The organism is Streptomyces sp. NPDC006487 (assembly GCF_042870555.1).
Classification (GTDB): Bacteria; Actinomycetota; Actinomycetes; order Streptomycetales; family Streptomycetaceae; genus Streptomyces.
In genome coordinates, this window is sequence record NZ_JBIAHN010000005.1 from 1 (window position 1) to 56422 (window position 56422).

The window sequence follows — 56422 nt, forward strand, 5'->3', positions numbered from 1 at the left end:
TCACACCCGCCCTCACCCTCTACCACTGGGACCTCCCCCAGGACTTGGAGGACGCGGGCGGCTGGCCGGAGCGGGCGACCGCCGAGCGCTTCGCCGCGTACGCGGGCCTGGTGGCCGACGCCCTCGGGGACCGGGTCAAGCACTGGATCACCCTCAACGAGCCCTGGTGCAGTGCCTTCCTCGGCTACGGCTCCGGCGTACACGCCCCCGGCCGCACCGACCCGGTCGCCGCGCTGCGCGCGGCCCACCACCTCAACCTCGGCCACGGCCTCGCCGTCCAGGCCCTGCGCGCCACACTGCCCGCAGACGCCCAGCTCGCCGTCTCCCTCAACCTCCACGAGGTCCGCCCCCTGACCCCCTCGCCCGAGGACCGGGACGCGGCCCGCCGCATCGACGCCGTCGGCAACCGCATCTGGCTGGGCCCGATGCTGGAAGGCGCCTACCCCGAGGACCTCCTCGCGGACACCGCGCGCCTGACCGACTGGTCCTTCGTCCGCGACGGTGACACCGCCACGGTGCACCAGCCCCTGGACCTGCTCGCCGTCAACTACTACACCCCGACGGTCGTCTCGCACGTCGCGCCCGGTGACCAGAAGCCGCAGGACGACGGCCACGGAAACAGCGAACACTCCCCCTGGCCCGGCGCGGACGAGGTCGCCTTCCACCAGGCGCCGGGCGAACGTACGGCGATGGGCTGGCCGGTGGACCCGAGCGCCCTGTACGACCTGCTGACCCGGACCGCCGCCCGGTACCCCGGACTGCCGCTCGTCATCAGCGAGAACGGAGCGGCGTACGAGGACGAGGTCGGTCCGGACGGCACGGTGCGCGATCCGCAGCGCGCCGCCTACATCCACGCCCACCTCGACGCCGTGCACCGGGCGATCACCGACGGGGTGGACGTCCGCGGCTATTTCCTCTGGTCGCTGCTCGACAACTTCGAGTGGTCGTACGGGTTCGCCAAGCGGTTCGGTGCGATCCACGTCGACTACGACACCTTGAAGCGCACACCCAAATCGAGCGCGCGCTGGTACTCAGGCGTGGCACGGACCGGTGAGCTGCACGCCCCGTCGTAGCGGGTGCGCGCGTCCCGGCGCCGGATGCCCGGGTCAGGCCGGCGGCACGGTGGCCCGGCTCCGCAGCGAGCGGCGCATCAGGGGCGCGTAGAGGGAGGCCGCCACGGCGATGCCTACCGGCAGGGAGAGGTCCACGCCGTCCAGGGCCCGGGCGACGGGGCCCGTGTAGAGGGTGTCCACACAGAGGGCGGCCGCGGCGATGCCCGCCGTCAGGGCCAGCGCCCCCGCCCGGTTGACGCCGCCGGTGTACCAGAAGGGGCTGCCGGGGCTCTCGTCGGTGAGCGCGCGGCCGTCGTAGCGGCAGCGGCGCAGCAGGATGTCGGTCGCGTAGACGGCCGTGCTGGGGCCCAGCACGACGACGCTGAGCTGGAGGAGGTTGCCGACGGTGTCGAGGAAGTTGGAGACGAGGAGCGCGTACAGGGTCACCGCGACCCCGAGCGCTCCGTCGACGAGGACGCCGGCGGAGCGGCGGACACGGACGCCCATGGCCTGGAGGGCGAGGCCGGAGCTGTAGGCGGTCATGGCGTTGTTGGCGATCGTGCCGAGCACGATCGCCGATAGGAACACGGGTGAGAACCAGGAGGGCAGGATGCTCTCCAGCCCGGCCTGCGGTTCGGCCATGTCCACGACGGTCGCGGCCAGGGCGCCCAGCGAGCAGAGGAGGACTCCGGGCAGGAATCCGCCGAGCGCGGTCCAGCCCGCGACCGCCCTCGGCGAGGTCGTTCGCGGCAGGTAACGGGAGAAGTCCGCGCTGTTGGTGTAGGAGAGCGGGCCCGAGGCGATGAGCGTGAGGCCGGCTGCGAGGGTGGCCCACAGGGCGGTGCCGGTCAGTGGTTCGGCGGGCTGTCGGCCGAGGCCGGGGCGGGTGCACACGTAGCAGGCCACGACGGCGAACGTGACCGTGAGGGCGATCGCGATCGGGGGGTAGAGCCTCACCATGGTGGCGTGTCCGTAGACGCCGATGGCCAGGGTGAGGGCGGCGATGACCACCACGACGGCGATCTTTACCCCGCTGTTCGTGTCGATGCCCGCCTGCTCCACGAGGACGAAGGCGGCGACCGCGGCGGCGGCCAGGTTGAGGGCGATGTAGCAGATGCAGAGCAGCCAGCCGTTGACGGCGATGTTCACCCGGTTGCCGCGGACGCCGTACATCGCCCGTGCGATCACCTCGCTCGGAGTGCCGGAGGCCGGCCCCGAGACGGCGAGCAGCCCGATCGGCGCCCAGAACAGGCTGCCCAGCACGATGACCGCGATGGCCTGACCCAGGCTCAGGCCCATGAGGACCAAGGCGCCGCCGACCACCATGCTCAGGTAGTTCACGTTCGCCGCCGCCCAGACGGGGAACAGCTCGCGGGCCCGGCCGTGGCGCTCCCGGTCGGGGACGTGGTCGATGCCGTGGGCCTCGACGCGGCCGGGCCGGTCCGTGTCCGTGCCCGTGCCCGTGCCCGGATCCGAGCCCGAGCCCGAGCCTGTGCCCGTGGATCCCATGGAGCCCTCCGTCTGCGGTCGTACCCACCTGCGTGTTCTGGCGGAGGCGTGCGCGCCGCTCCCGCCCGATCTTCACGCACGCGGGGAGGAGTCGCGTACGGCGACATCAGCGCACTTGGGCGCCGCGACCTGCCGGGATCCTCGGGCGGGCCCTCGACCCGGCCCCCGGGCGGCGCCCTGCGGAGGCCGCGCGCAAGGCAGTTGGCCCCGACCGATACCGTTTCGGCATGGACGATTACGCAGCGAACTCGACATCCGCCGACGCGATCCTGTCAGAGCTGATCAAGAAGACCGCGCGCCTGCACCTGGCGGAGCTGGGCGGCGGAGGGCTGTCCCTGGATTCCCTCGCGCGCGACTGCGGTCGTGCCGTCACCGAGGTACAGGCCCTCTTCCCGCACCGGGACGATGTGCTGACCGCGCTGGTCATCGATGCCTACGACGCGTCCGGCGGCGCGATGGAGCGGGCGGACAAGGACGCCGCCGCCCTCCACGCGTCCGCGGGTGCACGGCTGCTCGCGGTCACCCGCGCGCTGCGCCAATGGTCCTTCGACCACCCCGCCGAGTTCACGCTGATCTACGGATCGCCCGTCCCCGGCTACCACGCCCCGCAGGACACCGTCCTGCCGGCCTCGCGTACGCCCGGCGTCCTGGCCGGCATCGTGGGCGCGGCCCTGGCGGGCGGTGAACTCACCCCGCCCCGGCGCACGGTACCCGGGCCGCCCTTGCTGCTGCCGGCCGCCGTGGAGGCCTTCGGCGGCCTGCCCCCGGCCCCGTTCTCGGACGTCATCGAGCGCGGGATCGTGCTGTGGAGCAGCCTGATCGGGCTCCTGGTGTTCCAGGTCTTCAGCCGTACCCACGACAGCGTCCGGGACGAGGCCGCGTTCTTCGACTACGCCATCGCCGTGGCGGCCGAGACCATCGGACTCGTGGTTCCCCTCGACGGGGACGCCCACTGAGGACCGAGGGGCCTTGGCCAGGGCTTTCGCGGGCGGGTTACCGTGTCCCTTCATTCGAGGGGGAACACCGATGTCGCACCACAACGGGTGGGGTCACCACCCGGGTCAGCCCGTGCCGCCGCAGTGGGGAGGTGGCTGGATGCCGCCTCCGGCACCACAGCCGGGCGTCATACCGCTGCGCCCGCTCGCCACGGGCGAGGTACTGGGCGGGGCCTTCGGGACGTTCCGGCGCTACTGGAAGCCCCTGATCGGCGTCATGGCCGCGGTGCAGGGCATCGGAATCCTGCTCGTGGCCGCCGCCTTCGCCCTCACCTTCGCAGCCGCCCACGACCGGTTCGCCGCCGTCTTCGACCTCGCCCCGGGAGAAAGCCCCGAGGGCTCGGACGTGGCGGCCTTCTTCCTTTCCTTCGTCCCGGCGGGCGTGGTCCTGCTCCTCGTGATGACCACGGGCGCCGCGATGTTCGGCGCCCTGTGCCCCGCGGTGATCCAGGAGGCGGTGCTCGGCCGTCCCGCGACCTTCGGCTCGATGTGGCGCCGCAGCTGCTCACGCCTGCCGTCGGTGCTCGGCGCCGTCCTGCTCACCGCGCTGATCGCGGGCGGACCGGCGCTCGTGCCGTACGCGATCTGCATCCCGCTGGTCATCGTGAACACGGACCTGGACGGCTCCGGCCCGCCGGCCGCCTTCGGGCTGCTCCTCCTGGGCTCGCTCCTGTGCGTCCCCTTCTCGGTCTGGCTCATGGCCCGGTTCAGCCTCGCTCCCGCCGCCGCGGTGTGCGAGGGACTCGGCCCCGTCGCGGCCCTGCGCCGCTCTTCGCGGCTGGTGCGCGACGGCTGGTGGAGGGTGTTCGGCATTTCGATGCTCGGGTACGTCGTGGCGACGGCCGTCGGGTACGCCATCCAGATGCCGTTCGGCTTCGTCGGCATGTTCGGCCTCTTCCCGGCCCTGCCGGGGCCGGACGGTCCCGCAGCGGAGCCCGGCACGCTGATTCTCGGGTTCCTCGTCTACGGCGCCGCCATGCTGCTCGGCGGTGTCATCAGCTCGCTGTTCCAGTTCAGCTTCCCGCAGCTGGTCGTCGCCCTGATCTACGTCGACCAGCGGATGCGCAAGGAGGACTTCGCGGCGACCCTCACCTCCGCCGCGAGCCCGGCCTGATCGGCAAGACGCCCCCTGGGCCCGGCGAGGTCGCCCCTACAATGCTCGAATGATCTTCATTGTGGTCAAATTCCCCGTCAAGTCCGAGTACGTCGACCAGTGGCCCGAGCTGGTCGCGGAGTTCACGCAGGCCACCCGCGGCGAGGCGGGCAACCTGTGGTTCGAGTGGTCCCGCAGCCTGGAAGAGCCGGACACCTACGTACTGGTCGAGGCGTTCCAGGACGACGCCGCCGAGGCGCACGTCACCTCCGCGCACTTCCGCAAGGCCCTGGAGACCATGCGCCCGCTGGTCACCCGGACGCCGGAGATCGTCAGCACCACCATCGAGGGCGCGACCGGCTGGAGCCGGATGGGCGAGCTCCAGGTCGACTGAGGGCGGACACGCTCCGCTTCACGCCCCGAACCCTCCCCGGCCCCCGGCTTCACGCGCTACGGAGCGGCCCGGGAGGGGTGCGCGTGCAACACGTTCAACAGCGCCACCCGTTCCCACCGTTGCCCTCGGACCGTGGAAGCGGTTGATGGACCTGAGGACGGCGGCACCCCGGCAGCACCCGGGCGTCAGCCGGACGCCTGGACAGCCGTACCCGATTCAGCCTTTGGGGCGATACCCCGATGGCCCATCGGCCGTAACGTTTCTCCCTAAACGCCGCTGAGCTGCGGCGATGATGCCGAACCAGGCGTTCAGCACATCCGTTCCCCTGCGCCTCCGCGCCCACCGTGATCTTGACCCGCCCTACAGTCGTGCCGCTCCCCCGAGATCCCTCCTGAGAGACGTGCGTGACTTCCCTCTTGCCTTGCTCAGAAGACCAGTTGACACCCCCGGCCACCCGTTCCGCCCCGCCCGCGGCGGTGCTGGAGGGCATCGCCGGATACGTTCCGCCCCGGGTGGTCGCCAACGCCGGACTCCCCTCGGCATGGGGCATCGACGACGCCTGGGTGCACCGCCGCACCGGGATCCGAGAGCGGCGCCGGGCCGACCCCGGAGTGTCCACCGGGGAACTCGCCCTCGAGGCCGGGCGCCGCGCCCTGGCCGTGGCGGGCGGCGCTCCCGTGGACACCGTGCTCGTGGCCACCTCCACCCCGGACCGGCCCATGCCGGCGATGGCCCCGCAACTGGCCACCCGTCTGGGCCTGGGCGGCGCGGCCGCCTGGGACGTCAACGCCGCCTGCAGCGGCTTCCTGTACGGGCTCGCCACCGCCGCCGGAGCCCTGCTGTCCGGCTGCGCGGACCGGGTCCTGCTCGTCGCGGCCGACCTGTACTCGACCCTCCTGGACCCCGAGGACCACTCGGCCGGCATCGTCTTCGGCGACGGCGCGGGTGCCGTCGTCCTGCGCCGGGGCCGCGCCGGGGAACCGGGCAGCATCCTCGCCTTCGACCTCGGCAGCGACGGTTCGGGCGACGAGCTGATCGAGGTGCGCGGCGGCGGAGCCCGGGAACGGTCCGCCCCCAACGCCTACGGACCGGGCGACCGGCACTTCCGGATGCAGGGGCGCGAGGTGTTCCAGCACGCGGTGACCCGGATGACCCAGTCCTCGCAGACCGTACTGAAACACGCGGGCTGGTCGCCCGAGGACGTGGACCGGTTCTGCGCCCACCAGGCCAACGCCCGCATCGTGAAGGCCGTCGGGGAGCGGCTGCCCGTCCCCGGACCCCGCCGGGTGACCAATATCGAGCGGGTCGGCAACACGGGCGCCGCGTCCATCCCGCTCGCCCTTGCCGACGCCGCTTCGCGCGGCGAGCTGCACCCGGGGGAAAGGGTGTTGCTCACCACCTTCGGGGCCGGCCTCACCTGGGGGTCGGCGGCCGTGCTCTGGCCGCGGCTCGAGCGTGCGGTGCCCACCATCGACCCGGCGCCCTGAGTTCCGCTCACTCCCCACCGCACCCCCACCCGCACCCACCCGCACCCACCGCCTCGGTTCCCGCGGGGGCCCCGTGCCCCCGCACAGCCTTCGGCACCCCACCACCTTCACCGGCCGCCGGTCGCGGGCTGCCGCTCCCGGCCGCCCACCGCGCCCCTGCCCGTCTTCGGCTCACGCTCACCACCCGTCCCGGAAGGACGCTCCGCCATGCCCCCTGTCCAGACCGTTCTCACCACCGTGCTCGCCGAGAAGTTCGAAGTCTCCCCCGAGAGCGTCCTGCCCGACGCCACCCTGGAGAGCCTCGACCTCGACTCGCTCGCCCTCGCCGAACTGGCCCTCGCCCTCCAGGAGGAGCTCGGCGTGAAGGTCGAGGAGCACGAGGCCGCCAGGCGCACCACCATCGGCGAGCTCGTGGCCGTGCTCCACTCCAAGCGGACCGCGCAGGACGCCCTGTGACGGCTTCCCCGCTCCCCCGCACCGTCGCCGTCACCGGCCTGGGGCTGATCACCCCGGCCGGGATCGGCCGCGAGGACACCTGGGCCGGGGTGCTCCGGGGCCGCTCCACGGCGGACACCGATCCCGAGCTCAAGGACTGCCCGGTCGGCTTCTCCTGCCGGATCCCCGCCATGACCCCCGAGCAGGGGCGCATCGGCGGCGGCAAGGCCTGGCGGATGGGCCGGTTCACGCAGCTCGCGGTGCTGGCGGCCCGCGAGGCCGTGGCCGACGCCGGACTCGACCCCGCTTCCTGGGACGGGGCCCGGGTGGCCGTGGTGATCGGCTCGGGGCTGGCCGGGGCTCCCCATCTGGAGACCCAGACCCTGCGCCACCACCAGGGGGGACCCGACCTGGTCTCGCCCTCCCTCATCCCGATGCTGATCCCCAACATGGCCGCCGGCGAGGTGTCCGCGGACCTCCGCGCTCACGGGCCCTCCCTGGCCACCGAGACGGCCTGCGCCTCCGGGGCCACCGCCCTGGCCATCGCCCGTGACCTGCTGCTCTCCGGGGCCTGCGACATCGCGATCGCCGGCGGGGCGGAGGCGGCCGTGACCCCGGTGGTCACCACCGGGTTCGCCCGGATGGGCGCCCTGTCCGGGCGGGTGGACCAGCCGGCCCTGGCTTCCAGGCCGTTCGCGGCGGACCGGGACGGCTTCGTCATCGCCGAGGGGGCCGCAGTGCTCGTACTGGAGCGGCCGGCGGACGCGGCGGCTCGCGGGCGGCGCGGCTACGCGCACCTGTCCGGAGCCGGCCTCACCTCGGACGCACACCATCCGACGGCGCCGTCCCCCGGCGGCGAGTACGCCGAGGCTGCCCTGCGTGCGGCGCTCGCCGAGGCCGGGCTGTCCTCGGCGGACGTCGACCACGTCAACGCCCACGGAACCTCCACCCCGCTCAATGACCGCACCGAGGCGGAGCTCATCGCCCGAGTCCTGCCGCACGGCCCCAGCGTGACGGCCCCCAAGGGGGTGCTCGGCCACAGCCTCGGTGCCTCCGGCGCCGTGGAGGCCGCGCTGACCGCCCTCACCATCCGCGACTCCCGGGTGGCACCGATCGCCAACCTCGCCGCACGCGGCTCCGGTTGCGGCTCCGGCTCTCCCTACGACATCGACTGCGTGACGGGCACGGTGCGCGAGCAGCGGGTCGGTGCCGCCGTCAGCCACTCCTTCGGCTTCGGCGGGCACAACGTGGTGCTCCTCCTCACCGCGCCCTGACCTCCGCCCTCCCCCCACCAGCAGAAGGCTTCGTACCCTTGGCCGTTCACAGTGCCGTCGTCCACGCCACCGTCCACGTACCGGAGGAGCGCCAGAGCGTCTCCGCGGTCGAGGACCGCTTCCGGGCGGGCAGCCCCGGCATCCCGATGTCCCGGGGCGTGCTCCGGCACATGTACGGGCTGGACCAGCGCACGGTGGCGCCGCCCGAGGAGCAGCCCTCCGACCTGGCGGTGCGCGCCGCCCGCAGTTTGCTGGAGGAGAGCGGCACTCCCGTCCGGAAGGTGGACCTGCTGCTGTACGCCGGCATCCTCGCCGATATGGAGGAACCGGCCACCGCCCATGTGGTGGCGGCCAAACTCGGCCTGGACTGCCCGGTGTTCGACCTGAAGAACGCCTGCAACGGCGTACTGAACGCGCTGGAGGTGGCCGACGCCTTCGTCCGGACCGGACAGTACCGGCGGGTGCTGATCACCAGCGCCGAGGTCAGCACCAGGGAGAGCCGCTGGAGCGTCACGGACCCGGACGAGTTGCTCAGCGCCCTGCCGAGCCTGAGCACCGGCGACATGGGCTCGGCGGTCCTGGTCGCGGCGAGCGCGCGGGCCGGGATCCTCGGAAGCCGGTTCTTCGCCAACTCCTGGGGCTGGCAAGCCGCGACGCTGCCCAATCCGTACGCGAACCACCGCAGGATGGGCCGCCTGGAGATCGACTCGGCGCGGCTCGTCGCCTCCTTCGACGGGATGCCGGCCAAGGTGCGCGGTGCGGTGCGCGAACTCGGGGTGGACGTCCAGGACTTCGATCTCGTCTGCGTGCACCAGCCGTCCGTGCCCTTCACCCGGGTGGCGTGCGACTGGGTGGGCGTGGATCCCTCGCGGATCCTGTCCACCTTCCCCTCCCACGGCAACGTCGCGACCAACACCATCCCGCTGCAACTGGCCACCGCACTGAATTCGGACCGGCTCCACCCGGGCGACCTGGTGGGCATGTTCGGGTTCGCGAGCGGCGCCAGCGCCGGCGTCGTCGTCTGCCGGTGGTGAGCCCGATGACCACCGAACCGCCCGAGCGGCCCGTACGCATCACCCCGCTGCCGCCCGAGCAGTGGACGCCCGCCCTGCGCGGGCTGCTGGCCGGATCCGCCAAGGACGGCCCCGGGCGCGTGAACCTCTTCGGCACCCTGGCCCACCATCCCGGACTCGCGCACGCCTGGCTCTCCCTGGCCCGGGTCCTGACCCACGAAGGGACCTTGACGAGTCGTCAGCGGGAGCTGGTCGTCCTGCGCACCGCGCACCGGCGCGGCGGGTCCTTCGTGTTCGACCGTCACAGCGCGGTCGCCGCCGACGCCGGGCTGGACTCCCGGGAAGTGGCGGCGACGGCCTCGCCCCTTGCCGAACATCCTTGGCCGGAGCCCGATTTGGCCCTGCTGGAGGCTTCCGACGCGCTCGCGGCCGGTCAGCCGCTGCCGCAGCCGCTATGGGACCGGCTGGCGGGCGGACTGCGCCCCGACCAACTGATCGAACTGCTGATCCTCGCCGGGCAGTGCGCCACCATGTGCGCCACGCTCGGCGCCCTCCACACCCCGCCCGACGGCGGCCGAACCCCCTCCGGATGAGATCCGCCACCATGACCGTCACCACCACGCCGACCGCCGCCGGTGCAACGGCATCCGCCTCCGCCGACACCCGCTCCGACTTCGACTTCGAAAGGGACACCAGCTCCGGCTCCGGCCCCGGAAGCCCGACCGCGCCCACGCTTGCCCTGCCCGCCCCGTACGGGTCCTGCCCCTACGACCCGCCGCCTGGCTATACGCAGGCCGCAGCCGGGGCTCCGGTCAGTCGCGCCGAGCTGCCCGACGGCACCCCCTGCTGGCTCGTGACGGGCCACCAGGAGGTGCGGGCCGTCCTCGCCGACCCCCGCTTCAGCGCCGACGCACGCACCCCCGGATTCCCCTTCCTCTCCCCCGGCCAGCGTCAACTGGCCACCGCACAGCCCAGTTTCATCCGGATGGACGACCCGGAGCACTCCCGGCTGCGCAAGATGGTCGCCAGGGACTTCCTGACCCGCAGGGTCCGGGAACTGCGCCCGGCCATCACGGACGTGGTCGAGGCCGCCGTCGGTGCGATGACCGCCGGCGGACGCCGGACCGCCGACCTCGTCGCGGACTTCGCGCTGCCCGTCCCGTCCCTGGTCATCTGCCTGATGCTGGGGGTCCCGTACGAGGACCACGCGCTGTTCCAGTCGCTCAGCCGGACCCTGCTCGACAACACCACCGACCCCGGACGGGCCGCCGGGGCCCACCGCGAGCTGATGGGCTACCTGGCCGGGCTGGCCGAGCGCAAGCGGCGGGATCCCGGGGACGACATCCTCAGCCGGCTCGCCGTCCGGCCCGACCTGACCGCGCGGGAAACGGCCTCGCTCGGCTTCATGCTCTTGATCACGGGCCACGAGAGCACCACCAACATGGCGGCGCTCAGCGTCCTGACCCTGCTGCGCCACCCCGGGCAGGCCGCCCGGCTGCGCGCCGAACCGGCCCTGATTCCAGGTGCGGTGGAGGAGCTGCTGCGCTACCTCACGATCATCCACCTCGGCCTGGGCCGCGCCGCCACCGCGGACGTCACGGTCGGCGGAGCGACGATCCGGGCCGGGGACGGGGTGATCTGCATGCTGTCCACCGCCAACCGGCAGCCGGAGCTCTTCGGATCCGCGGACCTCACCGAACCGACCGGATCCACCGGAACCGCCGAAGCCCGGGGCGGCGGCTCCCCTTGTCCCGACGAGCTGGACGTGACCCGGGACGCGCGCCGGCACGTGGCCTTCGGTCACGGTCCGCACCAGTGCCTGGGCCACACCCTGGCGCGCGTCGAGCTCCAGATCATGCTGGAGACCGTCCTGCGCAAGCTGCCCGGTCTGCGGCTGGCCGTACCCGAGGAGCAGCTCGTGTTCCAACGGGACGCCATCGTCTACGGGTTGCGGGAGCTCCCCGTCGCCTGGTGACGCCCACGGACGAGTTCGTGTGCGAGTCGAAGTTTCCCGCGTCGGCGGAGAACCGAACGGGCCCGTCCGGCGTGATACCCCACACCACACGCATGGACATGCACACGAACGCGGGGGAACACGGGTGGGATTCGCAAGGAAGGCCCGAACTGCGGCACTGGCCGCAGCGGTGACGGGCACACTGGTCGCGGGCACGGTGTCCGCCGGCGCCACTCCGGCGCCGGCCGCGGGCACCACCGCACAGGACGGCACGGGGGGTCCGGACAAGGGCCGGGCGAAGAAGGAAGCGACGCCGTCGGCGACGGTGACCCTGGTCACCGGTGACCGGGTCGTCGTCAAGGGCGACGGCAGCGTCGAGCAGGTGATCCGCGGAGCGGGCCGTGAGGGGACGGCCCTCTCGGTGCGCCGCGAGGGCGCGCACACGTACGTCGTTCCGCAGGACGCCCTGCGACTGGTCGCCGACGGGGTGCTCGACCGGCGGCTGTTCGACGTCACCCAGCTGGTGAAGGACGGATACGACGACGCGCACCGCACCACGCTGCCCCTGATCGCCGGCTACCGGCGCGACGCCTCGGGGGCCAAGACCTTCGGCGCCGCCGGAGACACGCTCGCGGCGATCGCCCGCGACCGCCGCGAACTGCCCGCGGTGGCGGGCGAGGCGTTCAACGCGCGGAAGGCCGACGCCGCCGCCCTCTGGACGGCGGTCACCGGCCGGAAGGACGCCCGCACGCTGGGCTCCGCGCCCGTACCGCCCGTCGCCCACCTGTGGCTGGACGGCAAGGTGAGCGCCGCCCTGGACAAGAGCGTGCCGCAGATAGGCGCGCCCGCCATGTGGAAGGCGGGCTACACCGGCAAGGGCGTCAAGGTGGCGGTCCTGGACACGGGGGTCGACGAGACCCACCCGGACCTCAAGGGCGTCGAGACCCTGCAGAAGAACTTCAGCAGCTCCCCCGACTCCAAAGACCGCTATGGGCACGGTACGCACGTGGCCTCCACGATCGCCGGGTCGGGCGCGCGGTCGGGCGGCCTCTACAAGGGCGTGGCACCCGATGTGCAGCTCCTGGACGGCAAGGTCCTGGGCGACGACGGCTTCGGCTCCGACTCCGAGATCGTCAGCGGTATGCAGTGGGCCGTGGACCAGGGCGCGACCGTGGTCAGCATGAGCCTGGGCTCTCCCGACCAGCCGGGCGTCGACCCCATGGAGGAAGCGGTCGCCCGGCTCTCCGGCAAGGCCCTGTTCGTGGTGGCCGCCGGGAACGAGGGCGACAAGGCCGGCACGATGCGCACGCCCGGCAGCGCTGCCGCGGCCCTGACGGTCGGCGCGGTGGACAAGCAGGACCAGCTCGCCGACTTCTCCAGCCGTGGTCCGACCGCCGATGGACTGGCCAAGCCGGATATCACGGCCCCGGGCGTCGACATCACCGCCGCCGCGACCACGCAGAGCACCGATCCCGGGCCTCCCGAGGGATACGTCGGCATGTCGGGCACCTCGATGGCCACCCCGCACGTCGCGGGCGCCGCGGCCCTGGTCAAGCAGCAGCACCCGAACTGGAGCGCGGCCCGGATCAAGGCCCTGCTGACCGCCTCGGCCACGCCCAACCCGAAGCTCAACGCCTATCAGCAAGGTGCGGGCCGCACCGACCTGGTCCGGGCCGTCAAGGCCGTCGTCACCGCCGATCCCGGTTCTCTCGCCTTCGGTACGCACTTGTGGCCGCACGCCGACGACAAGCCGGTGTCCAAGTCCCTCACGTACCGCAACCACGGGACCAAGCCCGTCACGCTGAAGCTGAGCACGACCGGCACCGGCCCGTCCGGCCGTCCGGCACCGGCCGGGATGTTCACCGTCAAGGACGCGCAGCTCACCGTCCCCGCCGGGGGCAGTGCGACCACCACCGTCACCGCCGACACCCGCAAGGGCGCCGTCGACGGCGCCTTCGGCGGAACCGTGCTGGCCTCCGGGGACGGGCAGCAGGTGCGCACTGGTCTCGTGGTCGAGCGTGAGGTGGAGTCCTACGACGTCGCCCTGAAGCACCTGGACGTCAACGGTGCGAAGCCGGCGACGTACTACACCACGGTCACCAAGCTCGGCACGGGCGTGGAGGGGCGCTTCGAGGTCCCGTACGACCCGAGCGGAACCGTCGTCCAGCGGCTGCCCAAGGGCGACTACCTGCTGGAGGGCGTCGTCTGGGGTCCCGACGCCACCCTGGGCTTCTTCGTCCAGCCGGTGCTGAAGCTCACCGGGAGGACCACGGTCACCTTCGACTCCCGCAAGGCCAAGCCGTTCGCCGTCACACCGCCGGATCCGTCCGCGAAGCTGGTGAGCGCCTACGCCGGGTTCTACGACGAGGCCGCGATGGTGTCCGACATGTGGGCCACCGACGGGGCCACGAAGATCCTCACCCAGCACCTGGGCCCGGCCGCGCCCACGCTGCGGGCGCAGTACAACGGTCTGTGGAAGACACCGGGGGCGGCGGGCAAGAACGTCGACCACCGGCTGGCCTTCAACCGTTCGGGCACCTGGTTCACCGGGCTCGACCGCAAGCTCACCCGGGCGGACGTCGCCGAGGTGAAGCTCGGGTTCGGCGCCTCGGTCACCGGGGCGAAGGGCCTGCTCTACGCGACGCCGACGGACGCAAAGGGCTACACGTCCGGCGTACAGGACCCCGCCGAGCAGAGCCTGCCGCTGGCGAGCACCCAGTACGTCAACACCGAAGGCGGTGTGCGCTGGTCCTGGGTCGCCTCGCAGATCGACTCCCAAGGGGAGTCGCGCGTCGTCTACACGCATGACCTCCGTTCGTACAAGGCGGGCCACCGGTACACGCTGAACTTCAACACCGGCGTGGTCGGCCCCGATCTGGAGGCCGGGAAGGAGCAGGGCGCGACGCGCTCCGGCGACTACGTGGACTTCAATGTCGGGCTGTTCAACGACGGCGCCGGCCACGAGGGCTATTCCATCACCACCGGCGGCTTCACCCGGCTGGAGTCCGGCGGCAAGGTCATCGTCGAAACTCCGCCGAACGGCTGGCTGAGCGCCGAGGTGCCGGCCGGCAAGGCGACGTACCGGCTGACCAAGGAGGCGAGCCGCTCCGCAGGGGACACCTCGACCAGCACGAAGGTGAGCGCGATCTGGACGTTCACCTCGGCCCGTCCGGCCACGGACGAGACCGTGGCGCTGCCGCTGTCCACGGTGCGGCTGTCTCCGAAGCTGAGCCTGAGCGGGACCGCGCCGGCGGGCGGCGCGCTGAAGGTGCCGCTGGTACTGGGCGGGGCGGCCGCGAAGGACGGCCAGGTCGCCGCATTGACGGTCAGGGTCTCCTTCGACGGGGGCAAGACCTGGCGGCTCCTCGCGGTGGCGACGGACGCCGAGGGGGCGCGGTCGGCGACCGTGCAGCACCCGGCCTCGGCCAAGGCCGTGTCGTTCCGGGTGGACCTGAAGGACAAGGCCGGCAACACCGTACGGGAGACCATCACGAACGCCTACCGGCTCGCTCCCTGAGCCGGCGGCACGGCACTCCGGCCCGTCCCCGCACCATGCGGGTGCCGGGCCGGAGCCGTGCCGGAGGCGTGGTTTCGACCCGGCTGTCCGCCGCTCGCTTTGATTGCTCCGGGCGACACGAGTAGGTTCGTACGCTCGCTCGCACCACCGGGCGTACGACAGGGCGGGGGGCTGCGGCGATCATGCCGGTCACGAGGACCAGGCGGTCACTGGGACGGCAGTTCGGGTGGCTCTGGGCGGCGTACGCGGTCAGCACGCTCGGCACCTGGCTCGCCTTCGACGCCTTCGCCCTGATCGCGATCTTCGTGCTGCACGCCGGGCCCGCCGAGGTGTCGGCGCTGGCGGCCGCGGGGCCGGCGGTCGCCGCGGTGGTGGCGCTCCCGCTCGGGCCGTGGGTGGAGTTCCGGCGCAAGCGGCCGGTGATGATCGGGATGGACCTGATCCGGTTCGCGGCGCTGATGAGCGTGCCCGCGGCCTTCGCCCTCGGCGGGCTCGGGATCACCCAGCTCCTGGTTGTCTCGGTGCTCGTCGGCGCGGCGGACATCGCCTTCACGGCGGCCGGAGGCGCTTGCCTGAAGGCACTCGTCCGGCCGGAGGACCTGCTCGTCGCGAACGGCCGGTTCGAGTCCACCACCTGGACCGCCACCATGCTCGGGCCCCCGCTCGGCGGGGTGGCGGTCGCCGTGTTCGGGCCGGTGATGACGGTGGTGGGCAACGCGGTGAGCTACCTGCTCTCGGCGGCGGGGATCCGGGCGATCGGCGGCGAGGAGCCACGCCCCGCACCCCCTGCCGGAGCGCCGGCGCGGCTGCGCTTCGGCGACCTCTTCGAAGGCTGGCGGTACATCCTGGCCGACGCCGAGCTGCGCCCGCTCTTCGCCAACACGATCCTGGTCAACGGCTTGATCATGGCGACCTCGCCGCTGCTCGCCGTCCTCATGCTCGGTCCGCTCGGCTTCACGCCCTGGCAGTACGGACTCGCCTTCGCCGTGCCCTGCGCCGGCGGGCTGCTCGGCTCACGGCTGGCCCCGCGGCTCGTCGAGCGGTTCGGACAGCACCGGGTCATGCTGACCGCCGGGGTGCTGCGGGCGTGCTGGCTGCCCTGGCTGGCCTTGGTCCACTCCGGGACCGGCGGGCTCGTACTGGTCATGGCCGTCGAGTTCGGGCTGATCACCTGCATGGGCGTGTTCAACCCGGTGTTCGCCACCCGCCGGCTCGCCCGGACCCCGCAGGACCGGGTGGCCCGCGTGCTGTCCGCCTGGTCGGTCACCAGCAAGGCCTCCATCGCCGCACTGACCGCGCTGTGGGGCCTGCTCGCCGCCCTCACCGACCCCCGCACCGCCCTCGTGGCCGCCGGCCTCCTGACCATGACGACCCCGCTCCTCCTCCCCCGGCGCGACCGCACGCCGGAACCGAAGCAGGGTGCACCGCCGGGCTGAGACGCGTGGGGGAACGGTGCGTGCGCCCGCCGGCCGGGCCGTGGGGCACCGGCCGGCGGGACGCCGTACGCGGGTCAGGAGACGGTGAGGAACCGGGCCGTGCTCGGTACTCCCTGGGCGTCGAGGGCGAAGAGCATGTAGGTCCCCGGCAGGACCACGCCCGGGTCGGCGGGGATGGACACCGTGTATCCGCCCGTTCCCGTGGCCGTGGAGGCGAGGGGGACCCGCCGTTGGTCGTTGTCGGTGGAGTGGGTCGCGGCCGCGGCGCGCATCAGGACGAAGGATGCCGCCGGGGTGGAGGTGGTGAGCGTCAGTGAGGTGCCGGGGCGGGTCCTGGAGGGGACGCCTCCCGTGATGTCGGGGCGTGGCTTCGGCGATCCGTCCGGGTTGAGGAGGTACGGCGGTGTGAAGACCGCCCCGTCGGCGTGGTTGGTGGCGCAGTCGCCGCAGAGGCCTCCGCCGCCGGAGAAGACCCGTCCGTCCGGCAGGAGGTTGGCCACGCTGTGGTAGTTGCGCGGCACGGCCATGGTGGCGAGCGGGGTGAAGGCGCCGGTCGCGGGGTCCCACAGTTCGGGGGTCAGGACCGAGGTGGCGTCGCTGAACGGCACCGGATGGCTCTGCCCGCCGAAGACGATCACCTTGCCGTCGGGCAGGACCACGCTGTTGGCGAAGGCCCTGGCGTACGCCATGTCTCCGGTACGGGCGGTCTCGACCTGGCTGCCCGCGATGCCCACGGTGTAGGCGCGGCGCGTGGCGGGGGTGTTCTGGTAGGCGGGCGAGCCGCCCAGGGTGAGCAGTTTGCCGATGTCGTAGGCGACGGCGTTGCCCGTCATGGCGTCGGCGCTGTCGGCCCTGGTGCCGGCAGGGGTGATGCTGCCCGCACCGGTGGTCGAGATCCAGTTCATCTGCTTGCTCGGGCCCAGCTGAAGCACCTTGCCGCCCGATGTGGCGTGCAGCCACATGTGGTTGTCGGCGCGGTAGGGTCCGGCGGGATCGGCCGTGGACGCCTGGAGGGCGGGGACGCCCGGGAGTCCGCGCCAGGTGCCGGTCTCCGGGGACCAGGCCTCACCCGCCTTGTCCCCCGCGGGACCGCTCCAGGATCCGCCCAGGACGAAGGCCTCGCCGGTGGAGAGCAGCGTCATGGACTGGTAGCCGCGGGGGATGTTCATGTTGCCGGCGGCGGACCAGTCGTCGGTGGCGGGGTCGTAGATGCTGGCCTTCTCCGCGTTGCTGCCCCCGGTGACCAGCACGCGGCCGTCGGCCAGCATGGCTATGCCGGGGCAGAACATGTCGTGTCCCGTGTTGTCGATGCGGCGCTGGGTGACCTTGCCCGTCTTCAGGTCGAGGATCGCGGTCTGGGTGTAGCCGTTGCTGCCGCCGAAGCGGTCCACCGCGTACGCGGACCAGGCCAGCAGTTTGTCCCCGGGCAGCACGGCCGTGGCCACGGGGACCAGGGGGAAACCGGTGATCCGGCCCCAGGATCCGTGGACGGCGGGGCTGGCCGGCCCGCTCAGGCGGATCTCGGCGGCGGAGGTCCACGGGCCGCGGGCGCCGGCCTCGGTGGTCACGGTCAGCCGGACGAACCGGGCGTTCGCGCTGCGGGTGAAGGTGGCGGTCTTGACGGTGTCGTCGTCGCGCCAGGTGCCGGCCGCCACCGGTGCGCCGAAGGCGGCGCCGTCGGTGCTGGTGGTGACGGTGTAGGCACCCGCCCGCCCGTTGGGTCCGTTCGTGCGGGGGTGGTAGACGAGTGCGGAGACGGCGGCCGTTCGGTGCATGTCGATGGTGATGCTGTGCGGCAGGGGCGCCGGGGTGCCCGACCACTTGCTGTGCCAGAGGGTGCCCGTGTCACCGTCGAGAACGTTGGCGGCGCGGCCGTTCTCACCGGTCGTCTCCTCGTCGCTCGCCCCGGCCGTCCATCCGGTCCGGTCGAGGTCGACGGTGGCCTCCGGGGTGCCGGGGTCGCCCAGCAGGTTGATCTCGGCGGCGGAGGTCCACGGGCCGCGGCCGCCGGCCTCGGTGAGCGCCGTCAGCCGCACGAACCGGGCCCCCTGCGGGGCGAACCCGAGCGTCTTGGCGCTGCCGTCGTCCGCGAGCGTGCCACTGGCGACCGGGGCCGGCCAGTTCGTTCCGTCCGCGCTGACGCTGAGGGTGTACTCGCCGACGCGCCCGTTGGCCCCGTTGGTGCGGGGCGTGTAGACGAGCGCCGAGACGACCGCCGTACGGTGCATGTCGATGGTGATGCCGTGCGGCAAGGGGGCCGCCGTCCCCGACCACTTGCTGTGCCAGAGGGTGCCCGTGTCACCGTCGAGAACGTTCGCGGCGCGGCCGTTCTCACCGGCCGTCTCCTCGTCGCTCGCGACGGCCGTCCATCCGGTCCGGTCGAGGACGGGGGCCGTCGGCTCCATGGCGTTCGCCGGGGCGACGCCGTGGTGCGGCGACTGCCGCGCCGCCTGCTCGCCGACCGGCCCCGGGGTGGGCGTGGGGCTCGCGACTCCGAGCCACGGCGTGAAGCCGATCAGCAGCGCGCCGAGACCGAAGGCTGTGAGCAGTCTGGACCGGCGAAGCGTGCGGGGTAAGGCGAAGTGGCGCCTGGACTGCAATCTGACCTCCTGGGGCGAACCGGTATGCCCATGGAAGATAGGTCAGGGTGGCAGCAACTCACCTAAACCAGAGGAGAGTTGACGCAAAACCGCATGCACCGGCGCGATCCGGGAGATCCGGGAGGGAGTGCCTCGAGTGGGTGCCCGCCGGGTGCCCGGCAAGGCTAGAGCGGCACGGTGCCGTCGGCGGCGAACGGGCCTCCGTGGCCCGGCACGATCAGGTCCGCCGCGGCGAGCACCCGCAGCCGGGAGGCGCGCAGTACCTCGCGGTCCGGCGCGACCGGGTCGTCGGCGGGGCCCTCCGCGTGCCACCACAGGTCGCCGGCGAAGGCCACCACGCCCGAGTCCGTTCCGGCCAGCAGGGTGATGTCCTCGTGGCTGTGCCCCGGGGTACGGATCAGGCGCAGGGAGGGGGTGAGTGCGTAGCCCTCGGCGTCCCGGTTCGTCCACTGGTCGCCCTGGTACTCCACCTTGTGGTCGTGCACCCGGGCCCGGCCGAACAGGCCCACGTTCATGGTGTTGTCCGGGTGGTGGTGGCTGAGCACCACGTCGGTGATGTCCTCGGGGCCCAGCCCCAGTTCCGCGAGCGGGCCGAGGATGTCCGTGTGGCTCGCCACCATGCCCGGGTCGAAGATGAAGTGCCGGCCGGCATCGGATACGTAGGAGACGGTGGCGGCGACCCCGGGCCCGGTGGAGCCGACGTAGCCGGTGGTCAGGACCTTGTAGACGGCGCTGCGGCCGAGCGGTGCGTCGGTGCGGAGGGCCTGGGCGGTGACCGTGCCGCTCTTCGCCGTGTCGTTCTTCGCCGTGTCGTTCTTCGCCGTGTCGTTCTTCGCCGTGTCGTTCTTCGTCGCGTTGTTCTTCGTCGTGTTCGTCATGGCTGTAATCCTTCCGCGTCGACAGGGGGCGCACGAGTGGCACACCTGCCAGTGATCGCAGGATTAGTGCCAGAAGTCGTGACACGGTGGCAGACTGCCCCCGTGCCTCCTTTCACGTCCGTCGCCGCGTACGTCCCGCCCGGCGTCGGCATGCTTGCCGTCGGGATCGTCGCCGAGGTCTTCGGCCCGCACGGGCAGGGGCTGCCCGGTTTCGACTTCGCCCTGTGCGCCGAGCGGCCCGGGCCCGTCCCCACCGACTTCGGGGTGCCGCTCGCGATCGAGCACGGCCTCGACCGGCTGGCCGCCGCCGATCTGGTGATCGCCCTGCCGGGGGCCGGTTTCCGCACACCGCCCGGTCCGGCGGTACTCGACGCGCTGGTGGCCGCCCACGGGAGCGGCGCCCTGCTCGCGGCCCACTGCGTCGGCACGTTCGCCCTCGCCGAGGCCGGGCTGCTCGACGGGCTACGGGCCACGACGCACTGGCGGTTCGCCGAACTACTGGCCCACCGGCATCCGGACGTGGCCGTGGAACCGGACGCCCTGTACATCGACGAAGGCCGGATCGTCACGGGCGCGGGAGCCGCCGCCGGCTTCGATCTGTGTCTGCATCTGCTGCGGCGGGAACACGGGGCCGCGATGGCCAATGCCGTCGCCCGGGACATGGTGCTGCCCTCGCACCGCGACGGCGGGCAGGCCCAGTACCTCGCGGCGCCCGTCCCCGAGGACTGCCGGGACGAGCGGCTCTCCGAGGTGCTCGCCTGGGCCCGCGACCACCTCCACGAGCCGCTCCCCGTCACGGAGCTGGCCCGCCGTGCCGTGATGAGCAAGCGCTCCTTCGCCCGCCGCTTCACCGCCGCGACCGGCACCACCCCGCACGCCTGGCTGCGGAACCTGCGGCTGAGCAGCGCCGAGGAACTCCTGGAGAGCACGGACCTGCCCGTCGAGGAGATCGCCCGCCGGGTCGGCTACGGCAGCGCGGCGGTCCTGCGCGAACAGTTCGTGCGGCGCAGGGGAGTTCCGCCCCGCGCCTACCGCCGCTCCTTCACCAGTACGCCCTAGGGCCCGTCGTCAAAGACGGGAGTTTGACGACAGGCCCTAGCCCGAGGCCGCGGCGCCCGGACGGCCCTGTCCTATGATCCTTCCCGTGACCTCCGCGCTGATCCTCATCGACCTGATGCCCCGCATCATCGACCTGCCGGTCGCCCCTCACTCCGGTGAAGAGGTGCTGGCCCGCTGCCTGCGGCTGGCCGAGGCCTTCAGGGCCGATGGGCGTCCGGTGGTGCTCGTCCGAGTGGACCGGCCGGGGGTGGCGGAGCAGCCGCCCGGCAGCGGCTTCGCCGACGGGCTGGAGCGGCCGGGTGACGTCCTGATCGTCAAGCAGACCGTGGGGGCCTTCCACGGCACCGGCCTCGACGACCGGTTGCGCGGCCTGGGCGTGGACACGCTGGTGCTCGGCGGTCTGGTCACCACTATGGGTGTCGAGTCCACGGCGCGGGCCGCGAGCGACCACGGCTACGAGCTGGAGTTCGTCGCCGACGCCATGTCCGGTTTCACCGCCGACGAGCACGCGTTCACCGTGGAGCGGATCTTCCCCCGGTTCGGCGAGGTGCACAACACGGCGGACTACACCTGACCACGATGAACGACCGGACCACCCGAAGCACTGTACGAAGTCTCCTGTGAACGATGTGAACACTGTGACCGATGCGAACTCCGTGGACGATGCGAACGCCGCGAACGGACAGACCCGGCCCGCGACCGTTCGCGTGTTCATCGCCCTCGCCCCGCCCGACGACGCCAAGGAAGAACTCGCCCGGGAACTGGGCCCCGCCTACGCCGCGTACCCGGACATGCGGTGGAACCGCATCGAGGACTGGCACATCACCCTGGCGTTCCTCGGTGAGCTGCCGGTCGAGACCGTCCCCCTCCTGCGGCCACCACTCGCGGAGCTGGCGGCGGCGCGCAGTCCCGTACGCCTGACCCTGCACGGGGGCGGGCACTTCGGCGAGCGGGTGCTCTGGAGCGGGATCGACGGGGACCTCGACGGACTGCACCGGCTCGCCGCCGAGGTGCGCGCCGTGGTCAAGGACTGCGGCATCCCCTTCGAAGACCGGCCGCTGCGCCCCCACCTGACGCTGGCGCGGGCCCGCCGGAACGACGCCGCCTCGGCCGTGGAGGCCGCCGCAGGACTCGCCGGGTTCACCGGCCGGCGCTGGCGGACGGAGCGCCTGCACCTGGTCGGCAGCAACATCGGCCGTGGCCCGGGTCCGATCCACTACCGCGACATCGAGGCGTGGAACCTCGGCGGCCGGGAGGACCGCGAGAAAATGCCTTGACGCTAAGCCACTTAGCGCTAAGCTACTTCCCGGCAATCCAATCGGGGGAGAGTTCGACGTGGTCAAGGGCATGCGCGAGGAACGGGTGGCGGGCGAACGCTCGCTGCTGCTCGGAGTGGGCATCAGCGCGATCGGGATCGGGATGTACATCCCCTTCTCGCTCGTCTTCTTCCACCACGTCACCGGGCTCTCCTTCGCCCTCGTGGGCATCGTGCTGACGGCTACGGGCCTGGCCGGACTCGCGGTCATGCCGCTCGCCGGCTCGGCCGTCGACCGGTTCGGGGCCAGGAAGGTCAACCTGCTGCTCTATGCGGTGCGGGCGCTCGGCTTCGCCCTCTACCCGCTCGCCGGATCCCTCCCCGCCTTCGCCGCAGTCGCGCTGATCACGGCCCTCGCCGACCGCTCCTTCCCCATCGTGCAGCAGTCGCTCATCGGCGAAGTGGCCCGCGGTGGCGCCCGCGACCGGCTCCAGGCCTCCATCAGAGCCCTGCAGAACGCAGGCATGGGCGCCGGCGCCCTGATCGTCTCCGGGGTCCTGGCCCTGTGGGGCACGGACGGGTTCACCTACACCGCCTGGGGCAACGCGGTCGCCTTCGCGCTCGCCGGACTGCTCGTCAGCCGCGTCAAGCCGCTACGGGACCACGCGAACGGGCCGCTCGGCGCGGACGGCGCACCCGGCTCGGCCAAGCGGCCGCCCGCGGGCTACCGGATGGTGCTCGCCGACCGGCCCTTCCTGGGCCTGACCGCCGCGAACTTCCTGACCGCGCTCGGGTACTCGGCCCTGTCCGTCCTCTTCCCGCTCTACATCACCACATGGCTGCACGGACCCGACTCCCTCACCGGTGCGGCCTTCACCGTCAACACCGCCCTCTGCGCGGGGATCGGCGTCCTGATCGCGAGCCGCGTCCGCCGCTCCGGAGCCCGCCGCACCCGCTCCGCGGCCCTCGGGGCGCTGCTCTTCGCCGCCGCCTTCGTGGGGCAGATCGTCCTCGGCACGGTCCGGCCCGGACAGACGGCGACGCTGGTCGCCCTCCTGGTCATCGTGGTGGTCTACACGGTCGGCGAGCTGGTCCACAGCCCATCGGGCGGCGCCCTGTCGGTCTCGGCCGCACCCGAGGCCGTACGCGGCCGCTACCTCGCCACCTACCAGCTGTCGTACTCCCTGGCCACCGCGCTGGCCCCGTCCCTCTTCACGGGCCTGCTCGCCCTCGACGGCCGCCTGCCCTGGGCCTTCCTCACCGTCGCCGCGCTCGGCGCCGCGCTCGCCCTGACCCGGCTGGAAGGCCACCTCCCGCCGGAGGCCGTCCACGCCACCCCGCCGTCCTCGACGCCGCCCCAGGCTCCGACCCGCGCACCGGCCGAGGCCCCGGCGCAAGCGGTCACCCGCGAGCCGGCCTCGACCGCCACCGGCTGAGCGTCGCGCACCCCCGCCAAGAGGCTCCAGCAGCCCGTCCGAGCACGGTTCTCCTGCGGGACGACCCGCTCAGGCAGGCTGCCAGAGCTCGATCCGGTTGCCCTCGGGGTCGGTGACCCAGCCGAACCGGCCGACGCCGTCCATGTCCTGGGTCTCCGGCGCCACGTCCGCCCCTTTGGCCCGCAGCTGCGCGAGCATCGCGTCCAGGTCACGGACCCGGAAGTTGAGCATGGTCTGCTGGGCGGGGGAACCGAAGTAGTCGGTCCCGGACTCGAACGGTGCGAACACCGTCGGTCCGGCCCCCTGACGCCACAGTCCGTGCTCGTCCGAGTCCAGCCCCAGGCAGTCCCGGTACCAGGCACCCAGGGCCGCCGGATCCGCGGCCCGCATGAAATATCCACCGATTCCCAGCACACGTTCCATGCCGCGATCCTGCCAGGACGCCGTCAGAATCCCTTGCCGAGCGCGCCCAGCAGTACGGGGTTCATCCCGGTCTCGGCTTCCGGCAGCGGACGGGGTTCGGGTCCCCGCCCCTCGAACAGGGGGCGGATCCCCATCAGCCCCTTCGTACCCTCGACCGCCCACGGCGCGTCCGACTCCGGCAGCGACACCGTCATCCGGTACGAGCCGACCTCCCAGTGCACCTCGGTCATCGCTCCACCACTCCCTCAGCCGATCAGATATCCCGTTCGTCCAAACTACGGCCGGCTTGATCCCTCACAAGGGACCAAGGTCCCCGCCCCGGGCGCCGTCCGGCCCTGCTCCACGCGGCCGGATACCGGTCTGTCCAGCGGGAGGGTGACGCATAGGATCCACCGGTGCCACCTCACATCACGCTCACGGCCGCCCCGACGGCCACCGCTCCCGCCCTCGCCCTTCGCCCCTGGCGGGCGGCGGACGTCAACGCGCTCGTCGAGATCCACCGGGACCCCGTACTGCGCCGTTGGGCGACCTCCCGGCTGGAGAGCGAGGAGGACGGGCTGCGGTGGGTGCGGGACCAGGAGAGGGGGTGGGCGGCGGGCGAACGGTGCGGCTTCGCCGTTCTGGAGGCCGCTCCCGGGGCGCCTGGGGGACGGTTGGTGGGCAGCGTGGCGGTGAAGGAGCTCTCCCCCGGCCAGGCCGCCGCCGAGGTCGGGTACTGGACGTCGGCTTCGGCCCGCGGGCAGGGGGTCGCCCCCCGCGCCCTGGAGGCCGTCACCGCCTGGGCGCTCGACACCTTCCGGACCCAGGGCCTGGAACGGCTCGAACTCCTCCACCAGGTGGACAACCCGGCGTCCTGCCGGGTCGCGGAGAAGGCCGGCTACGCGTTGGACGGGATCCTGCCTGCAGCGCCGCCCGCCTACCCGCTCGACGGCCACCTCCACGTACGGCGCTAGGCCGGCTCTTTCGGATCTTGCCGGTCAGGCCCGCGTCGTCCGGGGCCGTCCGTCAGGGTCGTGTGGAAGCGGTAGCGGTCGGCGCGGTAGACGACGCGGTTGTACTCGCAGGGGCGGCCGTGCTGGTCGTAGGTGAGCTGCTCGATGTGCAGGACGGGAGAGCCCGGGGGCAGGTCGAGCAGGGGGACCTCGTCCTGCGGGACGAGGGCGGAGTGGACGGCGTAGCTCGCCCGGGTGGGGACGATGCCGCGTGCGGTGAGCTCGGCGTACAGCGAGGCGGTGGTGTAGTCGGCCCCGCCGATGCCCGGGGCACGTTCGGCCGGGACGAGGGTGACGGAGTGGCACATGACCGCGTCGTCGAAGAGCCGCACCCGGTCCAGCTCGAAGATGTCCGCCCCGGGCAGCACCTGGAGGGTGTCCGCCTCCTCGAAGTCCGCCGGGCGCAGTCTGGCGGCGAGCACCCGCGCGATCGGGGTGAACCCGAGCCGGCGGCCGTACTCGTTGAGCCCGCCGATCAGCTCCGAGGTGTGCTCGAAGGCCGGGGCGGGCCCGGCCCCCGCGGCGACGTGCCAGCCCGCCCGTTCCGCCGACCCGACCCGGCCCTCCTCCTGGAGCGCGTGCAGTGCCTTGCGGAGCGTGACCCGGCTGACGCCGAGGCGCTCGCAGAGGTGGCGCTCGGAGGGGAGGCGCGTGCCGGGGGCCAGGGCGCCGGTGGCGAGGGCTTCGGAAATCGCGTCGCGCGCCTGCACGTGGACGGGCCGCGACCCGTCCCGCAGGACGCGCCGCAGGTCGAGAGGCTGATTCACCCCTCCAGTATTCACCTCGGCAGGCCCGCCCCCCGACCAGGAATGGACCAGAAGGATGAGTAGCGGCCGGGCCGATCCAGTCCACGGGCCCGCAATCACGGGACCTTCGGCCACATTCCGCACCTTCCTGGTGGTCTAGTTTTGGTCTAGATCTGGTCGCACATGCAGACGCATACACAGACACATACGCAGACGCCTACCGAAAGGAGTGCTCGGCATGAGCAGCCGACGGGACTCCGGGGAGACGGCCACGAGTGATCACCTGCGCCGGATCAGCCTGGCGACGGGCAAGCTGACCGCGGCTTCCCGGCAGCGCCACATCGTCGAGACGGCGTGCCGCGAGGGGTACGTCTCCCTCGAACGGCTCGTCCGCGAACTCGACGTCAGCGCGATGACCATCCACCGCGATCTCCGGCTCCTGGACTCCCGGGGCGAGGTGCGCCGGGTCCGCGGCGGCGCGGTCACCCCCTGGACCGCCACGGCGCCCTGACCGGCGCCCCCGGCCCGCGCCCCGCCCAAAGAGAAAGCCGCCCGCGGCCCCTCCGGGGACCACGGGCGGCGCTTCGCATCCTGCCGCCGGTACCGGTCAGTCGGTGCCGAACTCCATCGCGGCGCGGTCCAGCAGCTCGTCGTCGCCGGAGACCTCGCCGCGGGAGGCGATGGCCTCGGCGCCGCCCTCGGGCATGGCGCCGATCAGGCCGGAGCCCGGCGCCTCGACGGCACCGATCAGGGCGGGGTGGGTCGTACCGACGATGCCGAGGCCGGCGTACTGCTCCAGCTTCGCGCGGGAGTCGGCGATGTCGAGGTTGCGCATGGTGAGCTGGCCGATGCGGTCCACCGGGCCGAACGCCGAGTCCTCGGTGCGCTCCATGGAGAGCTTGTCCGGGTGGTAACTGAACGCCGGGCCCGTGGTGTTGAGGATCGAGTAGTCCTCACCGCGCCGCAGTCGCAGCGTCACCTCGCCGGTGATCGCCGTACCCACCCAGCGCTGGAGGGACTCGCGGATCATCAGCGCCTGCGGGTCCAGCCAGCGGCCCTCGTACATGAGGCGACCGAGGCGCCGGCCCTCGTTGTGGTACTGGGCGACGGTGTCCTCGTTGTGGATCGCGTTGACGAGGCGCTCGTACGCGGCGTGCAGCAGGGCCAGGCCCGGAGCCTCGTAGATGCCGCGGCTCTTCGCCTCGATGATGCGGTTCTCGATCTGGTCCGACATGCCCAGGCCGTGACGGCCGCCGATGGCGTTGGCCTCCATCACCAGGTCGACGGCGGAGGCGAACTCCTTGCCGTTGATCGTGACCGGGCGGCCCTGCTCGAAGCCGATGGCCACGTCTTCGGTGGCGATCTCGACCGTGGGGTCCCAGAACCGGACGCCCATGATCGGGTCCACGGTCTCGACACCGGTGTCGAGGTGCTCCAGGGTCTTCGCCTCGTGGGTGGCGCCCCAGATGTTGGCGTCGGTGGAGTAGGCCTTCTCGGTGCTGTCGCGGTAGGGCAGCTCGTGGGCGAGCAGCCACTCCGACATCTCCTTGCGGCCACCGAGCTCGGTGACGAAGTCGGCGTCGAGCCACGGCTTGTAGATGCGCAGGTGCGGGTTGGCGAGCAGGCCGTAGCGGTAGAACCGCTCGATGTCATTGCCCTTGAAGGTCGACCCGTCGCCCCAGATCTGCACGTCGTCTTCCAGCATCGCGCGGACCAGCAGCGTGCCGGTCACGGCACGGCCGAGCGGCGTCGTGTTGAAGTAGGCGCGGCCGCCGGAGCGGATGTGGAACGCACCGCAGGCGAGAGCCGCCAGGCCCTCCTCCACGAGCGCCGCACGGCAGTCGACAAGGCGGGCGATCTCGGCGCCGTACGCCGTGGCCCGCGTGGGCACCGACGCGATGTCGGGCTCGTCGTACTGGCCGATGTCGGCGGTGTAGGTGCAGGGGACGGCACCCTTGTCGCGCATCCAGGCGACGGCGACGGAGGTGTCGAGGCCGCCGGAGAAGGCGATACCGACGCGCTCGCCGGTGGGCAGGGAGGTGAGAACCTTTGACATGGGATGAGTATGCGCGACGATGTATGTTCATGCAAAATGACGGGCCGGTGAGGCTCCCGGACACCGGACCGGCGCGTCGTCATTGTGGCGGGCGGCCGGGTCGGCGGCGAGTCCGGCGGGGTCCCCGAGGGGCCGCCCCGCCGGACCGCGGCGCGGGGCGATTCAGGCGGTAGCGGCCGCGAAGGGGCCCCCGGCGGCGAAGACGTGGCGGGCGAAGTTCCCGGCGATGCGCACATGGCCCGCGGGGTCTGGGTGCAGGTCGTCCGGGAGCGGCAGCTCCGCGTGATCCGTGGCGCCGTAGAGGTCACGGCCGTCGAGGTAGTGCAGGTACGGGTCTTCGGCCGCCCGCTGTGCGACGATCCCGGCCAGCGCCTCGCGGACGACGCCCAGCGTCAGGCGCCCGGCGGCCCGTTCGGCGGGGTCGCCCAGGGCCTTGAACCGCAGGGTCCCGGTGCTGAAGTCGGTGGCGAGGGGGCCGGGGGTGTCCTCCTGGATGGGACACAGCAGGGGCGACACGACCAGGAGCGGGGTCATCGGATGGCCCTCGCGGAGGGTGTCGAGGAAGCCGTGGACCGCGGGGGCGAAGGCGCGCAGCCGCATCACGTCCAGGTTGACGATGTTGATGCCGATCTTGACGCTGATCAGGTCGGCCGGGGTGTCGCGCATCGCGCGGGCGGTGAAGGGGTCCAGCAGGGCGCTGCCGGAGAATCCCATGTTGACCAGGTCCACGACCCCCTGCGCCGCGGCCAGCGCCGGCCAGGTACCGGTCGGGCGCTCCGCGTTCGAGCCGTGGCTGATGGAGCTGCCGTGGTGGAGCCACACCCTGCGCCCGCTTTCCGGCGCCGGTGTGACGGGGGCGTCGGTGCGCAGGGCGATCAGCTCGGTCATCTCGGTGTGCGGGAGCCAGATCTCGACGGTCTTGTCCCGCGCGGGCAGATCCGCGAAGCGGGCGGTGCCGGGCGGTCCCTCTTCGAGTTCGACGGCCTGGGTGGCCAGGTCGAGGGTGCGGACCCTGCCGCCGGGCACGCCGGCCCGGGCCGTGAGCACGCCGTCGATCACGAGGTCGTACACACCGTCCGGCGACGCAGGGAAGCCCCGGTAGGCACGCTTGGTGGGCAGGACGTCCAGTTCGATGACGGTGGCCCTGGTACGGAAGACCAGGCGCACGCCGGACGGGCGGGCCTCGGCCGTGGCCAGCTGGTCGTCGGGGATCCGCAGGCGGGCCCGGGCGGGCAGCCGGTGGGGCAGCAGGCCGTGCGCGGTGCGTTCCACGTCGAGGGCGCCGCGCAGGAGGTCCTCGGTGACGGGCGTGCTGATCAGGTCGCTTTCGGTGGTCATCGCCTCAGCCTCGTGATGATCGGGGTGATGGGAATGCGGCACTGCGGGGTTACGGGACCACGGGGTTACGGGACCACGGGACTGCGGGCCCACGGCACGAGGGGGTTACGCGGCCACGGGCTTGCGCAGCATCGCGTCGAGCGAGTCCACGATCCAGTCCCACGACTCTTGCGGGTCCACGGCGGTGTGGCTGAAGCCGCCGCCCAGTTCCAGGCTGACGTAGCCGTGGAAGACGCTGCCGAGCATCCGGACCGCGTGCGTCTGGTCCGGTTCCGTCAGGTCGTAGCCGCGCAGGATCGCCCGCGTCATCCGGGCGTGCCGGACGCCCGCGCCGGCAGCCGCCGTCTCGGGGTCGAGGCGGAGCCGCGCGGCATCGTAGCGGCCGGGGTGCTGCCGGGCGTAGTCCCGGTAGGCGTCCGCGAAGGCGGCGAGGGCGTCCTTGCCGGCCCGCCCGGCGAGCGCGGCCGCGACCCGGTCGGCCAGCTCCTCGAGCGCGAACAGGGCGATCCGGGTCTTGAGGTCCTGGGAGTTCTTCAGGTGCGAGTAGAGGCTCGCGACCTTGACGTCGAAGCGCCGGGCGAGTGCCGAGACGGTCACCTGCTCGAAGCCGACCTCGTCGGCGAGCTCCGCGCCCGCCCGGGTCAGCCGCTCCGCGGTCAGTCCTGCTCGAACCATCATGTGCCTCCTAGCTGGCGATAGCCATTATGCATTTGCCTAAAAGCTTTAGGCAAATTAGCCTGCCGCTCATGAAGCCGTTGACCGAGCAAGAGATCCGTGCCGCCTTCGTGAACTGCACCAAGGGCGAAGCCAAGCGCCTGTCCGTACCCCGCGATCTGGCCGAACGGCCCTGGGAGGACCTGGATTTCCTGGGCTGGTGGGACCCCAAGGCCCCCGAGCGCGCCTACCTCGCCACCGAGCTGGACGGCCGCCCGGTCGCCCTCGCGCTGCGCACCTCCGCCGCCGCCCCGTCCCAGGCGCGGCGCAGCATGTGCTCGCTGTGCCTGACCACACACACCGGGGGCGTCTCCCTGATGGTCGCGCCGAAGGCGGGCAAGGCAGGGCAGCAGGGGAACTCCGTGGGGGCCTACATCTGCAGCGACCTCGCCTGCTCGCTCTACGTACGGGGCAAGAAGGACGCGGGCCCGGGTGCGCGGCTCCACGAGTCGCTCACGCTGGACGAGAAGATCCAGCGGACGGTCGAGAACCTCGCCGCCTTCTTCGGCAACGTCACCGCCGGCGTCACGGCCTCCGGCAACGTCACGGCCTGAAGCACCGCTCCCTGCGGCCCGCAGCGGCCCTCCCCCTACTCCGTACGAGCCCTCTTCGGTGCCCATTCGGCCCCACCGGCCGAGTTCATGATCATCAGGCTGCCCGGAAATCGTTTTGATGCTGCCATCCGGCCGAAGGCGATCTGGGAGGGCTGCGTGGCGCGCATGCTGTCATCGACACACCGTGGAGGACTCCGGCGGCGGAGCAGGACGTGGAGCGTGGCCGGGGCGGTGGCCGGGGCGGTCTTCGTCGTCGCCGCCGCGCCACAGCCCACACCGCGGTCCGGTGACGGGCTGCAAGCCGGCGGCGAACACGCGGGCTCCGTGGAGCTGCTGGTCGGCCGGGTGCTGGACGACGGGGGCCTGCGGTGTGCGATGGACGCCTTCCGGGCCGGTCTGTGCAGCGGGCTGGAACAGCAGGTGGTCCTGGCCACCTCCAGCGGAGCCGGTTCCGTGGTGCGCGACCCCTCGTCCCGCGGCGCCTCCCGGGCGGCGGCGCACACGGTCGTCCTGCCCACCGACGCGGCCGGCCCCCTGGAAATCGCCTTGGCCGGACCGGGGCTCCTCACCTACGTCACCGTCCACGACGGTCACGGCCGCCACGTGGGCGGCTCCCTGGGCGCCCGGGGGCACCGCTGGGCCAACACCGAGCCGTTGCGGGCCGGTGAGACCTACACCGTGCGGGTCGGCGCCCAGGACGCGGCGGGCACCCCGGTCGGCGTGACCATGGCGTTCCGCACCGCGCCCGCGGAGCAGGAGGACCGGCTCACGGCCGAGTTCGGGCCCCGGCCCGGCACGTACGGGGCGGGGCAGATCGTGACGGCCTCCCTGAGCCACCCCGTCCCCGCCACCGACCCGGCCGCACGGGCCCGGCTGGAACGGGCCCTGCAGGTCACCTCCGAGCCGGCGGTCGAGGGAGCCTGGCACTGGGTCGACGAATCGACCCTGCACTACCGGCCCCGTACCTACTGGCCCGCCCACGCCGTGGTGCACGTGGTCAGCGGGCTCGACGGGGTCGAGGTCGGGGAACGGCAGTACGGCGGCCCGTCCGAGTCCCTGCGGTTCTCGATCGGGGACCGGATCGAGGCGCTCACCGACGCCGCCGCGCACGAGATGACCGTACGGCGCAACGGCAGGACCGTCCGGACCATCCCGGTGACCACCGGCAAGGCGGGCTTCCTGACCCGCACCGGCATCAAGGTCGTCCTCGGCAAGGAGCGCAAGGTGCGGATGCGCGGGGACAGCGTGGGCATCAAGCGCGGTACGAGCGAGTTCTACGACCTGCCCGTCTTCTACGCGACCCGGGTGACATGGAGCGGGGAGTACGTGCACGCCGCGCCCTGGTCGGTCGACGCGCAGGGCGAGGAGAACGTCAGCCACGGCTGCACGGGCATGAGCACGGCCGACGCGGCCTGGTTCTTCGACACAGTGCGGGAGGGGGACGTGGTGTCGGTGGTGAACAGCGGCGGCGAGCCCATGGCCCCGTTCGCCAACGGGTTCGGCGACTGGAATCTCAGCTGGGACGCCTGGCTGGCCGGCAGCGCACTGGGCGGCGACACCGATTCCCCGCTTGCGTCGCCCGCCTCGGCTCCCTCGTCGGCGCACGGGCCTTCCCGGCTCCTCCCCCTCACCTGAGCCGGCCCGGCGGCCTGCCCTCGGAGGCGGGGGCGGCGGCTCCGATAGCATCCGGTCCGTGCCCGCGTCCCTCTCTTCCACCTCACCCTCCCCCGCCGTGACCGGGATCGACGTCGTCCTGCTGACGATGAACGACCGTCCCGCCGAGGAGGCGGCGGCCGTCCGGACGCTCCTCGCACAGCAGGACGTCGACCTGCGCATCGTCGTCGTCGGCAACGGCTGTGTCCCCGGACTCTCGGTGGACGGGGCCACCGTCGTCGCCCTTCCGGAGAACCTCGGCATCCCCGAGGGCCGCAACCGCGGCGCGCTCGCCCTGCGGGGCCAGGGCAGCGAGTTCCTCTTCTTCCTCGACAACGACGCCTCGTTCCCCCGGCCCGACGTGCTGTCCCGGCTGGTGGCCGAGGCCCGCCGGCGCCCGGAGGCCGCGTACGTCCAGCCGCGGCTGACCGGGCCCGACGACACCACGACGCCCCGCCGTTGGGTGCCCCGGCTGCGCGCCGGGGATCCGGGGCGGCCCGGGACCATCGCCACCATGACCGAGGGTGTGGTCATGGTCCGCCGGGACGCCTTCGACGCGGCCGGGGGCTGGCCCGACTTCTTCCTCTACCACGAGGGCATCGACCTCGCGTACCGGCTCTGGGAGCAGGGCGGCAGCGGCTGGTACGCGGCGGAGGTCCGGATGCACCACCCGGTCACCAGCCCCACCCGGCACGCGCTCTTCCACCGGCTGGCCGCCCGCAACCGCGTCTGGCTCGCCTACCGCAACCTCCCCGCGCCCCTCATCCCGGCGTACCTCGGCATCTGGACGGCCGTCACGGCCCTGCGCGGGCTGCGCGGCGGCGGGCTCCGGGACTCGCTCCAGGGGCTGCGCGAAGGGTGGGCGGCCCGGCACGACCAGGTGCGGCGGCCCATGCGCTGGCGCACCGTGCTGCGGCTGACGGCAGCCGGGCGGCCGCCGGTCCTCTGAGGAGCCGGCGCAACGGCCCGACCGGCGCACCGGCCGACAAACCGGCCCGCCGGTGCGCCTCAGGGGCCGCTGCGGCGGGCCGCGCCGTACGCCGTGAGGGCGGCCGCGAGGTGGCGGGCGCCGGTGGGGTCGGTGGCGTCGTGACCGGTGAGCAGCCGGATCCGGCCCAGGCGGTAGGTCAGGGTGTTGCGGTGGACCGTGAGGGCTTCGGCGGCTTCGGCCCTCCGGTAGCCGGCTGCGATGAACTCCCGCAGCGTGGCGATCAGATGGGGCTGGTCGTCGAGGGGTGCCAAGACCCGGGCCAGGGCGTCACGGGCGGGACCCGGCTGCACGAGCTGGTACTCGACGGCGAGGTCGGCCAGCCGGTACAGACCCGGCGGACGCCCCAAGTCCTCGGCCAGGGACAGCACTTCGGAGGCCTCCGTCTGGGCCCGGGGGATCGATGCGTGGTCCTCGGCGACGGCGGCCGCCGCCGTGCACCGCAGTTCGGCCGCCGCGTCGAGACGGGCGAGCAGCCGCCTGGTCGCGCCTCCCGGGCCGCCTGTCCCGGGAGGACCGGGAGGACCGGGAGGACCGGGAGGACCGAGTGGGACCAGAAGGACGCCGCCTTCGCCCTTGAAGGCCGCCAGCACCTCGGGATTGCCGTCCAGTTCGGAGCGCAGGGCGCGCAGGATGCGGTTCGTCGCGCCGCCGGGTGCCTCGGGGAGCCGCAGGACGACCACCTCGTAGCGTTCGGCGAGGGTGCGTCCGTACCGTTCGGCCGCGCGGCGGGCCGGGCGGCCCGCGAGCAGGACCCCGGCAAGGTTGCGGCCGTGTTCGCGCTGCTCCCAGTCGAGGTCGGCCTGTTCGCGCAGGTAGGCCTCGGCAACCTTGGGCATGACCTCGCCGAGGAACGCCAGCAGGCCCGTGACCAGGGCGTACGGGTCCGCGACGGGTTCGGGGCCGGCCACCGCGAGCTCCCAGGCCCGTCGGGCGCCCAGCGGGTAGACGCGTAGCACCGCCTCCAGGGGGACTCCGTCCCGGGCCCGCTCGGCGCCCCAGGCCACGGGGAGGGCCAGCTCGGCCTCGGTGGGTGCCCGCCCTTCGGCGACGGTGGTGAAGAACAGCTTCAGCACGGCTTCGGTGTTCGCGACGAGGTCTCCGCCGAGGACGCTGTCGGGCAGCAGCCGGTAGGCGGGGATGTCGGCTGTCAGCCGGGCGACGGTCTCGGCAGCCATCTCCGGTATCCGGGGCAGCAGCGCGGCGGCGAGCCCCGGCGCCGCTGCGAACGCCCCGTCAGCCGCCCCGGCCGTCGTCCCACCGGATGCCGCACCCGCCGTGCCGTCCGCGTCGTCCATCCCCGCATTGTCACCGTGCACAAACGCGGGAGGAAGCATTCTGCGCGTACCGCCAGGGGACACGGGCGGCGCGCCGGAGCATTCTGTGCAGTCCGACCAGTGCACGACCCCCCGTCAGGAGATGTCGTATGGCCCCCCGTACCCGTGCGTCGCGCACCCGCACCCTGCTCGCCCGAGCCGCTCTCCCGCTGGCCCTCCTGCTCGGCGCCGCCTTCCCGGCGCACGCCGCCACCGAGGGCGTGACGGGAGGCGGGGTGAACGACTTCTCCTGCCGGCCGAGCGCCGCTCACCCCGAGCCCGTGGTGCTGCTCCACGGCACGTTCGCCACCTGGTACGAGGACCTGAACTTCCTCCAGCTCGACCTCGCCGCCCGCGGCTACTGCACCTTCGCCCAGACCTACGGCGCCTACGACGGCTTCCCGCTGGTCGGAGGCCTCAAGCCGGTGGCCGTCTCCAACCTGGAGATCAAGGAGTACGTGGAGAAGGTGCGCGGTGCGACCGGTGCCGTCAAGGTCTCGGTCGTCGGGCACTCCGAGGGCGGGCTCCAGGCCCTCTACCTCGCCAAGATGCAGGGCATCCAGCCCCACATCAAGGCGGTCGTGGCCATCGCTCCCCCGACCCACGGCACCAACGCCGCGGGCCTGCTCGACCTGGGCGACAAGCTGCTCGGCCGGGCGGCCATGGAGAAGATCGTGACCACGATCGGCATCCCGGTGCTCGCCGACGAGGTGCCCGGCGGCCCGGCGATCCTGGCGCTGAACGACGGTCCGGTGGCCCAGCCGGGTATCGCCTACACCGTCATCACCTCGCGCTACGACGAGCTGGTGACCCCGACCGAGACGGCGTTCGTCCGCGAGCCGGGGGTCAAGAACCAGTACGTGCAGGACTTCTGCCCCTTCGACCCGGTGGGCCACATCGGCGAGGCCTACGACCTGAACGTCTGGCACCTGGTCCGCAACGCCCTCGACCCCCGCCGCGCCACCCCGATCCTGGTCTGCGCGGTCGGCTCGCCCGGCTAGGCCGGGCACTGCTTAGGGAAGGGGCCCGCCCCGGGCCGTGAGCCACAGGGAGTACCACTCCTCGTGGCCGAGGTCCGGGGCGCGCAGGGCTGCGTCGCGGCAGGCCCGGATGCGCTCGGGGCGGCCGGTGCCGATGACCGGGGCGATCCGGGCCGGGTGGCGTTGCAGCCACCACAGCAGGATCGTCTCCGGTGTCGTGTCCTTGGCCTTGGCCAGAGCGCGCAGGTGCTCGGCGGTCGCGTGCTCCCCGACGCTCGACTCCCGCCCGGTGAAGCGGCCCTGGGCCAGCGCCCCGTAGGCCTGGAGGCGGACTCCGTTGGCCGTGCAGTACTCGACGGTGCCGGCCGGGAAGCCGACGACGGCCGCGGCCGGGGTGTTCACGAGGACCCCGTCCTCCAGCCAGTCCCGCCGCTGCAGGCTCATCTCCAGCTGGTTGGCGACGAGCGGGACGTCGAGGTGGCGTTGCAGGGCGGCACACTGCGCGGCGTTCATGTTGGAGACGCCGAACTGCCTGACGAGGCCCTGGCGGTGCAGCGAGGTGAGCGCCTCGGCGGTCTCCGCCGGGTCCGCCAGGGGGTCGGGCCGGTGCAGGAGCAGGACGTCGATGACATCGGTGCGCAGCCGTGTGAGGCTCTCCTCGACGCGGCGCAGGATGCTCGCGCCCCGCAGGTCGTAGATCCCGGGGCGGTCGCCATCGGCGAGCCGGATGCCGCACTTGGTCTGCAGGGTGATGCGTTCGCGCAGGCCGGGAGTGCGGGCGAGCACCTCGCCGAAGACGGCTTCCGCCTTTCCGTGCCGGTAGATGTCGGCGTGGTCGAACATCGTGATGCCGCTGTCGAGGGCGGCCTCGATCGCCGCCTCGGCCGCGTCGATGTCCTCGGCCTGGTACGGGCCGGGCTCCCAGCTCCCGCCGAGAGCCATGCAGCCGTAGATCAGCCGGGTGTCGCCTGTCACTGGTGCCGTGATCGCCATGGCGTCACCCTACGAGGCGGACGCCTTCCACAGCACCCGGTCGCCGGCCACGATCACCAATTCTCCGGTGGGGCGCAGCAGCAGGCGCGCGCCGGGGTGGCCGGTGGTTCCGCTCGACCAGGCCGGGCGGCCGTCGGCCTTGCGCACGAGCAGTTCGCCGTCCTGGGTGAGGACGGCGTCGTGGCCGGAGCCCGCGGTGTCGGTGTGCCACGTACGGCGGCCCTCGGAGTCGAGCAGGGCGAGGTCTCCGGTGCTGTCGAGGGACAGCCGGAACGTGCCCGCGTCGAGGAGCTCGCCGGGGCGCAGTACGGAACCGGTGTGGAACTCGATGGAGTCGTCGAGTTCTCCCTTGGCCAGGGCCCGCAGGACGGGCAGGGAGGGGCTGAAGGCGTAGACCGAGCCCTCGGTGCGCACGAACCGCCCGAAGTAGAGGGTGTTGGCCCGGCTGCCGGTGCCGTCCGCCGAGGGGGTCTCGAAGGCCACGGGCGAATCGGGGCCGAGCACTGGGTCGCAGCCGGTGCGCGGGTTGCGGCCGGCCGGGAAGTCGGGTTCGTTCACCCACTTGCGCATCACCAGCTCGAACTGCCCCACCAGGTCCGACTGGTGGCAGACGAAGACCAGCCCGCGCGAGGCCTCCGGGCCGTGTTCCCCGCCCAGTTCGGGCTTGTAGACGGGGCCGTACGGGATTCCGCGCCGCATCAGGCGCCGTGCGTCGAGCTCCGCCTGGGCCACGGGGGGACGGCCCGGGGTGAGGACGAGGCCGCCGCGCGGGTTCCCCTTGCGGATGTGCGCGAACAGCGGCATCTGCCAGCCCTGGGGGTCCTGGCCGTAGTCGAGCTTGGCGTCGGGGTGCTCGCCCGGCACGGGCAGTTGCTCCGCCGCGGGGCACAGGGCGACCGGCATCCCGCCCGGCCAGCGGCCCATCAGGCGGGCTCCGAGCCATTCCCGGCCGGCGTCGGCGGGCGCGGCGCCGGCGCGCTGGAGTTCGGCGAGGCGCAGGGCGACCTGGGTCCACCAGCCGGGCACGTCCTGCGCGAGGCGGCGTACCACCTGGAAGGCGCCCCCGGTGGCCCAGGCGGGCAGGCCCGTCGGGCGCTTGCCCACCCGCTCGGCGCCGACGACGAACTCACCGGCGGGGATCAGCCGGGTTCCGGGCTTGCCGAGCACGCCGGTGGCGTCGGCCGGGTCGGGCTCGTCGAAGCCCCGTACGCCGGGCTGGCTGATGCAGTCGAGGAAACCGAAGTGCTCGTGCCCGCGCAGCTCCCCGGGGAGCGTGGCCCCGTCCTGACGGAAGAGGACCGTCGCGTCGGCCGCGCCCGCGCCCGCGCGGTGTTCGGCGACGGCGGCGGCGAGGCGTTCGGGCTGGTCGGCGGCGAGCGTGAGGACAGCGTGCACCACGCGGCCGGGCTCCTCCGAGCCGAACAGCCAGGACTGCGGGGCGCTGGTTCCGGTGTCGCCGATCTGCTGCGCACGGGCGGCGGAGCCCTGGGTGAAGGCCTCGGCGCTGGAGCCGGCGGGGGCCGCGGGGAAGGGCTCCTTGCCCGCGAACAGCAGCAGGCCCGGATGCGTCAGGCTCAGCCCGGTCCACAGGGTGGCCATGGAGTCGGGGTCGATGCCGCCGCTGCGCCGGCGGGCTCTGCTGAAGGCCCTGTTGAAGCGGGCCACTTCCTCGGTGGTGGAGATCGAGGGCAGCAGGCCCGTCAGCCAGTGCCGGGCCTTGTCGGCGTCACGGAAGTGGAGGAAGAGGAAGCAGGCGTGGTCCTTGCGGAATCCGGCGAGGATGTCGCCCTGGGAGTCGCGGTCGGTGCGCAGCGGGAGGGGCTGGGGCTCGGCGTCCCTGCGCGCGGGCTCCGCGGCCGGGCCGGCCGCCGGGCGGGCCGGGGCTTCGGCGGCCCACGCCGTGGGCGCGATTCCCGTGGCGGCTCCGGCGGCGGCGAGGGCCGCGGCCTGGACCACGGTCCTGCGGGCGGGGCCGGTGTGGGGGCAGCCCGGGGGTGGCGACGGGGCGAGGGCCATCGGCTTGCTCCTGGTGGCGGTGGGGGCGGGGTGAGGGAAGGGCGGGCAGGCGGTGAGGCGGGGAGGGTAAATCGAGTGGGGAATCGGACCCCGAGGAGAGCGGGCCGGGTTCAGCGCGGCGGCGCGGCGGGCACCCCGGAGTCGAGCTTGATCCACTGGGCGACGCCGGGCACTCCCTTGGCGTCGAGGAGGAAGAGCATGTAGTAGCCGGGCGGGGCGGCGGCCGCGTTCGGCGGGGCCTGCAGCGTGAGGGTGTCGCCCGCGCGCCGCTTGATGCGCAGTTCCACGTGGCGCTGACTGGTGTTGACCGCGTGCGTGGCGGTGGTGGGGGCCAGCAGTACGGCGCGCTCGACCTGGTCGGGGGTGCTCGTGGTGATCTCGAAGCGGCTGTTGTGACCGACCGGGCCCGAGGGCACCTTGTCGAGTGCGGGCCGGGCGCCCTGGTGGAGGTAGGAGGGCTCGTAGATCTCGATGGTGCCGTTCATCTCGTCGGTGATGTCGGCGTCGTTGGCGAGCTGCTGGAGCTCGTCCCCGGTGACCACGACCCGGCCGTCGGGCAGGACGACGGCATTGGAGTGGTAGCCGCGGGGAAGCCGCTGCGCGGGACCGAGCTTCCAGTTCCCCTGCCCGTCGCGCATCTCGAACTGCCGGTACTTCAGGTCGGCGTTGGGGTTCAGGACCCCGTTCCCGTAGTCACGGATGTCATAGCCGCCGCCCGCCGTCAGCAGCGTTCCGTTCGGCATCAGCAGGGTGTTGTCCTGGGTGCGGCCGAAGGCCCGGGGCTTGTCGATGGTCCAGCGGCCCTCGGACAGCTTGTACGTGTTGGGGTCGGTGCGGTCCCCGCCGATGATCAGGGCCGCGCCCGGGCCCGCGTACCCGCCGGGCAGCGGCACTGCTCCCCCGTACGTCCGGGAGCTGCCGTCGGGGCGGGGCGGCAGGTCGGTACGGGACTCGTCCACGGGGTCGAAGGCCCACTGTTCGCTGTGGACCCTGCCGAGCCCGTAGACCAGGCCGTCGCGGAGCGAGAAGAGCTGGGGGTAGTCGCGGGTGAAGGGGGCCTTCGCCTTGAACGGGCCGACCGGGGCGTCGCGCGGGACGTCCGTCTTCTCGCGGGGCACGGGATGCCCGAGGGCGGGGAAGCGCTCGACGAGCGGGGTCGGGGTGCCCCAGCCCAGCTCGGACTGGCCGGACATGATGAGCTGACGGCCGTCCGCGGCGGTCACCACGGAGGGGTACCAGCGCCCGGTGGCCATGTCCTGGTTGCGGCTCCAGGTCTCCGTCCACGGGTCGAAGACCAGTGAGAGCTTCGCGCCGCTGCCTCCGTTGGAGCCCAGGTTGCCGCCGAAGACGCCGAGCATGCCGTTGGGCAGGAAGGAGTGCCCGGAGCAGAAGAACGGTGCGGGGCGCGGTGCGTGGGTGCCGTCGGGCATGTCGACCACCGGCGGGGTGACCTTGGTGAACGCCGACGCTCCGGTGCCCTTGGCCGGGTCCCAGAGGAAGGCGCGGCCGGCGTTCGTCGCGCCGATGATGTTGGTGGGGGCTGGTTCCTTGGTGGGGTTGGTCTCGATCCGCTCGAAGGAGAAGAGCAGCACCTTCCCGGTGGGCAGCAGCGCGATGTGGGCGGCGAAGTCCGGGGAGTCGAAGTACTCCTTGAACACGCCGTACTTCTCCGGCGCCAGACCGGCGTTGGCCTCGGTCTGGGACTCGGTGAGGGCCTTCAGGCGGGCGCGGCGGGTGGTGTCGGGGTAGTCGGCGGCGTCCCGCAGCGCGAGGCGGGTGCGGGCGTGCTCTTCGGCGTGGTCCTCACCGAGATTGCGCCGCTCGTCCGCGCTGATCTCGCGGCGCACCCGCTCCGGGGCGACGAACGGTGCCGGCCGCGCGGCATCCGGCTCGTACGGGGCTTCGTGCGCGGCCGCGGGACCGGCGGGCAGCAGGCCGAGGAGGGTGCCTGCGACCAGGGCGCGGGCGACTCCGGGACGGGACATGGGGAACCCTTACGTGGGGAGGAAGCGGGAGCGAGAGCGTGAGGCGGGGTGTCTCAGATGCCGTGCGCGGTCACGAACGCCATGCGGCGCAGGGCATCGTGGAAGGCGGCGGGCTCGACGTGCACACCCGAGGCGTAGGCGTGGTTGAGCTGGAGGACCAGCCAGACGCCATAGCCGCAGATGCCGCCGAGCGCGGCGATGCCGAGGACCCCGCGCATGCCCTTGGGCCAGCCGATCAGGACGAGGAAGGCCACCGAGAGCGCGGCCGCGCCGATCAGGGTGGTCACCATGATGACCGGTAGCCCGCCCTGGATGTCCGCCACCCGCACCCTGCGCTGTGCGAGCAGCCGGTTGACCGCGTCCCGCGCGTCGTCGACGGCCTTCGGCGGGGTCTCCGCGGGTACCTTGGCGACCAGTTGGTAGAGCCCGTAGGCCATGGCCCAGGTCTCCTCGTCGGTCTCGCCCTCACGCATCCTGGGCCACTCGCGGTCGATGACCATGTGCGCGTACTTCTCGGAGTGGCCGCGCACCTCGGCCTTGGCGGGCGCCGGCATCCGATCCGCGGCGAGGTAGAGGTCTATCAGCGCGCCGGCTTCGGCGTAGTTGCCCTTGCGCGCGACGGCCAGCTCCTGGGCGGAACTCACCATCAGGAAGGCGAGGGTGAGGATGAAGAAGGAGAAGACCACTCCCGCGGCGGTGCCGACGGCGGGACCCACGTCCGGCATCTTGCGGTTGCGTGCCGCGTAGTGGCCGAGTTTCGCGGCGCCCATCGCGATGAGGGCGGCGCATAAGACGAAGAGGACGGCGGCGACAGCCATGGGGCCGGGGACTCCTCAGTGCGGGGGCCGACGGGCAGCGCACCCGCTGCCAGTGATCAACACACTCGGTGATCAACGCCGTGCGCGCGCGCCGGGGCCACCGATGGGGTGACGCATCGCTGTCGGACCGTCACCCGTACGCACCAGGCCCGGGACTGTCGCCCCGTCCGGGCGGGGCGGGGCGGGGTGGGGCGGCCGGTCCGGCAGGGGCGGTCAGCCCTCGGCGGTCAGCTCCCGCCGGTAGGTCAGCCCGGGGCTGCCGTCCAGGACGCTCTCCCCCACGACCGTGAATCCGGTCCGCCGCAGCACCGCCGCGGAGGCCGCGTTGTCCAGGGCCGCGGACGCGGTGAGGACGCCGAGCCCGTAATCGGTGGCGGCGAGCCGGCAGACCTCCCGGACTGCGGCGGTGGCCGCGCCGCGGCCCGTCGCCCGTTCGCCGATCCGGTAGCCGAGGTCGGCGGCGCCGTCCGCGAGGTCCACCAGGTTGACGCGTCCGATCAGCTCGCCGGTGGTGTCCATCACGAGGTGGAACCGGCACGCGCCCGTGTCCTGTTCCGCGAGCAGGGCGCGGTGGCGGGCGGCGAACTCCGCGAAGTACGCGTCCCCGCGGTCAGGTACGGAACGGGCGAAGTACGCCCTGTTGTCCCGCTCGAAGGCCAGCAGGGCCTCCTCGTGATCGGCCCGCAGGCGTTCGAGTCGCAGCATGCCGGGCAGGATATCCGGGCTGCTCGGACGGGCGCCCGCGAGTTTCCGGGGTGCTCCCCGCCGGTCGAGGACGTGTGCGGGCGCGTGCGGGCGTGTGACGATGAGGTCCCGTCCGGGGGCCCGGGGCGGCAACCGGCCAAGGGGTGGGCGATGAAGGCAGGAACAGTCACCACGAGCATCGCGGCGGCCGTGGTCGTGGCGGTCGGCCTGAGCGGTTGTACGGCCGGCGCCTCCGTGGGCAAGCAGGCGGTGGACTCGGCCGAGTCTCTGGTCGCGACGCTCGCGAAGGCCTCCGACGACGCCTCCAAGGCGGGCTCGGCCAAGGTCGAGATGCGCCTGACGATGCCCGGCACGGGCGGCAAGCCGGTCCAGGTGAACGGCATCTACTCCTGGGGCGACGGCCTCGCGATGGAGGCGGAAATGCCGGCCGAGAGCCTCCGGCTGGAGGACCTGGTGTCCGACGGCACGGTCACGTACCGGCTCGTCCAGGGGGCGTACTACTACGGCATCGATCCGGCGCCGAGCGGCCCTTTCGCGGGCAAGACCTGGCTGAAGGTCGAGGCCTCGGCCGTGCTCGGTGAGCAGGGCGCTGCCGGGATGAACGCGGGGAACAGCGACCCGACGGCCGCGCTGAAGTCGCTCAAGTGGGCCGAGAACGTCACCAGGGTCGGCCGGGAGGACGTCAACGGCAAGAGCTCCGTCCACTACCGCGCCATCGTCCCGGTGGACAGGCTGGGCGACACCAAGGCGCTGCTCGCCGCGGTGGGCGGTGGAGGTGCGACCGAGCTCGTCTCGGACATCTGGGTCGACGACACGGGGATGCCCTCGCGACTGAACCAGACCTTCGGGGACTCCGACGTCAGGATGGACTTCCTGTCCTTCGGCGTCGCGAAGGACATCGTCGCCCCGCCGGCCGCCGACACGGCCGACGTCACCGAGGCCATCAAGAAGGGCGGAGCCGCGCAGGGCTGACGCGCGCGACGACCCGGCAGGCACCCGGCAGGCCGTGCGTACCGATCGGTCCGGTTCCTACACTGGCCCCCGCACGCACCGCCGCCCCACCCACACCACCCCGCAGGTACGAAGGACTCCCCATGGAAGCCGAGACGGCGAACGCCACCGACGAGTTCGGCATCCCGGTCCTCCCCGCCATTCCCGCCTCTTGCGACTCCGTCCGGCGCAAGCGCCGGGCGATCACCGCCGCGGCCGCCGCGGAGTTCCTCGCCGAGGGGTACGCGGCCGCCTCCATGGATGCGATCACCGGCCGTTCCGGGGTCTCCAAGGCGACGGTCTACAAGCACTTCGGCACCAAGGAGCGACTGTTCCTCGCCGTCGTCGGCGGCATGCTGCGCGAGATCCGCGCCGGCCTCGAGTTCGACGGCTCCACCCTCACGGAAGCCGCCGACCTGCGCGCCGCCCTGATCGCCCTCTGCGTCGACCGGGCCGGGCTCCTGCTGCGCCCCGACATCATGGCGCTGCACCGACTGGTGATCGGCGAGACCCACCGCTTCCCGCAGCTCGGCCGACTCTGGTACCGGGTCACGTACGACGGGTACGACAAGCCCCTCGTCGAGGCCTGCACGGAACTCGGCCGCCGCGGAAGGCTCGACGTCCCGGACCCCGTACTCGCCGTCCGGCAGCTCGTCGCCGCCACCGCCGGCGTCCCGCAACTGGTGCACGCCCTCACACCCGACACCGAGACGGACCCGGCGGAGCTGACCCGCGTCGTCACCTCGGGCGTGGACCTCTTCCTGGCCCGCTACGCCGCTCCGTAACGGGCTCCGGGCGGCTCCGCCGTCAGGGGCCCAGGGGGAGCGTGGCGACCAGCCGGGCGCCCTTCGGGGAGTCCCGGACGGTGAGCGTGCCGCCGAGGCGCAGGGCGATGTCGCGGGCGATGGCCAGGCCCAGTCCGGTGCCGCCCTCGTCGCGGGCGCGGGCATCGTCGAGCCGGGTGAAGCGTTCGAACACGCGCTCTCGGTCGGCGGGCGCGATGCCCGCTCCGTCGTCGGTGACCTCCAGGACCGCCTCGCCCCGGCCCTCGTCCGGGCGCAGGACGAGGGTGACGTCCTGCTCGGCGTGGCGGCCGGCGTTGTCCAGCAGGTTGGTGACGAGCCGCGACAGCCAGATCGTGCTGCCGCGGACCGCGATCCCGGGGGCGATGTCGGCGTGTACGGGGACGCGGGCGCCCCTGCGCGTACGGGCCGCTTCGCGCACCACTTCCGTGAGGTCGACGGCGGTGGCCGGCGGCGGCTCCGAGGTGTCGAGGCGGGCCAGCAGGAGCAGGTCGGCCGCCAGGTCCTGGAGCCGTACGGTGTCCTCCAGCGCGCCGCCGACCAGTTCGCCCCACAGTTCGGGATCCGGGTGGGCCTGCGCGACCTCCAGCTGGGTGCGGAGCACCGTGATGGGGCTGCGCAGTTCGTGCGAGGCGTCCGCGATGAAGCGGCGCTGGCGGATGCCGGCCGCCTCCAGCCGGTCCAGGGTGGCGTTCATGGTGACGGCGAGCCGGGCCACTTCGTCGCGGGTGGACGGAACGGGCACCCGGCGGTGCAGTTCTCGGTCGCCGATCTCGGCGACCTCGGCGCGGATCGCCTCGACCGGGCGCAGGGCCCAGCCGGTGACCCGCCAGGTGATCAGGGCCACGACCAGCACGAGCAGCGGGACCGCGACGGCCAGCACCGCCATGATGGTCGCGTCGGCGGTGTCGGCGTCCCGGAGCGAGGTCCCCGCGTAGACGGTGACCAGGCCCTTCGCGGTGACGGTGGTGACCTGTACGACGCGCTGGCGGTGTTCCTGACGGACCCGGCCTCCCTTCCACGTGTCGCGGACCGTGCCGGGTGCGACGGGTGGTTCGGGGACGAGGGCGGGGCGGCCGCTGAGGTTGGGGCTGGATGCGAGGACCCGGCCCTGCGCGTCCACGACCTGGATGAAGTCCGTGCCGCGGCCGGGCGGCGGTACGGGCTCCAGTTGCCCGGTGGCCGCCAGTGCGGCCACCTTGACGGCCTGCCGTTCGGCGTCCTCCTGGGCGCTCATGGTCAGGTTGGTCTCCAGGGCCCCGAGCAGGGCGAAGGAGGCCACGCCGAGGGCCAGGGCGACCACGGCGGAGGCGCCGAGGGTGGCCTGGGCGCGGACGGACCTGGGACGCAGCCGGGACACGGCCCTGCGCAGCCGGTGCGCGAGCGCGCGGGAGTCGCGGGAGTCGCGGGAGTCGTGTGGGTCGTGGGAGTCGTGGGAGTCGTGGGAGTCGTGGGAACCGCCGGACCGGCCGGGCTCAGCCACCGTCGGCCGCCAGCCGGTAGCCGGCGCCCCGGACGGTCTCCACCGCGGCCCGGCCGAAGGGCGCGTCTATCTTCCGGCGCAGGGCGCTGACGTGGACCTCGACCACGTTGAGGTCCCCGTCGTAGGCGGCGTCCCAGACGTGCTCGAGGATGTCCCGCTTGGGCACGACCTCTCCTGCCCGGCGCGCCAGGTGCACCAGGACGGCGAACTCGCGCGCGGTCAGCCGGGCTTCGACGCCGCCGCGCGTGCAGCGCTGCCGGGCCGGGTCGACGAGGAGGTCGCCGAACTCCATGACCTGCGGGCTGCGGCGGCCGGTGCGCCGGATCAGGGCCCGCAGGCGCGCCACGAGGACCACGTAGGAGAAGGGCTTGGAGAGGAAGTCGTCGGCTCCCGTGTCCAGGGCCTCGGCCTCGTCGTACTCGCCGTCCTTGGCGGTGAGCATGAGGATGCCGGACTCGCAGCCGGCCGCGCGCAGCCGGGCGCAGACCCGGTAGCCGTTGAGGCCGGGCAGCATGATGTCGAGCACGATGGCGTCGTAGTCGTGCTCTCCGGCCATCCACAGGCCTTGCGGGCCGTCGTGTGCCGTGTCCACGGTGAAGCCCTCGGCCCGCAGACCACGTTGCAGGGCGGCGGCCAGCCGCCGCTCGTCCTCGACCACCAGTACGCGCATGGGGCAAGGTTCTCAGGTCGCGCCGCCGGCTTGCTGAAGGGTTCTTCAGCTCGCTTCAGCGGGGCTTCAGCATCCTGCTCGCAGGATCGGCCGAGCCGGGCACGTCGCCCGGAGAACGCGAGGAGCATCCACATGACTCAGTCCAGTCCGCAGCCACCCGAGTACCCCCCGGCCACGGTTCCCGTCGAGGGCGGCGGCGAGGGCAGGGGCGAGGGTGGCGGCGACCCGGCCGGCAAGGCGGGGCGCAGCGCCCGGATCGCCCGCTTCACCCGGTTCGCCCGTGAGGGCCGGGGACGCTGGGTGGCGCTCGGGCTCGTGGTGGTGGCGTCGGCCGGCGCGGGAGCCGCGGTGGTGGCCGTGGCGGACCACGACCACGACGTGCGCCGTACGCGCGCGGAACGGGTGTGGGACCGCTTCGACGTCGAGCGGGAGGGGGGCGGCGAGCTGACGGCTCCGCTTCCCGTGCGCCCCGGGAAGCCGGGCGAGCCCGGGAAGCCCGGCCTGCGGGGTCAGAAGGGCGAGCGGGGGGTCTTCCCGCCGGACGGGCTGGTGCGCCCGGGAACGCCCGACGGCGAGGAGGGAGGCATGGTGGACGGGCCCGACCGGTCCCCCGCGCCGCTGCCCGCGCTGCCGGCGGCCCAGGCCCTGGAGAAGGCGGAGGCCGCCGTGCCCGGCGGCAAGGCCGAAGCCCTCCGCGTGGTCGCCCAGGAGGGCGGCGGGAGCGCCTGGCGCGTCGTGGTCCTCGGCTCCGACGGAGTCCGGCACGCCGTGACCCTGTCCGGCGCCGACGGCACGGTCACGAGCAACACGGTCGCGGGGAAGGGCGCCGGGGCGGCCCGCTGAGCGGGTGGGGCGCACGCCCGGTGTCCCGTACCGCGGCGACGGCGGTACGGGACACCGGAGCGGCCGTCCCCGGGTGAACCCTTGTCAGGAGGAAAGGCCCAGCAGCCGGGCCGCCGTCTCCCGCATCTCGACCTTGCGGATCTTGCCGGTCACCGTCATGGGGAACTCTTCCACGACGTGGACGTAGCGCGGGATCTTGAAGTGGGCCAGCCGGCCCTCGCAGAACGCGCGCACGTCCGCCGCGGTCAGCGGCTCGGCGCCCCCGCGCATCCGCACCCACGCCATGAGCTCCTCCCCGTACTTCGGGTCGGGCACGCCGATGACCTGGACGTCCATGATGTCGGGGTGGGCGTGCAGGAACTCCTCGATCTCGCGCGGGTACAGGTTCTCGCCGCCGCGGATCACCATGTCCTTGATCCGGCCGGTGATGCTCAGGTACCCGTCCTCGTCCATGACGGCGAGGTCTCCCGTGTGCATCCAGCGGGCCGCGTCGACGGCTTCGGCGGTGCGCTCGGGCTGGTCCCAGTAGCCGAGCATGACCGAGTAGCCCCGGGTGCACAGTTCGCCCGGCTCTCCGCGCGGGACGGTCACTCCGGTGGCCGGGTCGACCACCTTGACCTCCAGGTGCGGTCCGACGCGGCCCACGGTCGAGACGCGGCGATCGACGGAGTCGTCCACACGGGTCTGGGTGGAGACCGGCGAGGTCTCCGTCATGCCGTAGCAGATGGACACCTCGCGCATGCCCATCCGGTCGATGACCTCCTTCATCACCTCGACCGGGCAGGGCGAGCCCGCCATGATGCCCGTGCGCAGGCTGGAGAGGTCGTAGGTCCCGAAGTCCGGGTGGGCCAGCTCGGCGATGAACATGGTGGGAACCCCGTAGAGCGAGGTGCAGGCCTCCGCCTGGACAGCGGCCAGGGTGGCTCCCGGGTCGAAGGCGGGCGCGGGGATGACCATGGCCGCGCCGTGGCTGGTGCAGGCCAGGTTCCCCATGACCATGCCGAAGCAGTGGTAGAAGGGCACCGGGATGCAGACCCGGTCCTGCTCGGTGTAGTGACACGACTCGCCCACGAAGTAGGCGTTGTTGAGAATGTTGTGATGGGAGAGTGTCGCGCCCTTGGGGAAGCCGGTGGTCCCCGAGGTGAACTGGATGTTGACGGCGTCGTCCGGGCTCAGCGCGGCCTGGGCTCGCAGCAGTCCGGCCCGGTCGGCGCGGCGGCCGCGTTCCGGCAGGGAGTTCCAGAGCGGGCCGTCCAGCAGGGCGGTGAACTCCAGTGCCGGGCAGCGCGGCCCGACCTCCTCGATCATGGCCGCGTAGTCGGAGCTCTTGAACCGGTCCGCCGCGACCAGCAGCCGGATCCCGGACTGGCGCAGGACGTACTCCAGCTCGTGGGAACGGTAGGCCGGGTTCACGGTGACGAGGACCGCGCCGATCCTGGCCGTGGCGTACTGCACCAGGGTCCACTCGGGGCGGTTGGGGGCCCAGATGCCGACCCGGTCCCCCTTGACGATCCCGAGGTCCAGCAGGCCGAGCGCGAGGTCGTCCACGTCGGCGCCGAACTCCGCGTACGTCCACCGGCGCCCGGAGGCCATGTCGACGAGGGCGTCGCGGCCAGGGAACCTGCGGACGGCGCGGTCCAGGTTCTCACCGATGGTGTCGCCCAGCAGCGGCACCTCGGCAGCCCCGGACGCGTAACTCGGCTCGACGGACGGCACGGACGGCACGGACGGCACATGGACCCCCTGGGCTCGGTGGCGGGCGCCGGGGCCCCTTCGCTCCGGCGCCCCCTCATGATCCAGGCGGCCCGCGGCCGGGGCCAGACCGCGGTGGCCCCCGGCCCGGGATCGGACTGTGCTTCCGAGGACGGGGAGGTGTCCGTGCGGGCGGGTGACCGGAGCCACCCGCCCGGATGCGGCGTACGCCCTACGCCGGGAGGGCGAGCAGGACCAGCGGGCCGGTCGTCGGCTGCGCCGAGCCCCCGGCGGGCTCCAGGGTCAGGCCGACCGCCGTGGCGCTGCCCAGGCCTCCGTCCAGCACGGCCGCCCCGTCGCCGGTGAGGAAGCCGGCCGGACGCATCGTGCCGCCGTCGGCCAGCCACAGCTGGTACGTGCGGCCCTCCCCGGGGGTCGGCAGCCGGTCGGCGAGGAACACCGCCCGGTCCCGGGCCGCGGAGGTGATCACCGTCGCGGCGGCTCCGCCGCTGGTGCGGCCGTGGACGGTACGGGCATCCGGGGCCGTGACCACGGCCCGCAGCTCCTGGCTGCGCGCCTCGGCCTGCCGGGCCTCCTGCCGGGCCCGGTCCGCCTGCCCGCTCTCGTGGAGCGCGGCGCCGCCGAAGAGGGCCGCCCCGACGAGGGACGCGGCGACGACGAAGGCGCCGGCCCTGCGCGGGAGGCGGTCCAGGAATCCGGCCGCCCGGCGGACGCCGACCCTCGGCGGAAGCTGGCGGACGGTCTCGATGCGGGCGAGGACCTCCGCCTTCAGCTGCGGCGGGGGCATCAGGGCCACGGCGCAGGCCAGCCGGCCGGCGGTGGCGGAGAACTCCGCCACGTCCCCGGAGCACGGCGCGCAGCGCGCCAAGTGCCGTGAGAAGGCCTCCTGTTCGCCCGGTCCGAGCGCGTCCAGTACGTAGGCCGCGGTGAGGGTGTGCAGTTCTTCGTCGTGCTTCACGTGGTCACCCCCATGCAGTCGCGCAGGCGGATCAGTCCGTCGCGCATCCGGGTCTTGATCGTGGGAAGAGGCGTCTGGAGGGTCTCGGCGACCTCGCGGTAGGTCAGCCCCTGGTAGTAGGCGAGTGTGACGGCCTGGCGCTGGAGCTCGGTCAGCCGTCGCAGGCAGCGTTTGACCTGGTCGCGTTCGAGCCGGGTCTCCACCTGCTCGCTCACCTCGTCGAAGGGCCGTTCCTGGCCCCGGACGCCCGCGTCGTGCTCGCGTGTGGCCGAGGCCTGGGCGGAGCGGACCCGGTCGACCGCGCGGCGGTGGGCGATCGTGGCCACCCAGGCCATGACGCTCCCCTGGTCGGGACGGTAGCGGGCGGCCTGGCGCCAGACGTCGATCATCACCTCCTGGGCGACCTCCTCCGACTGTGCGCGGTCGCGCACCACCTTGACGGCGATGCCGAAGACGGTTCCGGCGACGGCGTCGTACAGAGCGGAGAACGCGTCCTGGTCTCCCTGCGCGACGCGCGCCATCAGCTCCGCGAGTTCGGCCGCGGCCGATCCGGGGCCGGGGCCGGGGCCGATGCCGGGGCCGCTCCCCGGGCCCGGTCCGGGGAAGCGCAGCTTCTCGGGGTTCACCTGAGCGGCCCCCGTGTACGGCCGGGCCCGGGCGGGCACTCCGGGGCCGCGAGCGGCTCTCGCCGGTCCATCCATCGCATGAACGATCCTTCGTGGCAGGCACACCTGTTCCCCGTACGCCGGGGCCTCGGTGCGCGCCGGGTCCTTGCTGTCTCACCTTGTCTTCGGAGCCGGTCCGCGTACGGATTGGCCGACATACGCGCGAAAGGGCGTCCGTTCGGGGGAACCGGCACCCCGGGACCAAACCGCGCCGGGGGTCCGGGCCGAAGGAGGGCTGCGGGTCCGTTCCAGGACCCGCCGCGCGGCGGGTCACGGGGCTGAGAGCCCCGAAGTCCGCCGCCGCACAGCCAGCAAGGAGATCTGTCGTGTCGCGTGTCCTCAAGACTGCCGCACTCGCCCTCGCTTCGGGCGCCCTTCTCGTGGGCGGGGCCTCGGCGGCCTCGGCCGACGCCGGAGCCCAGGGCCTCGCCGCCTACTCCCCGGGGGTCGGCTCGGGCAACCTGATCCAGATCCCCATCCACATCCCGATCAACGCGTGCGGGAACTCCGTCAGTGTCATCGGACTGCTCAACCCCGCGTTCGGCAACACCTGCGTCAACGCCTGACGGGTCGCACGGGCCGCAGTCTCCGGCCCGCCGCCGGATATGGGGCGGCGGTGGGCCGGTGGTCCTGCGGGCCGGCGGGGAGTGGGTCGCCGCTCCTGAGCGCCGCCGGGCCCCGCTGGACCCGCGCGGGCGGCGGCCGTCGGCGCCGCCGCCCGCGTGCACCACCCGAGTGCGCGGGCCGTACGGAGCGGTGCCTCACGGGACGGTGCCGCAGGGCGCGCTGCCGTAGAGCCCGATGCCGTACGGCCCGCGCACAACGGTCAACACACCGACCGATCTCCACGTGATCGGATGACCGACCCATCCGGGAGGGGTCCCGTGCCGAATCAGGGTCGTGAGCATCAACCGAAGGACAGTCCAGCGCGGCGCCCTCGCCGCGGCGAGCGGCCTGCTGGCGGGTTACACGGCACTGGCCGCCGCCGAGCTGACCGCGTCCCTGGTGCGGCCTCAGGCGGGACCGGTCACGGTGATCGGCGGGGCTGCCATCGACCGCACCCCGGCGGCGCTCAAGGACTTCGCCATCCGCACCTTCGGCGAGAACGACAAGCTGGTCCTCCAACTCGGCATCCTGGCCACCGTCGGCCTTCTGGCGGCCCTGCTGGGGATGTTCGCCCTGCGCCACCGCCGGACGGGCTCGGCCGGCGTACTGGCCTTCGGCGTCCTCGGCGCGGCGGCGGCCCTCAGCCGGCCCGACGCGGCCGGAGCCGCGGACGTACTGCCCTCGCTCGTGGGGGCCGCGGCCGGGGCGCTGGCGCTGTACCTGCTGGTGGGGAAGGTGGGCGGCCCCGCCGCCCGGCCCGCCGTAGCGGACGACTCACCGGCGGACACGTCGGCGGAAACATCCGCGGGCACTTCGGCGGTCGCCTCGACGGACGACTCGACAGGCCCTTCGGCCGGCCCGTCCCCCGCGTGGAACCGCCGGGGCTTCCTCCTTGCGGCAGGGATCACCGCGGTGGCCTCCACCGGCGCCGGCGCCCTCGGCCGGGCCCTGACCGGCCGCCGCGGCCAGGGCGCCACGGCCTCCCGCGCCGCCGTACGCCTGCCCGCTCCCGCTTCGCCGGCCCCGCCGATCCCGGCCGGGGCGGCCCTGCGGATTCCCGGGGTCAGCGCCTTCACCACACCGAACAAGGAGTTCTACCGTGTCGACACCGCTCTCGTGGTCCCCAAGGTGGACGCCGACACCTGGCGGCTGCGCATCCACGGCAAGGGGGTCTCGCGCCCGCGCTCCTACTCCTTCGCCGAACTCCTCCAACGCCCGCTGATCGAGCGGGACATCACGCTCACCTGCGTGTCGAACGAAGTCGGCGGCCCCTACGCGGGCTCCGCGCGCTGGCTCGGCGTAAGCCTGTCGGACCTGCTGCGGGAGGCGGGCGTGCGGCCGCCCTCGCGCGGCGGCCGGGCCGACCAGCTGATCGCGCGCTCGGTGGACGCGATGACGCTGGGCACTCCCGTCGAGGAGGTGATGGACGGCCGGGACGCGATGCTGGCCGTCGCCATGAACGGTGAGCCGCTCCCCTTCGAGCACGGCTTCCCGGTCCGGATGGTCGTACCCGGTCTCTACGGCTACGTCTCGGCCTGCAAGTGGATCCGGGAGATCGAGCTCACCACCTTCGACTCCTACGACCCGTACTGGGTCAAGCGCGGCTGGGCCCGCCGGGCGCCGGTCAAGACGCAGGCCCGGATCGACACCCCCAGGCCCTTCGCCCGGATCCCGGCCGGGACCGTGCCGGTGGCCGGGGTGGCGTGGGCCCAGCACCGCGGCATCGAACGGGTCGAGGTCCAGGTCGACGACGGGCCCTGGCAGGAGGCCTCGCTCGCGGCGCAGGCGACCACCGACACCTGGCGCCAGTGGTCCTTCGACTGGAAGGCCGCGCCGGGCGGTCACCGTCTGACCGTCCGCGCCACGGACGGCCGCGGCGAGGTCCAGACGGAGCTGCGGACCCGGACCATCCCGGACGGCGCGAGCGGCCGGCACGGCGTGTTCGTCACGGTCGGCTGACCGGAGCGCCCCCGTTCCACGCCACTTCACACACTTCCTCCCCTCCCTTCCCTATGCACCAACCCATTTCCCTGGAGAACACCATGAACAACCTTCGCTTCCGCCGTACCGCCCTCGCCGTCGCCACGGCAGCCGTACTGCCCTTCGCGCTGGCCGCGTGCTCCGACTCCGACTCCGGCAAGGACTCGGCCGCCGGTTCGACCGCCGAAGCGAGTGCGGACGCCTCCTCCCCCGCCACGGACGCTTCGGCGCCGATGACGGTGGACGGGCCCTTCGGCGCCGCTTGCGCCGGTGTCCCGAAGGAAGGGGCGGGTTCCTTCGACGGGATGGCCAAGGACCCCGTCGCGACCGCCGCGTCCAACAACCCGGCGCTGTCCACCCTGGTGGCGGCCGTCAAGCAGGCCGGACTCGTCGACACCCTCAACAACGCCAAGGACATCACGGTGTTCGCGCCGACCAACGACGCCTTCGCCAAGATCCCCAAGGCCGACCTCGACAAGGTCCTCGCCGACAAGGCCACCCTCACCAAGATCCTCACCTACCACGTCGTCGGGCAGAAGCTCACCCCCAAGCAGCTCGAGAACGGCTCCTTCCCCACCCTGGAGACCGGCAAGCTCACCACCACCGGCTCGGGCGAGTCCTACCAGGTCAACGGCACCTCCAACGTCGTCTGCGGCAACGTCCCCACCGCCAACGCCACCGTCTACATCGTCGACACCGTCCTGATGCCCAAGTAGCGGTCCCGCCGTACCGGTGACCCGCACGTGCACCGGTCGTTGTAGAAGCGGTCAGCGAAGTGGCCCCCGGAGTCCCGGACCCGTCCTCAGGGTCCGGGACTCCATGCCATGCCCACCGGTCCGTCACCCGGTCGGCACAAGTGGCAACGGATTGGACAAGCGGCCGATGTTACTAACACGATGGCCCCCCAAGTCCGCGGCTGTGCAGGGGGGCAATCCGCTCGATTCACGTCCCTCCGCCGGGCCGCCCGTCCCCGTCACACCCCTGGAGAGACTTCGCCATGAGCTTCGGCGACCCGAACAACCCCTACGGCCAGCAGCAGCCCCCGCAGGGTCAGCCCGGCTACCCGCAGCAGGCGCCGCAGGGTGTCCCCCCGCAGTACGGCTACCCGCAGCAGCCGATGGGCGTCCCCCCGCAGCAGCCGTACGGTGCGTACCCGCCGGCCGGGATGCCGGGTGGCATGCCGCCCATGCCGGGCAACGGAATGCCGCCGCTGGCGCACTGGGGCCTGCGCGTCGGCGCGACCCTCCTCGACGGCCTGATCACCGTGGGACCGATGTACGCCCTCGGCTTCATCGACCTCGCCATGAGCGATGACGCGGGCGCCTCCGGGCCGGGCGTCTTCTTCATGATCGGCATGCTCTACGCCTTCGGCATGGGCATCTTCCAGCTCTACAAGGAAGGCGCCACCGGCCAGTCGATCGGCAAGAAGGTCGTCGGGATCAGCGTGCGCCGCGAGGCCGACGGCAACGTCCTCGGCTTCGGCATGGCCTTCGTCCGCAAGCTGGCGCACTTCCTCGACGGCATCGCCTGCTACATCGGCTACCTGTGGCCGCTGTGGGACGAGAAGAAGCAGACCTTCGCCGACAAGGTGTGCAGCACCGTCGTCATCGTGGTGCCCAAGGGCTGAGACCGCGTGACGCCGGGGCCCGTCCGGATTCCGGGCGGGCCCCGGCGCGTTCGCTAGGGCCTGGGGAGCGTGCAGCCGGGGCGGCTCAGGTCGATCGCGTTGCCGGGGCCCACGCACGGGACGATGATGTAGGTCTGCTGCGCGTAGTTGATGCCCTGCCGGACGGTCACGGCGCCGCTCTCGGACACCTCGCACGGGTTGTTCAGCGTGCACGAACCGCCGTCCTCGTTACCCGTGTTGTTCACGGCGACCACCTTGCCCGTCGTCGTGTCGATCACCGGGGAGCCCGAGGTGCCGCCGATGGTGTTGCAGGACGAGGTGTAGCGCAGGGAGTCCTTCCAGGTCCACTCCCCCTCCTTGAGGCGGTACGCGAACCCGTCGACGTTGCAGCTGTACGTTCGCTTCCAGTACCCGGACACCACCTTGATCGAGGTGCCCTGTACCGGGTGGGCGTCGTTCAGGGTGAGCGCGTTGATGCCGTACTGGCTGCTGATCTGCGCGTAGGTCTTGGTCAGTTGGTAGATCGATATGTCGGTGTCGGTCATCGTTGCGTACGAGATCTTGCTCGCGCGCAGCGTCGCGACCTTGGAGCCCGATGCGTTCAGCAGCGAGAAGGAGCGGCTGGACGCCTTGTCCTTGACGACCTGCCCCGCCGCCGGCATGCCCGACTCCAGACAGTGGCCGTTGGACAGGACGAGCGCGGGGTCGGTGGGCAGCGAGTTCGGCACGCGGACGACGGAGCCGGAGCAGTTGCTGAGCGCGACGGTTCCGGCGAAGTTGACCGCGACGGCCGGTGCGACCGCGTCCCGGGGTGCCTGGGCCACGGCCGGCGAGGCCGCCGCTCCGGTGAGGAGCAGTGCGAACGCGGCGCCGGCGAGAGGCTTGTTCATGTGGGGGTTCCCCTCTGGGTGACAATGCGACCGAAGATCCTTCGGTTGTCATGCGCATTGTTAAGAGCCGTGGCTCAACTCACAAGAGGGCCTTGCCGGTTCACACTCTTCGAGGAAAAGGCCGTAATCGGACTTGCGGCGCGGCCGCGCCGCAAGTCCGGTCGGCAGCCCGTCAGGCGACGGTGGTCGGGGTGTCGCGCAGGGTGACGTTGGCGTGGCTCTCCTGGAAGCTCTGGTCGGAGACCAGGGTCAGCCGGGCCGTGGACCGGAACTCCGCAAGAGTGGTGGAGCCACAGGAGACCATCGTGGTCTTGAGCTTCGCGATGGTCACGGCGAGCCCTTCGTCGAGGTCACCGGCGTACGGAACGTAGCCGTCGACGCCTTCCTCGAAGATCAGGCCCTGGCCTCCCTGGCCGTACCGCTGCCAGTTGCGGGCACGGTTCGAGCCCTCGCCCCAGTACTCCTTCACGAAGCCGTCCCTGGTGGGGAGCTTCGCGCCGGCCGCCTGGTCGAAGCGCGCGAAGTAGCGCCCCATCATGACGAAGTCGGCCCCCATCGCCAGGGCCAGGGCCACGTGGTAGTCGTGCACCAGCCCGCCGTCGGAGCAGATCGGCACGTACTCGCCGGTGCGATCGCGGAAGGCGTCCCTGGCGGCGGCGACGTCCAGGACCGCGCTGGCCTGGCCGCGGCCGATGCCCTTCTGATCGCGGGTGATGCAGATGGAGCCGCCGCCCACGCCGACCTTGACGAAGTCCGCACCGGCCTCGGCGAGGAAGGTGAACGCCTCGCCGTCGACCACGTTTCCGCCACCGGTGGGGATCTCCGGGTAGTGCTTCTTGACCCAGGTCAGGGCCTGTGCCTGCCAGTCGCTGTAGCCGTCGGAGGAGTCGAAGCACAGGGCGTCGGCGCCCGCCTCCAGCAGGGCGGGAACGCGCTCCCGGTAGTCGTGGGTGTTGATGCCGGCACCCACCCGCAGGCGCTTCGCGCCGTCCACGGCCTGGTTCGGGAAGCGCTTGTTGTCCGTGTAGTCGGAGCGGAAGACCAGGTGGTGCAGGTGGCCCCCGGCGTCGAGCACGGGGAGGCAGTCGAGCCGCTGGTCCCACAGCCGGGCGTTGGCTTCGGAGAGCGTGGTGTCGGCCGCGGCGTGAGGAAGGTCGGCGACCGCGGTCATCCGACCGCTCACCGGTCCGTCGAGGTCGTGTCGCTGCGGGTGGAAGTCGCGGGAGGTCACCAGGCCGAGCAGCCGTCCGGTGGCGCTGCCGTCGTGGGTGACCGCGGCGGTGCTGTGACCGGTGCGCCGCATGACGGCGACCAGGTGACTCAGGCTGTCGTCGGGGCGGACGTTGGTGTCGCTGGTGACGAATCCGGCCTTGAAGTTCTTCACCTGGCGGACGGCCGCGGCCTGGTCCTGGACGGACTGGTTGTGGTGCAGGAAGCTCAGACCGCCGTTGCGTGCGAGTGCGATGGCGAGTTCCGGCGTGCTGACCGCCTGCATGATCGCGGAGGTGAACGGGGAGCCGAGTTCGATCG

At 72.7% G+C, this 56422-nt stretch carries 51 protein-coding genes (1 of these 51 cut by a window edge); 29 read left to right on the forward strand and 22 right to left on the reverse strand.

What is annotated here, in order from left to right:
• Positions 1-1073: glycoside hydrolase family 1 protein (locus ACFYM0_RS09495; protein WP_388498537.1), on the forward strand; the 1073-nt coding region annotated here is incomplete at its 5' end.
• Positions 1074-1106: 33 nt separating this feature from the next.
• Here ACFYM0_RS09495 and ACFYM0_RS09500 read toward each other — a convergent pair.
• Entirely contained in the window at positions 1107-2561 is a 1455-nt protein-coding gene (locus ACFYM0_RS09500; RefSeq protein WP_388498539.1) for a purine-cytosine permease family protein, read from the reverse strand.
• A 227-nt stretch (positions 2562-2788) separates the two neighbouring features.
• Here ACFYM0_RS09500 and ACFYM0_RS09505 point away from each other — a divergent pair, with 227 nt between their 5' ends.
• The 11 genes from ACFYM0_RS09505 to ACFYM0_RS09555 all read left to right on the forward strand — a co-directional run bounded on the left by ACFYM0_RS09505 (position 2789) and on the right by ACFYM0_RS09555 (position 16159).
• A complete protein-coding gene (locus ACFYM0_RS09505; protein WP_388498542.1) occupies positions 2789-3517 on the forward strand; it encodes a TetR-like C-terminal domain-containing protein in 729 nt (242 codons plus the stop codon).
• A 139-nt stretch (positions 3518-3656) separates the two neighbouring features.
• Entirely contained in the window at positions 3657-4670 is a 1014-nt protein-coding gene (locus ACFYM0_RS09510) for an oxidoreductase (RefSeq protein WP_388498544.1), read from the forward strand.
• A gap of 49 nt (positions 4671-4719) precedes the next feature.
• Positions 4720-5043 (forward strand): putative quinol monooxygenase, encoded by a 324-nt coding sequence (locus ACFYM0_RS09515; RefSeq protein WP_388498545.1) that lies wholly within the window; start codon positions 4720-4722, stop codon positions 5041-5043.
• 437 nt (positions 5044-5480) lie between these two features.
• Positions 5481-6530 (forward strand): beta-ketoacyl-ACP synthase 3, encoded by a 1050-nt coding sequence (locus ACFYM0_RS09520; RefSeq protein WP_388498548.1) that lies wholly within the window; start codon positions 5481-5483, stop codon positions 6528-6530.
• A gap of 207 nt (positions 6531-6737) precedes the next feature.
• On the forward strand, positions 6738-6986 hold the full coding sequence (locus ACFYM0_RS09525) for a phosphopantetheine-binding protein (RefSeq protein WP_388498551.1): 249 nt from the start codon (positions 6738-6740) through the stop codon (positions 6984-6986).
• Positions 6983-8239, forward strand: a complete 1257-nt coding sequence (locus ACFYM0_RS09530; protein WP_388498552.1) for a beta-ketoacyl-[acyl-carrier-protein] synthase family protein — start codon at positions 6983-6985, stop codon at positions 8237-8239. The genes ACFYM0_RS09525 and ACFYM0_RS09530 overlap by 4 nt, the downstream gene beginning before the upstream one ends.
• 38 nt (positions 8240-8277) lie before the next feature.
• Positions 8278-9273 carry a 3-oxoacyl-ACP synthase III family protein gene (locus ACFYM0_RS09535; RefSeq protein ID WP_388498554.1) on the forward strand — a complete coding sequence of 332 codons (996 nt, stop codon included), beginning with the start codon at positions 8278-8280 and terminating at the stop codon, positions 9271-9273.
• Positions 9274-9278: 5 nt separating this feature from the next.
• A complete protein-coding gene (locus ACFYM0_RS09540; RefSeq protein WP_388498556.1) occupies positions 9279-9845 on the forward strand; it encodes a carboxymuconolactone decarboxylase family protein in 567 nt (188 codons plus the stop codon).
• Positions 9842-11227 carry a cytochrome P450 gene (locus ACFYM0_RS09545; RefSeq protein ID WP_388498559.1) on the forward strand — a complete coding sequence of 462 codons (1386 nt, stop codon included), beginning with the start codon at positions 9842-9844 and terminating at the stop codon, positions 11225-11227. Before ACFYM0_RS09540 ends, ACFYM0_RS09545 begins: the two co-directional genes overlap by 4 nt.
• Before the next feature lie 124 nt (positions 11228-11351).
• A complete protein-coding gene (locus tag ACFYM0_RS09550; RefSeq protein ID WP_388498561.1) occupies positions 11352-14723 on the forward strand; it encodes a S8 family serine peptidase in 3372 nt (1123 codons plus the stop codon).
• A 182-nt stretch (positions 14724-14905) separates the two neighbouring features.
• The gene (locus ACFYM0_RS09555) at positions 14906-16159 is read left to right on the forward strand and encodes an MFS transporter (RefSeq protein WP_388498563.1); all 1254 of its coding nucleotides are present in this window, start codon (positions 14906-14908) and stop codon (positions 16157-16159) included.
• Between the two features lie 74 nt (positions 16160-16233).
• Here the strand turns inward: ACFYM0_RS09555 and ACFYM0_RS09560 are convergent, their stop codons facing one another.
• Positions 16234-18759: a discoidin domain-containing protein gene (locus ACFYM0_RS09560; protein ID WP_388498566.1), complete on the reverse strand. Its 2526-nt coding sequence runs from the start codon at positions 18757-18759 to the stop codon at positions 16234-16236.
• 164 nt (positions 18760-18923) lie between these two features.
• Positions 18924-19637, reverse strand: a complete 714-nt coding sequence (locus ACFYM0_RS09565; protein WP_388498568.1) for an MBL fold metallo-hydrolase — start codon at positions 19635-19637, stop codon at positions 18924-18926.
• Positions 19638-19787: 150 nt separating this feature from the next.
• Between ACFYM0_RS09565 and ACFYM0_RS09570 the strand changes: the two genes are divergently transcribed.
• From ACFYM0_RS09570 to ACFYM0_RS09585, 4 genes are all read left to right on the forward strand, one after another.
• Positions 19788-20696: a GlxA family transcriptional regulator gene (locus tag ACFYM0_RS09570; protein WP_388499329.1), complete on the forward strand. Its 909-nt coding sequence runs from the start codon at positions 19788-19790 to the stop codon at positions 20694-20696.
• A 73-nt stretch (positions 20697-20769) separates the two neighbouring features.
• Entirely contained in the window at positions 20770-21270 is a 501-nt protein-coding gene (locus ACFYM0_RS09575) for an isochorismatase family protein (protein ID WP_388498569.1), read from the forward strand.
• Positions 21271-21352: 82 nt separating this feature from the next.
• Positions 21353-21973, forward strand: a complete 621-nt coding sequence (thpR, locus tag ACFYM0_RS09580; RefSeq protein ID WP_388499331.1) for an RNA 2',3'-cyclic phosphodiesterase — start codon at positions 21353-21355, stop codon at positions 21971-21973.
• 58 nt (positions 21974-22031) lie between these two features.
• On the forward strand, positions 22032-23387 hold the full coding sequence (locus ACFYM0_RS09585) for an MFS transporter (protein ID WP_388498572.1): 1356 nt from the start codon (positions 22032-22034) through the stop codon (positions 23385-23387).
• Between the two features lie 69 nt (positions 23388-23456).
• Here the strand turns inward: ACFYM0_RS09585 and ACFYM0_RS09590 are convergent, their stop codons facing one another.
• Together ACFYM0_RS09590 and ACFYM0_RS09595 are read right to left on the reverse strand one after the other, a co-directional pair.
• Entirely contained in the window at positions 23457-23810 is a 354-nt protein-coding gene (locus ACFYM0_RS09590; RefSeq protein ID WP_388498573.1) for a VOC family protein, read from the reverse strand.
• Positions 23811-23833: 23 nt separating this feature from the next.
• The gene (locus ACFYM0_RS09595) at positions 23834-24040 is read right to left on the reverse strand and encodes a hypothetical protein (protein ID WP_388498575.1); all 207 of its coding nucleotides are present in this window, start codon (positions 24038-24040) and stop codon (positions 23834-23836) included.
• Between the two features lie 165 nt (positions 24041-24205).
• Here ACFYM0_RS09595 and ACFYM0_RS09600 point away from each other — a divergent pair, with 165 nt between their 5' ends.
• On the forward strand, positions 24206-24763 hold the full coding sequence (locus tag ACFYM0_RS09600) for a GNAT family N-acetyltransferase (protein ID WP_388498577.1): 558 nt from the start codon (positions 24206-24208) through the stop codon (positions 24761-24763).
• Here the strand turns inward: ACFYM0_RS09600 and ACFYM0_RS09605 are convergent.
• Positions 24760-25569, reverse strand: coding sequence for a GntR family transcriptional regulator (locus ACFYM0_RS09605; protein WP_388498580.1), 810 nt, complete (start codon positions 25567-25569; stop codon positions 24760-24762). The genes ACFYM0_RS09600 and ACFYM0_RS09605 overlap by 4 nt on opposite strands.
• A 217-nt stretch (positions 25570-25786) precedes the next feature.
• Between ACFYM0_RS09605 and ACFYM0_RS09610 the strand changes: the two genes are divergently transcribed.
• On the forward strand, positions 25787-26059 hold the full coding sequence (locus ACFYM0_RS09610) for a DeoR family transcriptional regulator (protein ID WP_388498582.1): 273 nt from the start codon (positions 25787-25789) through the stop codon (positions 26057-26059).
• 96 nt (positions 26060-26155) lie between these two features.
• Here ACFYM0_RS09610 and argG read toward each other — a convergent pair whose 3' ends face one another.
• From argG to ACFYM0_RS09625, 3 genes are all read right to left on the reverse strand, one after another.
• Positions 26156-27604 carry an argininosuccinate synthase gene (gene argG / locus ACFYM0_RS09615; RefSeq protein WP_388498584.1) on the reverse strand — a complete coding sequence of 483 codons (1449 nt, stop codon included), beginning with the start codon at positions 27602-27604 and terminating at the stop codon, positions 26156-26158.
• Positions 27605-27766: 162 nt separating this feature from the next.
• On the reverse strand, positions 27767-28942 hold the full coding sequence (locus ACFYM0_RS09620; RefSeq protein ID WP_388498586.1) for a GDSL-type esterase/lipase family protein: 1176 nt from the start codon (positions 28940-28942) through the stop codon (positions 27767-27769).
• 105 nt (positions 28943-29047) lie between these two features.
• Positions 29048-29617 (reverse strand): TetR/AcrR family transcriptional regulator, encoded by a 570-nt coding sequence (locus tag ACFYM0_RS09625; protein ID WP_388499332.1) that lies wholly within the window; start codon positions 29615-29617, stop codon positions 29048-29050.
• Positions 29618-29688: 71 nt separating this feature from the next.
• On the opposite strand from ACFYM0_RS09625, the gene ACFYM0_RS09630 reads away from it, so the two are divergent.
• The 3 genes from ACFYM0_RS09630 to ACFYM0_RS09640 all read left to right on the forward strand — a co-directional run bounded on the left by ACFYM0_RS09630 (position 29689) and on the right by ACFYM0_RS09640 (position 32812).
• Positions 29689-30210: an FBP domain-containing protein gene (locus tag ACFYM0_RS09630; RefSeq protein ID WP_388498588.1), complete on the forward strand. Its 522-nt coding sequence runs from the start codon at positions 29689-29691 to the stop codon at positions 30208-30210.
• A 375-nt stretch (positions 30211-30585) separates the two neighbouring features.
• A complete protein-coding gene (locus tag ACFYM0_RS09635; RefSeq protein WP_388499335.1) occupies positions 30586-31845 on the forward strand; it encodes an Ig-like domain-containing protein in 1260 nt (419 codons plus the stop codon).
• A 127-nt stretch (positions 31846-31972) separates the two neighbouring features.
• The gene (locus ACFYM0_RS09640; protein ID WP_388499337.1) at positions 31973-32812 is read left to right on the forward strand and encodes a glycosyltransferase family 2 protein; all 840 of its coding nucleotides are present in this window, start codon (positions 31973-31975) and stop codon (positions 32810-32812) included.
• A gap of 59 nt (positions 32813-32871) precedes the next feature.
• Here the strand turns inward: ACFYM0_RS09640 and ACFYM0_RS09645 are convergent, their stop codons facing one another.
• The gene (locus ACFYM0_RS09645) at positions 32872-34149 is read right to left on the reverse strand and encodes a PucR family transcriptional regulator (RefSeq protein WP_388498591.1); all 1278 of its coding nucleotides are present in this window, start codon (positions 34147-34149) and stop codon (positions 32872-32874) included.
• Positions 34150-34277: 128 nt separating this feature from the next.
• On the opposite strand from ACFYM0_RS09645, the gene ACFYM0_RS09650 reads away from it, so the two are divergent.
• On the forward strand, positions 34278-35168 hold the full coding sequence (locus ACFYM0_RS09650; protein ID WP_388498593.1) for an esterase/lipase family protein: 891 nt from the start codon (positions 34278-34280) through the stop codon (positions 35166-35168).
• Positions 35169-35180: 12 nt separating this feature from the next.
• Here ACFYM0_RS09650 and ACFYM0_RS09655 read toward each other — a convergent pair whose 3' ends face one another.
• The 5 genes from ACFYM0_RS09655 to ACFYM0_RS09675 all read right to left on the reverse strand — a co-directional run bounded on the left by ACFYM0_RS09655 (position 35181) and on the right by ACFYM0_RS09675 (position 41664).
• Positions 35181-36140 (reverse strand): aldo/keto reductase family oxidoreductase, encoded by a 960-nt coding sequence (locus ACFYM0_RS09655; protein WP_388498596.1) that lies wholly within the window; start codon positions 36138-36140, stop codon positions 35181-35183.
• A gap of 9 nt (positions 36141-36149) precedes the next feature.
• Positions 36150-38156 (reverse strand): peroxidase, encoded by a 2007-nt coding sequence (locus tag ACFYM0_RS09660; protein ID WP_388498599.1) that lies wholly within the window; start codon positions 38154-38156, stop codon positions 36150-36152.
• A 110-nt stretch (positions 38157-38266) separates the two neighbouring features.
• Complete coding sequence (locus tag ACFYM0_RS09665) at positions 38267-40141, reverse strand: galactose oxidase-like domain-containing protein (protein WP_388498601.1); 1875 nt, start codon at positions 40139-40141, stop codon at positions 38267-38269.
• Between the two features lie 53 nt (positions 40142-40194).
• Positions 40195-40959, reverse strand: coding sequence for a hypothetical protein (locus ACFYM0_RS09670; protein ID WP_388498603.1), 765 nt, complete (start codon positions 40957-40959; stop codon positions 40195-40197).
• A gap of 213 nt (positions 40960-41172) precedes the next feature.
• Complete coding sequence (locus ACFYM0_RS09675) at positions 41173-41664, reverse strand: GNAT family N-acetyltransferase (protein ID WP_388498606.1); 492 nt, start codon at positions 41662-41664, stop codon at positions 41173-41175.
• Between the two features lie 150 nt (positions 41665-41814).
• Here ACFYM0_RS09675 and ACFYM0_RS09680 point away from each other — a divergent pair, with 150 nt between their 5' ends.
• Together ACFYM0_RS09680 and ACFYM0_RS09685 are read left to right on the forward strand one after the other, a co-directional pair.
• Positions 41815-42636 carry a hypothetical protein gene (locus ACFYM0_RS09680; RefSeq protein ID WP_388498608.1) on the forward strand — a complete coding sequence of 274 codons (822 nt, stop codon included), beginning with the start codon at positions 41815-41817 and terminating at the stop codon, positions 42634-42636.
• A gap of 122 nt (positions 42637-42758) precedes the next feature.
• On the forward strand, positions 42759-43439 hold the full coding sequence (locus tag ACFYM0_RS09685; protein ID WP_388498610.1) for a TetR/AcrR family transcriptional regulator: 681 nt from the start codon (positions 42759-42761) through the stop codon (positions 43437-43439).
• Between the two features lie 22 nt (positions 43440-43461).
• Here ACFYM0_RS09685 and ACFYM0_RS09690 read toward each other — a convergent pair whose 3' ends face one another.
• Both ACFYM0_RS09690 and ACFYM0_RS09695 read right to left on the reverse strand, forming a co-directional pair.
• Positions 43462-44940 carry a sensor histidine kinase gene (locus ACFYM0_RS09690; RefSeq protein ID WP_388498613.1) on the reverse strand — a complete coding sequence of 493 codons (1479 nt, stop codon included), beginning with the start codon at positions 44938-44940 and terminating at the stop codon, positions 43462-43464.
• Entirely contained in the window at positions 44933-45610 is a 678-nt protein-coding gene (locus tag ACFYM0_RS09695) for a response regulator transcription factor (protein ID WP_388498615.1), read from the reverse strand. The genes ACFYM0_RS09690 and ACFYM0_RS09695 overlap by 8 nt, the downstream gene beginning before the upstream one ends.
• Positions 45611-45742: 132 nt before the next feature.
• On the opposite strand from ACFYM0_RS09695, the gene ACFYM0_RS09700 reads away from it, so the two are divergent.
• The gene (locus tag ACFYM0_RS09700; RefSeq protein ID WP_388498617.1) at positions 45743-46453 is read left to right on the forward strand and encodes a hypothetical protein; all 711 of its coding nucleotides are present in this window, start codon (positions 45743-45745) and stop codon (positions 46451-46453) included.
• 84 nt (positions 46454-46537) lie between these two features.
• On the opposite strand, the gene ACFYM0_RS09705 is transcribed toward ACFYM0_RS09700, so the two are convergent.
• The 3 genes from ACFYM0_RS09705 to sigK form a co-directional block, all read right to left on the reverse strand.
• Positions 46538-48187 (reverse strand): AMP-binding protein, encoded by a 1650-nt coding sequence (locus tag ACFYM0_RS09705; RefSeq protein ID WP_388498619.1) that lies wholly within the window; start codon positions 48185-48187, stop codon positions 46538-46540.
• A gap of 190 nt (positions 48188-48377) precedes the next feature.
• Positions 48378-49124 (reverse strand): anti-sigma factor domain-containing protein, encoded by a 747-nt coding sequence (locus tag ACFYM0_RS09710; protein ID WP_388498622.1) that lies wholly within the window; start codon positions 49122-49124, stop codon positions 48378-48380.
• Positions 49121-49645, reverse strand: a complete 525-nt coding sequence (gene sigK, locus ACFYM0_RS09715) for an ECF RNA polymerase sigma factor SigK (protein WP_388499339.1) — start codon at positions 49643-49645, stop codon at positions 49121-49123. Before sigK ends, ACFYM0_RS09710 begins: the two co-directional genes overlap by 4 nt.
• Before the next feature lie 470 nt (positions 49646-50115).
• Here sigK and ACFYM0_RS09720 point away from each other — a divergent pair, with 470 nt between their 5' ends.
• From ACFYM0_RS09720 to ACFYM0_RS09735, 4 genes are all read left to right on the forward strand, one after another.
• Positions 50116-50355, forward strand: a complete 240-nt coding sequence (locus ACFYM0_RS09720) for a chaplin (RefSeq protein ID WP_388498624.1) — start codon at positions 50116-50118, stop codon at positions 50353-50355.
• A 334-nt stretch (positions 50356-50689) separates the two neighbouring features.
• The gene (locus ACFYM0_RS09725; protein WP_388498626.1) at positions 50690-52354 is read left to right on the forward strand and encodes a molybdopterin-dependent oxidoreductase; all 1665 of its coding nucleotides are present in this window, start codon (positions 50690-50692) and stop codon (positions 52352-52354) included.
• A gap of 83 nt (positions 52355-52437) precedes the next feature.
• Positions 52438-53091, forward strand: coding sequence for a fasciclin domain-containing protein (locus ACFYM0_RS09730; RefSeq protein WP_388498628.1), 654 nt, complete (start codon positions 52438-52440; stop codon positions 53089-53091).
• 281 nt (positions 53092-53372) lie between these two features.
• The gene (locus ACFYM0_RS09735) at positions 53373-54002 is read left to right on the forward strand and encodes an RDD family protein (protein WP_388498630.1); all 630 of its coding nucleotides are present in this window, start codon (positions 53373-53375) and stop codon (positions 54000-54002) included.
• Between the two features lie 53 nt (positions 54003-54055).
• Here the strand turns inward: ACFYM0_RS09735 and ACFYM0_RS09740 are convergent, their stop codons facing one another.
• Together ACFYM0_RS09740 and ACFYM0_RS09745 are read right to left on the reverse strand one after the other, a co-directional pair.
• The gene (locus tag ACFYM0_RS09740) at positions 54056-54892 is read right to left on the reverse strand and encodes a serine protease (protein WP_388498632.1); all 837 of its coding nucleotides are present in this window, start codon (positions 54890-54892) and stop codon (positions 54056-54058) included.
• Positions 54893-55064: 172 nt separating this feature from the next.
• Positions 55065-56422 carry the 3' portion of an IMP dehydrogenase gene (locus tag ACFYM0_RS09745; RefSeq protein WP_388498634.1) on the reverse strand. The gene runs 139 nt beyond the window's last position, so 1358 of the gene's 1497 nt are visible here — the last part of the coding sequence; its start codon lies off the right edge, out of view — the gene reads right to left on this strand; it ends in the stop codon at positions 55065-55067.

Excerpts from the sequence above, each read along its gene's own strand:
- ACFYM0_RS09500 (WP_388498539.1), bottom strand. The coding sequence starts at position 2,561 with ATGGGATCCACGGGCACAGGCTCGGGCTCGGGCTCGGATCCGGGCACG.
- ACFYM0_RS09505 (WP_388498542.1), top strand. The coding sequence starts at position 2,789 with ATGGACGATTACGCAGCGAACTCGACATCCGCCGACGCGATCCTGTCA.
- ACFYM0_RS09510 (WP_388498544.1), top strand. The coding sequence starts at position 3,657 with ATGCCGCCTCCGGCACCACAGCCGGGCGTCATACCGCTGCGCCCGCTC.
- ACFYM0_RS09515 (WP_388498545.1), top strand. The coding sequence starts at position 4,720 with ATGATCTTCATTGTGGTCAAATTCCCCGTCAAGTCCGAGTACGTCGAC.
- ACFYM0_RS09525 (WP_388498551.1), top strand. The coding sequence starts at position 6,738 with ATGCCCCCTGTCCAGACCGTTCTCACCACCGTGCTCGCCGAGAAGTTC.
- ACFYM0_RS09540 (WP_388498556.1), top strand. The coding sequence starts at position 9,279 with ATGACCACCGAACCGCCCGAGCGGCCCGTACGCATCACCCCGCTGCCG.
- ACFYM0_RS09545 (WP_388498559.1), top strand. The coding sequence starts at position 9,842 with ATGAGATCCGCCACCATGACCGTCACCACCACGCCGACCGCCGCCGGT.
- ACFYM0_RS09555 (WP_388498563.1), top strand. The coding sequence starts at position 14,906 with ATGCCGGTCACGAGGACCAGGCGGTCACTGGGACGGCAGTTCGGGTGG.
- ACFYM0_RS09565 (WP_388498568.1), bottom strand. The coding sequence starts at position 19,637 with ATGACGAACACGACGAAGAACAACGCGACGAAGAACGACACGGCGAAG.
- ACFYM0_RS09570 (WP_388499329.1), top strand. The coding sequence starts at position 19,788 with ATGCTTGCCGTCGGGATCGTCGCCGAGGTCTTCGGCCCGCACGGGCAG.
- ACFYM0_RS09575 (WP_388498569.1), top strand. The coding sequence starts at position 20,770 with ATGATCCTTCCCGTGACCTCCGCGCTGATCCTCATCGACCTGATGCCC.
- ACFYM0_RS09590 (WP_388498573.1), bottom strand. The coding sequence starts at position 23,810 with ATGGAACGTGTGCTGGGAATCGGTGGATATTTCATGCGGGCCGCGGAT.
- ACFYM0_RS09595 (WP_388498575.1), bottom strand. The coding sequence starts at position 24,040 with ATGACCGAGGTGCACTGGGAGGTCGGCTCGTACCGGATGACGGTGTCG.
- ACFYM0_RS09610 (WP_388498582.1), top strand. The coding sequence starts at position 25,787 with ATGAGCAGCCGACGGGACTCCGGGGAGACGGCCACGAGTGATCACCTG.
- argG (WP_388498584.1), bottom strand. The coding sequence starts at position 27,604 with ATGTCAAAGGTTCTCACCTCCCTGCCCACCGGCGAGCGCGTCGGTATC.
- ACFYM0_RS09620 (WP_388498586.1), bottom strand. The coding sequence starts at position 28,942 with ATGACCACCGAAAGCGACCTGATCAGCACGCCCGTCACCGAGGACCTC.
- ACFYM0_RS09625 (WP_388499332.1), bottom strand. The coding sequence starts at position 29,617 with ATGGTTCGAGCAGGACTGACCGCGGAGCGGCTGACCCGGGCGGGCGCG.
- ACFYM0_RS09630 (WP_388498588.1), top strand. The coding sequence starts at position 29,689 with ATGAAGCCGTTGACCGAGCAAGAGATCCGTGCCGCCTTCGTGAACTGC.
- ACFYM0_RS09635 (WP_388499335.1), top strand. The coding sequence starts at position 30,586 with ATGGACGCCTTCCGGGCCGGTCTGTGCAGCGGGCTGGAACAGCAGGTG.
- ACFYM0_RS09640 (WP_388499337.1), top strand. The coding sequence starts at position 31,973 with ATGAACGACCGTCCCGCCGAGGAGGCGGCGGCCGTCCGGACGCTCCTC.
- ACFYM0_RS09645 (WP_388498591.1), bottom strand. The coding sequence starts at position 34,149 with ATGGACGACGCGGACGGCACGGCGGGTGCGGCATCCGGTGGGACGACG.
- ACFYM0_RS09650 (WP_388498593.1), top strand. The coding sequence starts at position 34,278 with ATGGCCCCCCGTACCCGTGCGTCGCGCACCCGCACCCTGCTCGCCCGA.
- ACFYM0_RS09655 (WP_388498596.1), bottom strand. The coding sequence starts at position 36,140 with ATGGCGATCACGGCACCAGTGACAGGCGACACCCGGCTGATCTACGGC.
- ACFYM0_RS09660 (WP_388498599.1), bottom strand. The coding sequence starts at position 38,156 with ATGGCCCTCGCCCCGTCGCCACCCCCGGGCTGCCCCCACACCGGCCCC.
- ACFYM0_RS09665 (WP_388498601.1), bottom strand. The coding sequence starts at position 40,141 with ATGTCCCGTCCCGGAGTCGCCCGCGCCCTGGTCGCAGGCACCCTCCTC.
- ACFYM0_RS09670 (WP_388498603.1), bottom strand. The coding sequence starts at position 40,959 with ATGGCTGTCGCCGCCGTCCTCTTCGTCTTATGCGCCGCCCTCATCGCG.
- ACFYM0_RS09675 (WP_388498606.1), bottom strand. The coding sequence starts at position 41,664 with ATGCTGCGACTCGAACGCCTGCGGGCCGATCACGAGGAGGCCCTGCTG.
- ACFYM0_RS09680 (WP_388498608.1), top strand. The coding sequence starts at position 41,815 with ATGAAGGCAGGAACAGTCACCACGAGCATCGCGGCGGCCGTGGTCGTG.
- ACFYM0_RS09685 (WP_388498610.1), top strand. The coding sequence starts at position 42,759 with ATGGAAGCCGAGACGGCGAACGCCACCGACGAGTTCGGCATCCCGGTC.
- ACFYM0_RS09695 (WP_388498615.1), bottom strand. The coding sequence starts at position 45,610 with ATGCGCGTACTGGTGGTCGAGGACGAGCGGCGGCTGGCCGCCGCCCTG.
- ACFYM0_RS09700 (WP_388498617.1), top strand. The coding sequence starts at position 45,743 with ATGACTCAGTCCAGTCCGCAGCCACCCGAGTACCCCCCGGCCACGGTT.
- sigK (WP_388499339.1), bottom strand. The coding sequence starts at position 49,645 with ATGGCGCGCGTCGCGCAGGGAGACCAGGACGCGTTCTCCGCTCTGTAC.
- ACFYM0_RS09730 (WP_388498628.1), top strand. The coding sequence starts at position 52,438 with ATGAACAACCTTCGCTTCCGCCGTACCGCCCTCGCCGTCGCCACGGCA.
- ACFYM0_RS09735 (WP_388498630.1), top strand. The coding sequence starts at position 53,373 with ATGAGCTTCGGCGACCCGAACAACCCCTACGGCCAGCAGCAGCCCCCG.
- ACFYM0_RS09740 (WP_388498632.1), bottom strand. The coding sequence starts at position 54,892 with ATGAACAAGCCTCTCGCCGGCGCCGCGTTCGCACTGCTCCTCACCGGA.